The sequence below is a fragment of the Mucilaginibacter aquariorum genome, from assembly GCF_024498135.1.
Classification (GTDB): Bacteria; Bacteroidota; Bacteroidia; order Sphingobacteriales; family Sphingobacteriaceae; genus Mucilaginibacter; species Mucilaginibacter aquariorum.
Genome location: NZ_JANHOH010000011.1, coordinates 1 through 57,671, shown reverse-complemented (window position 1 = coordinate 57,671; position 57,671 = coordinate 1). Strand labels below are relative to the sequence as shown.

57 protein-coding genes (1 of these 57 running past the window's edge) are annotated in these 57,671 nt (G+C 43.6%); 33 read left to right on the top strand and 24 right to left on the bottom strand.

What is annotated here, in order from left to right; translation table 11 throughout:
* From NPE20_RS23890 to NPE20_RS23785, 22 genes are all read left to right on the top strand, one after another.
* Positions 1–55, top strand: partial view of a DUF427 domain-containing protein gene (locus NPE20_RS23890; protein ID WP_256541223.1) — the 3' portion only. It extends 227 nt beyond the left edge of the window; the window shows 55 of its 282 coding nt (coding positions 228–282); its start codon lies off the left edge, out of view; it ends in the stop codon at positions 53–55.
* Position 56: 1 nt separating this feature from the next.
* On the top strand, positions 57–1,445 hold the full coding sequence (locus NPE20_RS23885) for a mercuric reductase (protein WP_256541222.1): 1,389 nt from the start codon (positions 57–59) through the stop codon (positions 1,443–1,445).
* Positions 1,446–1,454: 9 nt separating this feature from the next.
* Positions 1,455–2,420 carry an ABC transporter ATP-binding protein gene (locus NPE20_RS23880; RefSeq protein ID WP_256541221.1) on the top strand — a complete coding sequence of 322 codons (966 nt, stop codon included), beginning with the start codon at positions 1,455–1,457 and terminating at the stop codon, positions 2,418–2,420.
* Complete coding sequence (locus NPE20_RS23875; protein WP_256541220.1) at positions 2,413–3,984, top strand: ABC transporter permease/substrate-binding protein; 1,572 nt, start codon at positions 2,413–2,415, stop codon at positions 3,982–3,984. The genes NPE20_RS23880 and NPE20_RS23875 overlap by 8 nt, the downstream gene beginning before the upstream one ends.
* Before the next feature lies 1 nt (position 3,985).
* Entirely contained in the window at positions 3,986–5,140 is a 1,155-nt protein-coding gene (egtB, locus tag NPE20_RS23870; protein WP_290427238.1) for an ergothioneine biosynthesis protein EgtB, read from the top strand.
* Between the two features lie 17 nt (positions 5,141–5,157).
* A complete protein-coding gene (locus NPE20_RS23865; RefSeq protein ID WP_256541219.1) occupies positions 5,158–6,144 on the top strand; it encodes an L-histidine N(alpha)-methyltransferase in 987 nt (328 codons plus the stop codon).
* A gap of 78 nt (positions 6,145–6,222) precedes the next feature.
* Positions 6,223–6,837: a hypothetical protein gene (locus NPE20_RS23860; RefSeq protein ID WP_256541218.1), complete on the top strand. Its 615-nt coding sequence runs from the start codon at positions 6,223–6,225 to the stop codon at positions 6,835–6,837.
* 58 nt (positions 6,838–6,895) lie between these two features.
* Positions 6,896–7,837 carry an SPFH domain-containing protein gene (locus NPE20_RS23855; protein ID WP_256541217.1) on the top strand — a complete coding sequence of 314 codons (942 nt, stop codon included), beginning with the start codon at positions 6,896–6,898 and terminating at the stop codon, positions 7,835–7,837.
* 23 nt (positions 7,838–7,860) lie between these two features.
* Positions 7,861–8,418, top strand: a complete 558-nt coding sequence (locus NPE20_RS23850) for a DUF922 domain-containing protein (protein WP_256541216.1) — start codon at positions 7,861–7,863, stop codon at positions 8,416–8,418.
* Between the two features lie 158 nt (positions 8,419–8,576).
* A complete protein-coding gene (locus tag NPE20_RS23845) occupies positions 8,577–9,332 on the top strand; it encodes a UDP-2,3-diacylglucosamine diphosphatase (protein ID WP_256541215.1) in 756 nt (251 codons plus the stop codon).
* A gap of 208 nt (positions 9,333–9,540) precedes the next feature.
* On the top strand, positions 9,541–9,792 hold the full coding sequence (locus NPE20_RS23840; protein ID WP_256541214.1) for a hypothetical protein: 252 nt from the start codon (positions 9,541–9,543) through the stop codon (positions 9,790–9,792).
* A gap of 4 nt (positions 9,793–9,796) precedes the next feature.
* Positions 9,797–10,870 (top strand): peptide chain release factor 1, encoded by a 1,074-nt coding sequence (prfA, locus tag NPE20_RS23835; RefSeq protein WP_256541213.1) that lies wholly within the window; start codon positions 9,797–9,799, stop codon positions 10,868–10,870.
* A gap of 55 nt (positions 10,871–10,925) precedes the next feature.
* The gene (locus tag NPE20_RS23830; RefSeq protein WP_256541212.1) at positions 10,926–11,144 is read left to right on the top strand and encodes a hypothetical protein; all 219 of its coding nucleotides are present in this window, start codon (positions 10,926–10,928) and stop codon (positions 11,142–11,144) included.
* An 11-nt stretch (positions 11,145–11,155) separates the two neighbouring features.
* On the top strand, positions 11,156–11,524 hold the full coding sequence (locus NPE20_RS23825) for a type II toxin-antitoxin system VapC family toxin (protein ID WP_256541211.1): 369 nt from the start codon (positions 11,156–11,158) through the stop codon (positions 11,522–11,524).
* 160 nt (positions 11,525–11,684) lie between these two features.
* On the top strand, positions 11,685–12,641 hold the full coding sequence (locus tag NPE20_RS23820; protein WP_256541210.1) for an FAD:protein FMN transferase: 957 nt from the start codon (positions 11,685–11,687) through the stop codon (positions 12,639–12,641).
* A 196-nt stretch (positions 12,642–12,837) separates the two neighbouring features.
* Positions 12,838–13,155, top strand: coding sequence for a hypothetical protein (locus NPE20_RS23815; protein ID WP_256541209.1), 318 nt, complete (start codon positions 12,838–12,840; stop codon positions 13,153–13,155).
* The gene (locus NPE20_RS23810) at positions 13,155–14,033 is read left to right on the top strand and encodes a hypothetical protein (RefSeq protein WP_256541208.1); all 879 of its coding nucleotides are present in this window, start codon (positions 13,155–13,157) and stop codon (positions 14,031–14,033) included. Before NPE20_RS23815 ends, NPE20_RS23810 begins: the two co-directional genes overlap by 1 nt.
* On the top strand, positions 14,034–14,717 hold the full coding sequence (locus NPE20_RS23805; protein WP_256541207.1) for a response regulator transcription factor: 684 nt from the start codon (positions 14,034–14,036) through the stop codon (positions 14,715–14,717).
* Positions 14,718–14,721: 4 nt separating this feature from the next.
* The gene (locus tag NPE20_RS27015; protein ID WP_256541206.1) at positions 14,722–16,059 is read left to right on the top strand and encodes a sensor histidine kinase; all 1,338 of its coding nucleotides are present in this window, start codon (positions 14,722–14,724) and stop codon (positions 16,057–16,059) included.
* 208 nt (positions 16,060–16,267) lie between these two features.
* Entirely contained in the window at positions 16,268–16,948 is a 681-nt protein-coding gene (locus NPE20_RS23795) for a YiaD family glycine zipper/OmpA-like lipoprotein (protein ID WP_256541205.1), read from the top strand.
* A 744-nt stretch (positions 16,949–17,692) separates the two neighbouring features.
* Positions 17,693–19,072 carry a histidine--tRNA ligase gene (hisS, locus tag NPE20_RS23790; protein ID WP_256541204.1) on the top strand — a complete coding sequence of 460 codons (1,380 nt, stop codon included), beginning with the start codon at positions 17,693–17,695 and terminating at the stop codon, positions 19,070–19,072.
* 8 nt (positions 19,073–19,080) lie between these two features.
* Positions 19,081–19,917 (top strand): WG repeat-containing protein, encoded by an 837-nt coding sequence (locus NPE20_RS23785; RefSeq protein ID WP_256541203.1) that lies wholly within the window; start codon positions 19,081–19,083, stop codon positions 19,915–19,917.
* 3 nt (positions 19,918–19,920) lie between these two features.
* On the opposite strand, the gene NPE20_RS23780 is transcribed toward NPE20_RS23785, so the two are convergent.
* Positions 19,921–21,774 carry a PAS domain S-box protein gene (locus NPE20_RS23780; protein ID WP_256541202.1) on the bottom strand — a complete coding sequence of 618 codons (1,854 nt, stop codon included), beginning with the start codon at positions 21,772–21,774 and terminating at the stop codon, positions 19,921–19,923.
* Positions 21,775–22,057: 283 nt separating this feature from the next.
* Between NPE20_RS23780 and NPE20_RS23775 the strand changes: the two genes are divergently transcribed.
* From NPE20_RS23775 to ruvC, 4 genes are read left to right on the top strand one after another with little or no spacing between them, the layout of a single operon-like run.
* Positions 22,058–23,983 carry a DUF3857 domain-containing protein gene (locus NPE20_RS23775; protein WP_256541201.1) on the top strand — a complete coding sequence of 642 codons (1,926 nt, stop codon included), beginning with the start codon at positions 22,058–22,060 and terminating at the stop codon, positions 23,981–23,983.
* A gap of 5 nt (positions 23,984–23,988) precedes the next feature.
* Positions 23,989–25,926, top strand: coding sequence for a DUF3857 domain-containing transglutaminase family protein (locus NPE20_RS23770; protein WP_256541200.1), 1,938 nt, complete (start codon positions 23,989–23,991; stop codon positions 25,924–25,926).
* Between the two features lie 10 nt (positions 25,927–25,936).
* Positions 25,937–26,575, top strand: a complete 639-nt coding sequence (gene aat, locus NPE20_RS23765; protein WP_256541199.1) for a leucyl/phenylalanyl-tRNA--protein transferase — start codon at positions 25,937–25,939, stop codon at positions 26,573–26,575.
* Positions 26,576–26,593: 18 nt separating this feature from the next.
* Positions 26,594–27,190 (top strand): crossover junction endodeoxyribonuclease RuvC, encoded by a 597-nt coding sequence (ruvC, locus tag NPE20_RS23760; RefSeq protein WP_256541198.1) that lies wholly within the window; start codon positions 26,594–26,596, stop codon positions 27,188–27,190.
* 5 nt (positions 27,191–27,195) lie between these two features.
* Here ruvC and NPE20_RS23755 read toward each other — a convergent pair whose 3' ends face one another.
* Positions 27,196–27,720 carry a 5' nucleotidase, NT5C type gene (locus tag NPE20_RS23755; RefSeq protein ID WP_256541197.1) on the bottom strand — a complete coding sequence of 175 codons (525 nt, stop codon included), beginning with the start codon at positions 27,718–27,720 and terminating at the stop codon, positions 27,196–27,198.
* A 127-nt stretch (positions 27,721–27,847) separates the two neighbouring features.
* On the opposite strand from NPE20_RS23755, the gene NPE20_RS23750 reads away from it, so the two are divergent.
* The gene (locus tag NPE20_RS23750; RefSeq protein ID WP_256541196.1) at positions 27,848–30,301 is read left to right on the top strand and encodes a TonB-dependent receptor; all 2,454 of its coding nucleotides are present in this window, start codon (positions 27,848–27,850) and stop codon (positions 30,299–30,301) included.
* Between the two features lie 2 nt (positions 30,302–30,303).
* Positions 30,304–31,482: a PepSY-associated TM helix domain-containing protein gene (locus NPE20_RS23745; protein WP_256541195.1), complete on the top strand. Its 1,179-nt coding sequence runs from the start codon at positions 30,304–30,306 to the stop codon at positions 31,480–31,482.
* Between the two features lie 254 nt (positions 31,483–31,736).
* On the opposite strand, the gene NPE20_RS23740 is transcribed toward NPE20_RS23745, so the two are convergent.
* From NPE20_RS23740 to NPE20_RS23700, 9 genes are all read right to left on the bottom strand, one after another.
* Entirely contained in the window at positions 31,737–32,750 is a 1,014-nt protein-coding gene (locus tag NPE20_RS23740; RefSeq protein WP_256541194.1) for a flavin reductase family protein, read from the bottom strand.
* Positions 32,751–32,755: 5 nt separating this feature from the next.
* Entirely contained in the window at positions 32,756–33,751 is a 996-nt protein-coding gene (locus NPE20_RS23735; protein ID WP_256541193.1) for a zinc-binding dehydrogenase, read from the bottom strand.
* Positions 33,748–34,167 carry an ankyrin repeat domain-containing protein gene (locus NPE20_RS23730; protein ID WP_256541192.1) on the bottom strand — a complete coding sequence of 140 codons (420 nt, stop codon included), beginning with the start codon at positions 34,165–34,167 and terminating at the stop codon, positions 33,748–33,750. Before NPE20_RS23730 ends, NPE20_RS23735 begins: the two co-directional genes overlap by 4 nt.
* Positions 34,168–34,256: 89 nt before the next feature.
* Positions 34,257–34,868 carry a superoxide dismutase gene (locus NPE20_RS23725; protein WP_256541191.1) on the bottom strand — a complete coding sequence of 204 codons (612 nt, stop codon included), beginning with the start codon at positions 34,866–34,868 and terminating at the stop codon, positions 34,257–34,259.
* A gap of 151 nt (positions 34,869–35,019) precedes the next feature.
* Complete coding sequence (locus NPE20_RS23720; protein WP_256541190.1) at positions 35,020–35,493, bottom strand: nucleoside deaminase; 474 nt, start codon at positions 35,491–35,493, stop codon at positions 35,020–35,022.
* Complete coding sequence (locus NPE20_RS23715) at positions 35,493–35,867, bottom strand: SdpI family protein (RefSeq protein ID WP_256541189.1); 375 nt, start codon at positions 35,865–35,867, stop codon at positions 35,493–35,495. Before NPE20_RS23715 ends, NPE20_RS23720 begins: the two co-directional genes overlap by 1 nt.
* Complete coding sequence (locus NPE20_RS23710; protein WP_256541188.1) at positions 35,864–36,199, bottom strand: tRNA-binding protein; 336 nt, start codon at positions 36,197–36,199, stop codon at positions 35,864–35,866. The genes NPE20_RS23715 and NPE20_RS23710 overlap by 4 nt, the downstream gene beginning before the upstream one ends.
* A 287-nt stretch (positions 36,200–36,486) precedes the next feature.
* Complete coding sequence (locus NPE20_RS23705; protein WP_256541187.1) at positions 36,487–40,008, bottom strand: ABC transporter permease; 3,522 nt, start codon at positions 40,006–40,008, stop codon at positions 36,487–36,489.
* Between the two features lie 786 nt (positions 40,009–40,794).
* On the bottom strand, positions 40,795–41,322 hold the full coding sequence (locus NPE20_RS23700) for a YfiT family bacillithiol transferase (RefSeq protein WP_256541186.1): 528 nt from the start codon (positions 41,320–41,322) through the stop codon (positions 40,795–40,797).
* A gap of 85 nt (positions 41,323–41,407) precedes the next feature.
* Here NPE20_RS23700 and NPE20_RS23695 point away from each other — a divergent pair, with 85 nt between their 5' ends.
* Positions 41,408–43,234, top strand: coding sequence for an FAD-dependent oxidoreductase (locus NPE20_RS23695; protein ID WP_256541185.1), 1,827 nt, complete (start codon positions 41,408–41,410; stop codon positions 43,232–43,234).
* A gap of 99 nt (positions 43,235–43,333) precedes the next feature.
* Here NPE20_RS23695 and NPE20_RS23690 read toward each other — a convergent pair whose 3' ends face one another.
* The 6 genes from NPE20_RS23690 to NPE20_RS23665 form a co-directional block, all read right to left on the bottom strand.
* Positions 43,334–44,251, bottom strand: coding sequence for a helix-turn-helix domain-containing protein (locus NPE20_RS23690; RefSeq protein WP_256541184.1), 918 nt, complete (start codon positions 44,249–44,251; stop codon positions 43,334–43,336).
* Between the two features lie 15 nt (positions 44,252–44,266).
* Entirely contained in the window at positions 44,267–45,160 is an 894-nt protein-coding gene (locus NPE20_RS23685; RefSeq protein ID WP_256541183.1) for an NmrA family NAD(P)-binding protein, read from the bottom strand.
* 213 nt (positions 45,161–45,373) lie between these two features.
* A complete protein-coding gene (locus NPE20_RS23680) occupies positions 45,374–46,780 on the bottom strand; it encodes a P-loop NTPase family protein (protein WP_256541182.1) in 1,407 nt (468 codons plus the stop codon).
* 11 nt (positions 46,781–46,791) lie between these two features.
* Positions 46,792–47,589: a hypothetical protein gene (locus NPE20_RS23675; protein WP_256541181.1), complete on the bottom strand. Its 798-nt coding sequence runs from the start codon at positions 47,587–47,589 to the stop codon at positions 46,792–46,794.
* Positions 47,590–47,610: 21 nt separating this feature from the next.
* A complete protein-coding gene (locus NPE20_RS23670; protein WP_256541180.1) occupies positions 47,611–48,111 on the bottom strand; it encodes a heavy-metal-associated domain-containing protein in 501 nt (166 codons plus the stop codon).
* A gap of 57 nt (positions 48,112–48,168) precedes the next feature.
* Entirely contained in the window at positions 48,169–48,558 is a 390-nt protein-coding gene (locus tag NPE20_RS23665; protein ID WP_256541179.1) for an HYC_CC_PP family protein, read from the bottom strand.
* Between the two features lie 121 nt (positions 48,559–48,679).
* Between NPE20_RS23665 and NPE20_RS23660 the strand changes: the two genes are divergently transcribed.
* Positions 48,680–49,594, top strand: a complete 915-nt coding sequence (locus NPE20_RS23660; protein ID WP_256541178.1) for a DUF6607 family protein — start codon at positions 48,680–48,682, stop codon at positions 49,592–49,594.
* A 193-nt stretch (positions 49,595–49,787) separates the two neighbouring features.
* On the opposite strand, the gene NPE20_RS23655 is transcribed toward NPE20_RS23660, so the two are convergent.
* From NPE20_RS23655 to NPE20_RS23625, 7 genes are all read right to left on the bottom strand, one after another.
* Positions 49,788–50,276 carry a DUF3347 domain-containing protein gene (locus tag NPE20_RS23655; RefSeq protein ID WP_256541177.1) on the bottom strand — a complete coding sequence of 163 codons (489 nt, stop codon included), beginning with the start codon at positions 50,274–50,276 and terminating at the stop codon, positions 49,788–49,790.
* Between the two features lie 3 nt (positions 50,277–50,279).
* On the bottom strand, positions 50,280–50,666 hold the full coding sequence (locus tag NPE20_RS23650; protein ID WP_256541176.1) for a hypothetical protein: 387 nt from the start codon (positions 50,664–50,666) through the stop codon (positions 50,280–50,282).
* A gap of 16 nt (positions 50,667–50,682) precedes the next feature.
* The gene (locus NPE20_RS23645) at positions 50,683–51,120 is read right to left on the bottom strand and encodes a low molecular weight protein-tyrosine-phosphatase (RefSeq protein ID WP_256541175.1); all 438 of its coding nucleotides are present in this window, start codon (positions 51,118–51,120) and stop codon (positions 50,683–50,685) included.
* 22 nt (positions 51,121–51,142) lie between these two features.
* Positions 51,143–51,943, bottom strand: coding sequence for a S1/P1 nuclease (locus tag NPE20_RS23640; protein WP_256541174.1), 801 nt, complete (start codon positions 51,941–51,943; stop codon positions 51,143–51,145).
* Between the two features lie 3 nt (positions 51,944–51,946).
* Positions 51,947–52,468: a fumarate hydratase gene (locus NPE20_RS23635; RefSeq protein WP_256541173.1), complete on the bottom strand. Its 522-nt coding sequence runs from the start codon at positions 52,466–52,468 to the stop codon at positions 51,947–51,949.
* A 47-nt stretch (positions 52,469–52,515) separates the two neighbouring features.
* Positions 52,516–53,913 (bottom strand): class II fumarate hydratase, encoded by a 1,398-nt coding sequence (gene fumC / locus NPE20_RS23630; RefSeq protein WP_256541172.1) that lies wholly within the window; start codon positions 53,911–53,913, stop codon positions 52,516–52,518.
* Between the two features lie 83 nt (positions 53,914–53,996).
* Positions 53,997–54,938: a tetratricopeptide repeat protein gene (locus NPE20_RS23625; RefSeq protein WP_256541171.1), complete on the bottom strand. Its 942-nt coding sequence runs from the start codon at positions 54,936–54,938 to the stop codon at positions 53,997–53,999.
* A 147-nt stretch (positions 54,939–55,085) separates the two neighbouring features.
* Here NPE20_RS23625 and NPE20_RS23620 point away from each other — a divergent pair, with 147 nt between their 5' ends.
* From NPE20_RS23620 to NPE20_RS23610, 3 genes are all read left to right on the top strand, one after another.
* Positions 55,086–56,297 carry a serine hydrolase domain-containing protein gene (locus tag NPE20_RS23620; RefSeq protein WP_256541170.1) on the top strand — a complete coding sequence of 404 codons (1,212 nt, stop codon included), beginning with the start codon at positions 55,086–55,088 and terminating at the stop codon, positions 56,295–56,297.
* A gap of 120 nt (positions 56,298–56,417) precedes the next feature.
* The gene (locus NPE20_RS23615) at positions 56,418–56,732 is read left to right on the top strand and encodes a YbaB/EbfC family nucleoid-associated protein (RefSeq protein WP_256541169.1); all 315 of its coding nucleotides are present in this window, start codon (positions 56,418–56,420) and stop codon (positions 56,730–56,732) included.
* 81 nt (positions 56,733–56,813) lie between these two features.
* Positions 56,814–57,491, top strand: a complete 678-nt coding sequence (locus NPE20_RS23610; protein ID WP_256541168.1) for a metal-dependent hydrolase — start codon at positions 56,814–56,816, stop codon at positions 57,489–57,491.
* Positions 57,492–57,671 lie beyond the last annotated feature (180 nt).

The window sequence follows — 57,671 nt, the reverse complement described above, 5'->3', positions numbered from 1 at the left end:
GGCAAACATTACCAATTACGTAGCCTTTTGGAAAGGGGTTCAAATAACCAACTAATATGAAGCAATACGATTGTATAGTTATAGGATCGGGGCAGGCAGGCACCCCTTTGGCCAAAAAATTGGCCCAGGCCGGCAAAAAAACCCTGCTTGTAGAGAAACGCTTTATTGGGGGCACCTGCGTAAACGACGGCTGTACACCTACCAAAACCATGGTGGCCAGTGCCCGTGTAGCTTACCTTGCCGGTAAATGCAACGATATGGGGGTTACCATAAAGGGCTTTAAGGTAGATATGCGGCAGGTTAAAAAACATAAGGACGATATAGTTCTCAAATCGCGCAATGGCGGGCAGGCGGCTGTAGAGAAAACCAAAAACCTCGACCTGCTTTTTGGGGATGCCACTTTTATCGATAAAAAAACCATTTCGGTACAACCTAAAACAGGTAAAGTAAAAGAGTTTAAAGCCGACCAGATCTTCCTCAATGTAGGTACTAAAACCATCATTCCAAAGGATATTGAGGGCCTGGACGATATCGATTATCTAACTTCAACCACCATCCTTGATCTGGAGAAAATTCCGGGGCACTTATTGATCATCGGTGGAAATTATATAGGACTTGAATTTGGGCAAATGTTCCGCAGGTTTGGCAGCAAGGTTACAATACTGGAAAAATCGGCCCGCATACTATCAAAAGAAGATGAGGACATTTCTGCAGAAATGACCCATATCCTGGAAGAGGAAGACATTAAAATTTATTCCAACGCTAAAACCACTAAATTTAAAAAGAAAGCTGGTGGTAAGATCACGGCAACAGTTATAGTCGGCGGCGAAGAGCAAAAAATAAAATGCACGCATGTGCTCATCGCTATAGGCCGGTCGCCACAAACCACTACCCTTGGCTTAGATAAAACAGGCGTAAAAACGGATGAGAGGGGTAACATCATTACAAACGAAAAGCTGGAAACCAATGTAAAAGGTATTTATGCCCTGGGCGATGTAAGAGGCGGCCCGGCATTCACGCATATTTCATACAACGATTACACCATTGTATACCGCAACCTTATCGAAAAACAAGATCTAAACATAACAGACAGGCTCATACCCTATTGTATGTTCACCGATCCCGAGCTTGGCCGGGTGGGCATCTCTGAAACCGAAGCGAAAAAGCAGGGACTTAACTACAAAGTGGCCATACTACCCATGGCGCATGTTGCCCGGGCTATTGAAACCGGTGATACCCGCGGCTTAATGAAGGCAGTGGTTGATCCTGATACTAAAAAAATATTAGGTGTTGCTGTAGTGGGTACCGAGGGCGGCGAAATTATGTCTGTACTGCAAATGGCAATGGAAGGCGACATTACTTACGACAGGATCCGTTATTGCGTATTTGCGCACCCCACCTATTCCGAATCGCTCAATAATTTATTCATGACCTTAGAGGACTAATAACCCTGTATGATAAAAGTTGAGCGCCTGGTAAAAGCTTTTGGTACAACAAAGGCAGTTAATGATATTTCCTTCGAGGTAAACGAGGGCGAAAATATGGTGCTTTTAGGGACCAGTGGCTGCGGTAAAACCACCACGCTAAAAATGCTTAACCGGCTGATAGAACCCGATAGCGGAACAATTTATATCGATAAGAAAAATATTTTTGAACAACCGCCCGAATTATTGCGCCGTGGCATTGGCTACGTATTGCAAAACAACGGCCTGTTCCCGCATTATACCGTAGCCGAAAACATTGCCGTAGTACCTAACCTGTTAAAATGGGATAAGGCCAAAACCCAAAAACGTATTAACGAGTTACTGGAAAAACTACATTTAACAAAAGACCATTTAACAGCCTACCCTAACGAACTAAGCGGTGGCCAGCAGCAACGTATCGGGCTGGCACGTGCCTTGGTAGCCGACCCGCCTGTGTTGTTAATGGATGAGCCTTTTGGCGCGCTTGATAATGTTACCCGTTCAAAAATACATGGTGAGTTTAAAGCACTGGACGAGCTGAAACGTAAAACCATTATTATGGTTACCCACGATGTGCAGGAAGCTTTTGAACTGGCCGACCGTATCGCCTTAATGGATAAAGGAAAAATAGTACAAATTGGCTCACCTGCCGAGTTGCTGTTTAACCCGGTAAATAGCTTTGTAAGCGGCTTCCTGCAGGAACAGCGCTTGCAATTGGAGTTTAAAACCATTAAACTGATTGATATTTGGGAGCACCTGCCCGATAGCGGCAAGAAAACAAGCACCTCCCTTCTATCGGCACAACTGGGCGTTTGGGAAGCTTTGGAGAATTTTAAGTTTTACCCAAAAGAAAACCTCAACATTATTAACCAGCAAAATAAGGAAGTAAAATCTGCTACGTTTGACCAGCTGATGGCCGCGTTTTCACAATATAAAAACCAGCAGCCCCATGAATGAGCATCAACAAACTTTATGGGAGTTTATGCATCAACAGGCCGATAAGCTGGGGATGCAAACGCTGCAGCATATCGGCTTAACATTTATATCGTTATTTATTGCCGTGCTTATTGGTTTGCCGCTGGGCATTTACATCACCCGCAAAAAACAACTTTCGGGGTTTGTTTTGGGTATTGCAGGCATTTTGCAAACTATCCCCAGCATTGCATTATTGGGTTTTATGATCCCCGTTTTAGGCATTGGCGCAAAGCCCGCTATAGTCGCGCTGCTGCTTTATGCACTGTTGCCTATCATCCGCAATACCTACACGGGTATTACCGGGGTTGATGCAGCCGTTAAAGAGGCTGCTATAGCCATGGGCATGAGCAAATGGCAGGTATTGTTTAAAGTTGAATTACCTTTGGCTATGCCAGTTATATTGGCAGGCATCCGTACAGCAACGGTTATTAACGTGGGGGTTGCAACCCTCGCATCCTATATTGCTGCCGGCGGCCTGGGCGAGTTTATTTTTGGCGGCATCTCGCTTAACAATACTAATATGATTTTGGCAGGGGCTATCCCCGCGGCATTGCTGGCCATCATCTTTGATTTCCTGCTATCACTTGTACAAAAACTGAATTTTAAAAAGATAAAAGGAGCGGTTAAAATTGCCCCGGTGCTTTTGATCCTGCTTTCCTGCCTATACTTTATTCCATCAGCCTACGGCGGCAAGTTAACCGCGGGCTTTACCCCCGAGTTTATGGGCAGGCAGGATGGCAACCTGGGCTTGATAAGCAAATACGGCTTAAAGATCCACACCATAGTTATTAGCGATGCCGTGATGTATAAGGCCGCACAGGAAAAGGAACTCGACGTAATAAGCGGTTACTCTACCGATGGCCGGCTAAAAGCTTACAACCTGGTGGTTTTAGATGATGATAAAAAGATCTTCCCCCCATACTATGCAGCGCCCGTTGTCCGTGAAGATGCCCTGAGGAAATTCCCCGAACTGGAAAAAACACTGAACCTTTTATCGGGCATGATAAATGATTCTATCATGACGGAATTAAATTACAAAACCGACTACCTTCACCAAACGCCAGAGCGGGTAGCCAAAGATTTTTTGATGGCTAAAAAGCTTTTTAAGCCCGATCGTGGGGGTAATGGTGGTACAGTACGCATAGGTTCGAAAATATTTGGCGAGCAATACATTTTGGCCAGCATGTATACCATGCTGATAAAAGGGTATACCAATTACAACGTGGCTACCAAAACCGGCCTTGGCGGCACCAAAATAGTTTTTGACGCCATGACAAACGACCAGATAGACGTTTACCCTGAATATACCGGAACAGGCTTACTGGCTATATTGCAGGCACCTGCTAAAACTGTAACTACGTTGCAGGTAAACAAGGATAGCACTTACAGTTACGTACAAAGGGAGTTTTTGAAGCGTTATCAAATAAAGTGGTTAAAACCAATTGGCTTTAATAATGCGTATGCATTAATGATGCGCCAGAAGCAGGCAAATGAGCTGCACATTAAAACAATTTCGGACCTGAAAGGGTTTTTGGAAAATAAGTAATATGATTGATTTAGCCGACTGTTATAAGAAAGTACGCCAGCGTACCGAAGCTATTTGCGAACCATTGCAAACCGAGGATTACGTAGTACAACCCGTGGTTGATGTTAGTCCGCCTAAGTGGCATATCGGGCACACCACCTGGTTCTTCGAAACGTTTATCTTAAAGCCCTATTTCGCCGAGTACCAGGAATTCGACCCTAACTACAATTATGTTTTTAATAGCTATTACGAAACCGTAGGCAATCGCGTTATCCGTACGGATAGGGGGAATTTAAGCCGCCCAACGGTTATTGATATTAAACTTTATCGCAAATATGTAGATGACGCCATGTACAATTTTATTGCCTGCGGCGATATCAGCGATGATGTTAAAGAATTGCTTATACTTGGTTTTAACCACGAAGAGCAGCATCAGGAGCTTTTACTGACCGACATCAAATACATCTTGGGGAATAACCCATTGTTTCCGGCTTATTCGCATAACTATGTTTCGCCTAAATCAGAAAAAACCGGTGGCGAATTTATTAAGCTAAACGAAGGCGTTTATGAAATAGGCTTTAATGGCGAGGGTTTTAGTTTTGATAATGAACTAAACCGCCATAAAGTATATTTAAACGCTTATGAGATAAGCCCGGACCTGGTAACCAACGCCGAATACCTGGAGTTTATAAACGCCGGCGGCTATCACGATTTTCGCCACTGGCATGCGGCCGGCTGGGATTGGGTAAACAGCAATAAAGTAGAAGCGCCCATGTATTGGCATAACATTAACGGCGAATGGCATAACTATACCTATCATGGTTTAGAACATTTAAACCTTCACGAGCCGGCGCGCCACATTAGTTATTATGAGGCTTATGCCTACGCCTCGTGGAAAGGCATGCGCCTGCCAACCGAATTTGAGTGGGAAGCAGCAGCAACAAAATTTAAATGGGGCAAATGTTGGGAATGGACTGAAAGTGCCTACCTGCCCTACCCCGGTTTTGCAAAAGCGCCGGGTGCAATTGGCGAGTATAACGGCAAATTTATGGTAGGCCAAAAAGTACTTCGTGGCGCATCAGAAGTTACCTCGCCCAATCATAGCCGTATTACTTACCGTAACTTTTTTCAGCCAGAACTGCGCTGGCAATTTACTGGCATACGTCTTGCTAAATAACATCAAATTTAATACCTATGGCTTCCACCACCACAGCAACACAAGCATCTGTTAATACCATAACCGATGAGCAATTTTACAAGGACGTTATGGCAGGCTTAACCGCCAATCCAAAGCGCTTAGATTCAAAATACTTTTATGATGCCCAGGGCGATAAGCTTTTTCAGGAGCTGATGGGTTGTGAAGAATATTATCCAACCAATTGCGAAATGGAGATCTTCACTTCGCAAACAGCAGAAATTTGTAAAGCGATAATTGCTGATGGCGATGCCTTCGACCTGATTGAGCTGGGTGCCGGAGATGCCACAAAATCAACCCAATTATTAAAATACCTGATAGATAATAAAGCCGATTTTAGCTACCTGCCTATAGATATATCAGAAAATGTGATCTCGTATTTGAATATTACACTTCCGGTAACATTGCCCGGCATAAAAATCACCGGCCTTAACGGCGAGTATTTTGATATGCTGAAAAAGGCCGCCGCCATATCCAATAAACGTAAAGTTGTAATGTTTTTAGGCTCCAATATTGGCAATATGCCGATACCTGTTGCACAGGGCTTTTGTCGCGAATTGCGCAAAAACCTTTCTGAGGGAGATATGATGCTGATAGGCATCGACCTGAAGAAAAACCCAAAAACGGTTTTGGCTGCTTATAACGACAAGGGCGGTATCACCAAACGCTTTAACCTTAACTTGCTGGAACGTATTAACCGGGAACTGGGTGGCGATTTTAACACCTCCCATTTTGACCATTACGCCACTTACGATCCCGAAACCGGTGCATGCAAGAGCTACCTGATCAGCCTTACCGATCAAAAAGTAAAGATCGGTGACGAAACCGTTTCCTTTGTAAAAGATGAATACATCTACATGGAAATTTCACAAAAATACGCCATAAAACAAATTAACGATATGGCCGAAGGCGCGGGCTTTAAGCCGTTAAACCAGTTTTTTGATAACAAGAAATGGTTTGTGGATAATATCTGGATGGCCGAATAGATTTTATTCATCGCTATATATCACAGGTATACTCCTACTCCAATTATTGCTATCTTTAGGGAACCTTATCTTATCAACATGTCGTTCCAATTAAATTTAGCCATAAATCCGGCAGATTTGCAAACCCTTATTGATGAGGGCCAGCAGATCGTTCTTGTTAAATCAACCCTGTTGCAAACTTCGCTGGCATGGCTTTGCTTGCCCCCATCGTCAAATAATTGCATTCAATGGGATGAAAATTATTATATATACGCCCAAATGGAGCGTGTAGAAATTGGCACGCAGATCCGGATGGATTATCAAAGCGCTGTTGTACCCGGGCTGCATAACTTCAGGTCATTTGGCTCATTCTTCCCGGGCCCCAACAATAATCCGCAACCTAATTCTTACTCAATAGCAAACCAATACATCCAGCAGCCTTATATTACCGTTGGCCTGGCACAGCCTGTTCGCTTAAACGGATCATTAGCTATGGTAAACCCAATGCTCGCCTATGTTGTATTCCCTAATAATACGATAACTTTTCGAACTGTAAATCAGGTAACCATATTTGTGTCAAACACAATTACCACAAGCCAGCTTATATCAAATGAGATATCCGCTAATGCATTAAGCATTGATTTTACTACCGCACCCGAAACCAACATAGTTTATGACCCTGTCAAAGGTGGCTTCGTACTTGCGGGGTTATAATATCTTTTATTGCGGCTATTATAATTAAGTCTATATTTATTAAAAAAATATAAGCCTAATGACACCATCATCAATTGTCGCCTACCTTGTAGTATTCTTTATAATTATTGTAATCTTCTCGTCTTTTGTAACTGTTAAGCAGGGTACCATAGCGGTGGTAACCATATTCGGTAAATATCGCAGGATATTAACACCGGGGTTAAACTTCAAGATCCCGTTGATAGAGCAGATCTATTCAAAAATATCTATCCAGAACCGCTCTGTCGAGCTGGAGTTTCAGGCGGTAACATTTGACCAGGCCAATGTTTACTTTAAGGCCATGCTGCTTTATTCGGTATTAGACCAGCAGGAAGAAAGCATCAAAAACGTTGCTTTTAAATTTGTTGACGAGCGCAACCTGATGCAAGCTTTGATCCGTACGGTAGAAGGTTCTATCCGTGCTTTTGTGGCCACCAAACGCCAAAGTGAAGTATTGATATTGCGCCGCGATATTGTAGAACACGTAAAAGAACAACTGGATACTATATTAGAAGGCTGGGGTTACCATTTGCAGGATCTGCAGCTGAATGATATCACCTTTGATGACATCATCATGAAATCGATGAGCCAGGTGGTGGCATCAAATAACCTAAAGGCCGCTGCCGAAAACGAAGGCCAGGCTTTATTGATCACCAAAACAAAAGCTGCCGAGGCTGATGGTAACGCGATAAAAATTTCTGCCGAGGCCGAGCGCCAGGCAGCTCAGCTGCGCGGGCAGGGTATCGCCTTATTCCGCGAGGAGGTGGCCAAGGGTATGTCTACAGCTGCAAAAGAAATGCAGAGCGCCAATATGGATACCTCGGTTATCCTTTTCACGATGTGGACAGAATCTATCAAGCACTTTGCTGAAAACTCAAAAGGAAATGTAATATTCCTCGATGGGTCTACCGATGGAATGCACCGTACCATGAAAGAAATGATGAGCTTAAACCTTTTGGATAAAGATAAAGTCAAAAAGTAAAGTTTCACTTTACCATTGGCTAAATGATATTAAAATATTTACGCGCTTTTTGTGCCTGTGTTTTGTTAGGTCTGGCGTTAAACCCGGCATCTGCACAACCACACCGTATATTAACCATTAACGATTTCCAGGGAGCGCCACGGGCAAATGGCCGGGGCGTAGTAGCCTACACCAATTGTACTATCGATTTTAAATACCAGGCCAGCCGCAATAACGGTCAGTATCGGATACATGCCAATGTTCGGTTATTCATGAACAATTACAAATCATGGATTGATAGGTCGCGGATAACCTCGGCGGAGCAATTGGCCGAAATATTAAAACACGAACAAGGCCATTATACCATTGCCTACCTGGAACAACAGGAAGTGCTAAGGGCTATTGAGCGCACCCGCTTCTCGGCTAATTATCAAAACGAGGCCATGAATATCTTTAACCGTATTGATGCCAAATACAAACAGCTCAACAGCGATTACGACGAGGATACCCAGCACATGGTAAACCGCCAGCAGCAACGCAGCTGGGATATTTACTTTGCCAAACGGCTGCAGTACATGCCGGAAGAGAACGCGAGTTTGTAGTTAATTAGTGCTATCAATATGTCATGGTGAGCTTGTCGAACCATTTGCAAATTAGGGTATGGCGCATAGGTCTTCGACAGGCTCAGACTGACAAGAGTATCTATTTGCTTAAAACACTCATTTGCCATCTGCCAATTATTCCCGTACTTTTGAAAAATATGCCAACCGGTAAAAACTTATACTTTGCTTCAGATTTTCATTTAGGTGCTAACGGCCACGTTCTATCGCGCGAGCGGGAAGACCGTATCATCCGCTGGCTGGATCTGATAAAAGATGACGCTGCCGAGCTCTTTTTGATGGGCGATGTATTCGACTTTTGGTTTGAATATAAAACCGTGGTACCTAAAGGATACATTCGCTTTTTAGGCAAGCTGGCACAATTAACCGATGCCGGCGTTAAGCTTTACCTGTTTAAAGGCAACCACGATATGTGGATGTTTGATTATTTTGAACAAGAGTTAAACGCCACCATTATTACCAACGAACTGGAGATTGAACGTAACGGCAAAAAGTTTTATTTGCATCATGGTGATGGCCTGGGCCCGGGAGATGCGCAATACAAGTTATTAAAAAAGGTATTCCGCAGCCGGTTTTGCCAATGGTTATTTGCACGGGTGCACCCTAACCTGGGCATTGGGATAGCCAATATGTGGTCGAAACAAAGCCGTATTGCAGGTGCAAACGATACAGAAAAGATCCTGCATCAACAGGAATGGCTGGAAATTTACTCGAGAGAGTTACTACAAACCAAACATTACGATTACCTTATTTTTGGGCACAGGCATTTACCGCTCGATATTGCGTTACAGAATAATAGCCGTTATATAAACCTGGGCGAATGGGTAAATTATAATACCTATGCCGTTTTTGATGGGGATAAGCTGGAGCTAAAATATTTTGAGAAGAGCGAATAAATCGCCTTGCTGCTCTGTAGGAGTAATAAGACGGTAGCGTAGCTCAACCATATTTTTCGCGCCGTTGGTACGATCGGGCAATTGGAATGTTACGTACCTACGGCACGTTATTCCTTTTTTTTATTTATTTCTACCGACCTTTAACCCCGATGGGGGTTTAATAAAATTGCTTTGCTGCTCCGTAGGAGCAACAGGTCGGTAGCATAATATGAATCCTATTTTTCGTGCCGTAGGTACGATTGATAACGTTTCTTCAGGCGGCCAAATCTCTTTACAATCCGCTGAATTTATAATGTGCCGATTATTGCGTATTTTTGCATGTTTTTTGCAGTGCAATAACAACCCTAAACCCGATTGTAATAAAAAGCTTTGTGTGATGGGGTTAGCCCGGGCAAAAAAGCTTGTAATGAAAAGCGGGGCCGCAGCAACCCATAAAATGCTGCAATTGATTTTCAAATAAGAAGATGTTAGAGAAATTAGAATTAATATTTCAACGCTGGAAAACCGTAGAAGGCGAATTAAGCAGCCCTGATGCCATGGCTGATATGAAGCGGTTTGCCCAGATGAACAAAGAATATAAAGACCTTGCCAAAATTGTTGACCAGTATAATATTTACAAGAATATTATGAGCAACATTGAAGGCAACAAAGAAATTTTAGCTACCGAGAAGGACGAAGAGTTCCGCGAGATGGCTAAAGCAGAATTGGATGAGCTATTGGTTAAGCAGGACGAAATGGAAGAAGCTATCCGTTTAATGCTGATACCAAAAGACCCGGAAGATTCTAAAAACGCCATTATTGAGATTCGTGGTGGTACAGGTGGTGATGAGGCTGCACTTTTTGCAGGTGACCTTTACCGTATGTACATGCGTTATTGCGAACGCCGCGGATGGAAAACCGAATTGGTTGACTATACTGAAGGTACTGCAGGCGGTTATAAAGAGATTGTGTTTAACGTAAATGCAGAAGATGCTTACGGCAACTTTAAATACGAAAGCGGCGTGCACCGTGTGCAACGTGTTCCCGATACCGAAACGCAGGGCCGTGTGCATACATCGGCAGCATCGGTAGTGGTATTGCCCGAAGTTGATGAATTTGATATTGATTTGCAGGTGAGCGATATCCGTAAGGATCTGTTCTGTGCTTCTGGTCCGGGTGGCCAGTCGGTAAATACTACCTACTCTGCTGTGCGTTTAACGCACATACCTACAGGTATTGTGGCGCAATGCCAGGATCAAAAATCGCAGTTAAAAAATTATGATAAGGCTTTAGGCGTGTTACGTTCACGTGTTTACGAAATGGAGCTGCAAAAGCACCTGGAAGAAACATCTAAGAAACGTAAAACCATGGTTGCCACCGGCGACAGATCGGCTAAAGTGCGTACCTACAACTATCCGCAAGGCCGTTTAACCGAGCACCGCATAGGCTTAACTATTTATAACCTTGTAGGTGTTATGAATGGCGATCTGCAGGAAATTATGGAAGCCCTGCAATTCGCAGAAAACGCCGAAAGACTAAAAGAAGGCACCGCAGCCTAATATTTTATCATCATATAATTAGTATATTTGGTAATAGCCGTTTAATATAATTGATATGAAAATAACAATTGAAATTGATACCAAAAGTGAGCTTGAAAAGCTTACTGCCTTCTTTAAAACTTTTAAAATAGAGAAGGTTAAACTGGTGTCTGATAAAAATGCGGCTATAACCAAAGGTGATAAATCTATTGACCCATCCTCTCTTTTTGGAATATGGGCGAATGAGCCAAAAAAACTCGACGATATCCGCAAAGCCGCCTGGCAACGTAAATAAGCGCACAGGCAATGGTTTTATGCGATACTAATATTCTGATAAACTTATTTAATGGCAATGCTAACACACTTAAAAGCCTGAATGATATCGGCTTAGATAACATTGCTATATCTGATATAACTGTAATGGAGCTTTACCAGGGCATGGGCAACAAAGCCGAACTATTACAGATGAAAAAGAAACTTAAATTTTACGATACTATTCAAATAGATATACAAACATCTGTATTAGCAACAGAATTGATCGAAAAATTTAGGCTAAGTCATAGCCTCCAAATTCCTGATGCTATTATTGGCGCTACTGCAATAATTCACCAAATACCACTCTTTACATACAACATTAAGGATTTCACTTTCATGCCACATTTACAATTATTGTAAATAAACGCCGCTTTCTTCGCCATTCTTTCATATATGGCAACTACCCTTTCATCTCAATTTCATGTGCCTCAATTAATTTAGCGTTTGTGAAGTTGCATTTGCTCATTGCCTTACGTAATGTTAAATACAACAATGTTTTACTTACGAAACGCTATTACCTATGCTGGCAGTAAAAAAATTAACAGGCTCTTCTACCATTTTTAATCGTGAAACACGTTTAATGGGCAACCGGTTCGAGATTAGTTTAGTCGCGACCGATGCCATATGGGCTCACGCGCGCATTGATAGCGCTATTGCCGAAATTAACCGCGTTGATAAATTATTAAGCACCTTTACTGAAGACAGCACTATAAATGAGATAAACCGCAACGCGGGTATCAAGCCGGTACGTGTTGATGCTGAAATATTCAGGCTTGTTGACAGGGCTGTGCAAATATCATCCCTTACCGATGGTACGTTTGATATTACCTACGCTGCCGCAACTACTATCAGCCTGGATGACAGTGTTAATTCTACTGTTACCCCACTTGTTAAAACATTTAAGAAGAAGCTTAACCTAACAAACTATACTAATATTGTGCTTGATTTTGCTGCTCAAACGGTATTCCTTAAAAACAAAGGGATGCGCATTGGCTTTGGCGCTATAAGCCGTGGTTACGCTGCCGACAGGGCTAAGTATATTTTGCAAATGGAAGGCGTTAGCAGTGGTGTTATTAACGCCGGTGGCGACCTTTTAACCTGGGGCCTGCAACCAGACAACACCCCCTGGACCATTGCCACAGCAGACCCGGCACAAGCCAACCAGCCTTATGCCGATGTAAACATTAGCAACATGGCGGTAGCCACTTCTTACAATACAGAAAAGTATACCAGCATAAATAACAACAAAATAACCGGCGATATTAACTCACAAAATGGCTTCCCGGTTAGTAAAATTAAAAGTGTAAGCATTATTACCCCGGGTGCCGAACTTGCCGATGCCATGGCAACCCCTATTATTGCTATGGGTGTAAACGCCGGTTTATATTTAATAAACAAGCTTAACCAAATGGCATGCATCATAATTGATGATCATGCACGTGTATATACTTCAAAAGATATTAGTGTAATGATGTAAGCTTCGCTTATCTTTACCATAAACCTATTATAAAAAATATTACCCGCGCTAAGTAACAGGGATAAAAGCCCCGGGTATTTAGCGCATTTTTGAATAGAATTAATAACCTGCAAACGTATAGCCTGCATATCTTTATAATTATTAAGCGTTTCTTTCTCCTCAAATGATAAAGTGGTTTTTGTATATTGTACTCTTAATGATATCCGTACCACGCTTGTCATACGCAAAAAACAATACCGGTTTTCATGGTAGCCTTTTTCATGCTTATACTAATGTATCATTTAACACATTTTATGCGTTACAGCAAGATACAATTGTAACAAAAGGCAAACAACGTCAATCTGAAGAAGATAAAAAGAAAATTAAGGTGGTTGCCAAGGCAAAAAAAATGCCGAAGCCCGAGAAAATAGAAGATATTGACCCGGTAACTTTAAAGCCTAAACAAAAACCTAAACGGCAGCGCAGGCCCGAGGGATTGGAACGGCCGCCCGAAATACCAAGGAGAAACGACTAATGAGATACTTTGGCGCCCTGTTATTTATTATCACATGCAATGCAGTAAATGCGGCTACACTTAAGCCCAAATTAATTGCATACAGGGATGATTATGCCGTTGCAGATACTGATAGTGTTGTGCGCAAAAGCTCGGTATCGGCTGGGATAAGCTATGGCAGCGATGCGCTGTTTTTTGGTCGAACCGGCCCAATCAAGTATCCATTCATGTCTACCGATATTATTTTTAATGCTAAACCAGGTTTCTTTATATATGGCTCGGCGGTAAAAGTATTGGGCTACAAACCATTGGTTGATGAAATTGATATTGGCGGCGGATATTACTACAGGTTGTCAAAAAAATTCACCGGTACAATAAGTTACACCCGCTTCTTTTTTAACAAAGAGGCCACAATAATAAAATCCTCGGCATCAAATGATATCAACTGGAAAAACTCCTATGATTGGAAATACCTGAAAACCAGTTTCACTGCCGACTACCTGTTTGGCAAATCGTATGATATTTTTACTACGATCACCAACTCAAAATATATCGAGAGCTCGTTCAATATTTTTAACGATCAGGATTTCCTCTCCATCAACCCATCGGTAAGCCTTATTTTTGGCACACAAAATTTTGTGCAGCGCTACGCTGTTGATCACGATTACAGGTTAGAGGCCGATAATATTTATATAAAGAACGAAAACGGCCGGCGCGCCCGGGCAAACGCGGAGTTTAATATGCTAAACTATAGCTTTAAAATACCGCTGGCATACAACATGCCCCATTATACACTGGAAGCCTCTTACAAATACTCTATCCCGGTTAACGTGGAGGGGATGTTAAAGAACAGGCGCGAATCATTTTTTAATTTCACCTTTTATTATGTCTTTTATTAGATGAATGTATTGATCATAGAGGATGAAAAGGCACTCGCCCACGAACTGGAACTTTTTCTGGTAAAGAATAATTACATCTGCGAGATAAGTTACAACGGTGCATCCGCTTCCGAAAAAATTGCCGTTAACCTTTACGATTTTATACTGTTAGACCTTGGCCTGCCAGATTATGACGGGCTGGACTTGCTTAAAGAAGCGAAAAAGACCAATCCCGAAGCTGCCTGCATTATACTTACTGCCCGTGCCGAAGTTAACGATCGTGTAAAGGGCCTTGACCTTGGCGCAGACGACTATCTGGCAAAACCCTTCTCGCTTTTAGAACTGCAAAGCCGCATGCAGGCCATAACCCGCAGAAAGTTTGGCATCACCCAAACCATTGTTGACCTGGATGGCTTTTTGGTGAATATTACCGAGCGTACCATTATGTATCACGTTAACCCGGTTAATACCATCACCAAAAAAGAATTTGACCTGATTGCCTATATGTTGCTGCATAAAAACCGCACGCTAACCCGTGCCCAGTTAAGCGAACATATTTGGGGAAGCGTTATTAATGACGATTACGACTCCAACTTTATTGATGCCCACATTAAAAACATACGTAAAAAGCTAAGCATATTCGCCCCGGCCGATTGGCTGGAAACCGTACGCGGTTTAGGATACAGGATAAAATCAAACGTTTAAGTACGTGAAACTTAAAACTAAACTTACGCTGTTTAATGCCATTTCAAAACTGGTTATTGTAACCCTGTTTATTTTGCTCCTGCCCAATATTATCGAAAACATTAATAAGAGTTATACCGATAGCCGCCTGGTAAAGCAAAAGGATAAACTACTACAAATTGTAAGGGAAAAGGGGATTCAAACTTATATTGAAGACGGTGAAAGTTACGGTAGTTATCTGCCTCTTAAAGAAGAATATGTCAGCCTGGATGAAGTTGAGCCCGGTTACCATTTAGATACTATTAAAGATGAACAGCGCCTTGTTGAACGCGACACCATTGACTACCGCATACTAAGCCATACTTTTAAAGCAGGCAAAAAAAATTATTTACTGGAGATAGGCAAAAGCACCGAAACCATTGGCGAAACCACCGGCCCGCTGCAAAACATTGCTTTCCAGATATTGCTGGGGATGATACTGCTTACCATTTTGGCCGATCAGCTTTATTCCAATTACATTTTGCGGCCACTAAGCATAATTATCCGCACCAAGTTAATTGGCAACAAATTCCCTCAATTTACAACCTATAAGGAAGTTAAAACCAGCACCATAGATTTTCAGCACCTGGATCTCAGCATTCACAAAATGGTGGAAACCATCGAAACCGCATTTCAAAAAGAACGCGAGTTTATATCCAATGCATCGCACGAATTGATGACCCCCATCTCTATCCTGCAATCGAAAATTGAGAATATGTTTGAGCAGGACGATATTGCCGATGATTTAAAGGTGCGCCTGCTGGAGATGCAGAAAATACTAAACCGCTTAAAAAGCATTACCAAAACCCTGCTGCTGATCTCACAAATAGAAAACGACCAGTTCCTGAAAGAGGATAAGATCTCGGCCCGGGAGTTACTGCAGGATATTTACGATGAAATATCCATCCGCCTGCAGGATAGGAATATTAGCCTGGCGCTTTTAGTGATAGAGGATGTAGAGTTGGTTAATGTAAATAAGTTTCTGTTGTTCAATCTGTTTTTTAACCTTATTAACAACGCCATAAAATACAATCGCCCCGATGGCGAGATAACCGTTACCGGGCAATGGGTAAAAGGTAACTATACTATCAGTGTTGCAGATACCGGCATTGGCATAGCCGCCGAAGAGTTGCCGTATATATTTAACCGGTTCAAAAAACTGAAGCAGTCGTTATCGCAGGATAGCTTTGGCCTTGGCCTGCCTATAGTAAAATCAATTGCTACGTTTCATAAAATGGGGATAAGTGTAGTGTCAGAAAAAGACGTTGGCAGCACATTTACCTTAACTTTCCCTACAAAAGTTACCGGAACTTCGCCCGGCTAACTAAAGGTTGTACTAAATAAAAGTCAGCACTGCATAGCGTATTATTTGTGTATTATTCTAAATACAGGGTTATTTTCTCAACTCTTAAAAATATGTTGTTATAGTAGGGATTTACTTTCCAAATAGTAGTAATATTTTAATAATATATAGCTTTGGTGTTTGGCATTAGCTTTGTAAATAACCTATCAAAATACACTCAATTTAAAAGATGAAAACACTAAAAATAAGAATCGCTACGTACAGTATAGCATTAGCTTCGTTAGGCCTGTTAGCCTCTGGCTGTAATTCACTTACTAAAACACAAAAAGGTGCCGCTATTGGCGCAGGTGCCGGTGGTACCATTGGTGCTTTTATTGGTAAAGCCGCAGGTAATACCGCTTTAGGTGCAATTATAGGTGGTGCCGTTGGTGGTACAGCCGGTGCATTTATTGGCCGTAACATGGATAGGCAAGCCGCCGAAATTAAACAAACAGTACCCGGTGCAACCGTAACACGCGAAGGCGAAGGTATTTTAGTAAAGTTTGATTCAGGTATATTGTTCGATACCAATTCATCAGAATTGAAACCGGCTGCGCGTACTAACCTTGCAAACCTGGCTACATCACTACAAAACAACCCGCAAACAAACATTTTAATTGTGGGCCATACCGATAATACCGGTACAGACGAGTATAACCAAAACCTTTCTGTACGCAGGGCCGAGTCGGTTAAAGCGTATATCTCTGCTAACAATGTGGCTAACTCACGTTTAACCACAAGCGGTAAAGGCGAAAGCGAGCCAATTGGCGATAATGCCACTGTTGATGGCCGCTCAAAAAACCGCCGTGTAGAAATTGTTATTGTTGCTAACGAGGCAATGAAAGCCCAGGCTAAAAAAGCTGCAAATTAATATTAGATCAGTTAGTTAAATAGTTTATTAAGAAGCCCTGTGCCACAAAGCACGGGGTTTTCTTTTTAGATAGCGCTTGCATTTAAACCCCTACCTAAAGGGTAATAGCCCAGAGTAGACATAAAGGCAATTTATTGGTTAAGATTCCCTCCTTGGAGAGCCACCGTGTAGCCACATCTTTTGAGATTTGGCAAGGATAAATGAGCCGTAGGCTCTACCGCTTTGTAGAAAAAATAACGAACATGATTTATGCCTCGTAGAGGCTACCCATTCGTAGAAAAGTAACGGAATTAGTCTTATTCATCCTAAAAATGGCGAATAAATGGGTAGCTCCTATGGAGCAAAAACGTTTTCTTTCATTGGCTACAAAGCGGTAGACCCATGGGTCATAAAAAATATACTCAACGAAAGATGTGGGTACACGGTAGCCTGGGGAGGGGTGCATAGGGATGTGTAGTGGCAGGGAGGGGTTTATTCGCCCTGCTTTACGCCGAAACCCCTCCCTACACCCTCCCGTTGGGAGGGAATCGCGCAAGCCCCATGCTTTATGACTACTCATCAGCTACTACCCTCTAAAAGGAGGGGACTTTAAAAGCACTGCCCCCTTTCCTTTGGAGAGGGCTGGGGTGAGGCTTTAACCCTCTTTCCGCTTGCGGAGAGAGGGTGGTCGGGCGAAGCAAAGACCGGGTGGGTCAACTACAAAGCGGCGCTTTATGCTTCTGCGCTTTTTTGTACCTTTGCCGCATGGCATCCATCAAACCATCCGTACCTAAGGGCACCCGCGATTTCTCTCCGGCCGAAATGGCAAAGCGTAACTTTATTTTTGATACCATAAAGGGCGTATTCAGAAAATACGGTTACCAGCAGATAGAAACCCCATCGATGGAAAACCTAAGCACCTTTACCGGTAAATATGGCGATGAAGGTGATAAACTCATATTTAAAATACTAAATAGTGGAGATTTTTTAGCCAAAGCTGATGAACAGGCACTGGCAACGCGAAACTCAAATCAGGCAACCGCGTCAATCTCCGAAAAAGCCCTTCGCTACGACCTTACCGTACCCTTTGCGCGTTATGTTGTACAACACCAAAACGAGATAACCTTTCCATTCAAACGTTTCCAGGTGCAGCCAGTATGGCGGGCAGACAGGCCGCAGAAAGGCCGCTATCGCGAGTTTTACCAATGTGATGCAGATGTGGTTGGTTCGGCTTCCTTACTGAACGAGGCCGAGTTTATTATGATATATGACGAAGCTTTAAGTCTGCTTGGTTTAAAAGACTTCAGTATCAAAATAAACAATAGAAAAATACTATCGGGAATAGCACAAGTTATAGACAAAAACGATAGCATTATTGACATGACCGTAGCTATCGATAAGCTGGATAAGATAGGTTTCGACGGCGTGGTAAAGGAACTGCTTGAGCGGGGCTTTACCCAGGCAGATATCGATCATATAAAACCCATTATCCTTTTAGAAGGCACTAACGACGATAAACTGGCCAGTTTGCGCCAGGCCTTACAAGGTTCGGAAATTGGCCTGCAAGGTTGCGACGAGATACAAACCGTATTTGATTATGTTGCTGCCTGCAAACCGCTTACGGCCAAACTGGAGCTGGATATTACCCTTGCCCGTGGGTTGAACTATTACACCGGTGCCATTTTCGAAGTAAAAACAAACGAAGTGGCTATGGGCAGCATTGGCGGTGGTGGCCGTTATGATGATCTGACCGGCATGTTCGGCTTAAAAGGTTTAACCGGTGCCGGGATCTCTTTTGGTGCCGACCGTATTTATGATGTGCTGGAAGAACTGAACCTGTTCCCGCAATCGGCCGAGCAAAGTACGCAGGTACTGATATGCTGCTTTGATGAGCAGGGCGAAAAATATGGCTTGCCCCTATTGCAAAACCTGCGCAGCCAAAATATAAATGCCGAGCTGTATCCGGCAGGCGCTAAAATTAAAAAACAAATGGAATATGCTAATAACAAGCAGATCCCTTACACCGTTTTAATTGGCAGCGACGAAATGCAAAGCGGCCTGCTAACCTTCAAAAACATGGAAAGCGGCGAGCAGGAGAAATTATCAGCAGATGATATTTTAGGCAGGCTCAAGAAAGCAAAATAATAGTATCCATGTGCAAAAGGACTTTTATAACACTCTTGCTCGTATCTGTTATCAAAAGTTATGGTTTTGCCCAAATCGAATTACCGACCAAGTCATATCCGTTTAATTTTAAGTATTTAGCTTATGCTGCTCAAGAATTAATAGTTAACGACACAATTGTTCCAACTTATCAGGCTTCAAAATACTATTACATTAATTCCTACACAGGTAAAAAAGTATTCAAGCAAGGTTTTGAAGAAGCCTACCCATTTTACAATGGGTCTGGGTTAGTTAAATTAAATGGGGAATTTGGCATCATTAAAAAGGATGGGGAAATAATTGTTGAACCGATTTTCCCACGTTTTCAATTCAACGGCATTCGCCCAAGTATTGATTTCTACAATTTTAAATTTTTTAATCTTGTTGAAGGGAAGTTATCCGACACTGATTACATAGACGGAGATCCTGTAATACCGGTTTATCCTGTGATTAAAAAAGGGAAGCAATTTTATCTGCGTGATACAACCAGAACCGATGCCTCTCTAAGCTATGACGACTTCGCTACAGTAAAGGATTTTTGGAAGTTTAATGGTTTATACGCTCTTAAAAAGGGACAGGTTTGGTATTATTTCAACAAAGGAAAACTACTTTTTAAGAGTAAATACAAACCACTTTCATTTGCAGATAATGTGTTTATTTACAAAACAAACGGCCTATATAACATCTTAAATAATAAAGGAGTTACTGTATTACCTGTGAACTACAAATGGATAACGCCCAATGGCCGAATAGCGTTAACTGTGAAAGACGATGTTGTGATTTTAAACACATTGAAGAAGGAGTTTCTATACTTTCCTCACAATTAAGCATCAGGTTAAATAAACTTTAAACGTTGTTCCCTTACCTACCTGGCTTTCCACCTCAATTTTACCTCCCAAAGCTTCTACCTGGTTTTTAGTTATAAAAAGGCCCATACCTTTGGCATCGCGGTTACCGTTAAAGGTTTTGTACATCCCAAAAAGTTCGTTGCCGTGCTTATTAAGGTCGATACCAATACCATTATCTGCAACGGTAAAGCCCTCCCTGCCATCGGCATCTTTAAAATGGGTAAGTGTAATTTTAGAGGGTGCTGTTGCCGAACGGTATTTGATAGCATTGCTTATTAAATTTAGAATAATACTTTCTAAATAAGCCGGACTGTAACTAAGCGTGCGATCGGCCGGGATAAGATTATCGATACTGATATCCGACTGTGCAATATCACCATCCAGTAGCTCTATTGCCCGGTTAAAGTAACTGCGTAAATTAAGCTCTGTAGTTTGTATATCAAGGTTTGTTTGTATAGATACCACCTCGTTAAGATTGGTAATGGTGTCATTTAATTGCTCAGAAACATTCGCCAAATGGCCGGATAGTTCCTGCTTTTCCTCGTCGCTTGTAAGCGGGTCTGCCAGTACATCCATTATCATTTTAAAATTGCTGGCATGTGTACGCAGGTTATGCGATACAATATAAGCGAAGTTTAGCAGGCGGCTATTTTGTTTGCTTATCACATCAAGTGTTTCGCGCAGATGTTGTTCCTGTTGTTTTTGCTCGGTAATATCAATGTGTGTACCAATAATGCGGGCAGGTTTATTGTTCTCGTCATATTCAATAACCTTTCCTTTGTCCAGGATCCATTTGTAGGAGCCATCTTTACATAAAACGCGGTGCTGGTTTGTGTAAGAATCGGTTAAGCCGTTTATATAAGCACGAACATCCGCTACATACTTTTCCCTGTCATCCGGGTGCACCCTGCTTGTCCATTGGCCAGGTACGCTACTAAAGTCATGCTCTTCCAAACCTATGGTGCTCAGGCATTGTTTGGAATGAAAAATAGTATTGTTACGCAGGTCAAAATCCCAAATACCACCCCCCGAACCTTCAGAGGCAAAGATCCATCTGCGCTCACTTTCTTTCAGCAGGGCTTCGGCTTGTTTGCGTTCGGTAATATCTTTTATTTGCGATACAAAGTACAGGGGCTCTCCGGCCTTGTCGCGCACAAGCGCCACATTCAATAATATCCAGATATTGCCGCCATCCTTTTTTACGTACCGCTTTTCCATATGGTACGTATCTATCTCTTTATTTAATGTTTTTTGAAGCAGTGCAAGGTCGGCTTCAAGATCATCTGCATGCGTTACTTCCTGGAAGGTTTTTGTCATTAATTCTTCGGCTGTATAGCCCAGCATCTCGCATATGCTTTTATTTACTTTCAGAAATTTACCCGCAGTAGATACCAGCACCATCCCGATAGGGGAATATTCAAAAGCGTTTCTAAAGGTTTCCTCGCTTATTTCAAGTGTTTGTTCGGCATTTTTTTTGGCGGTAATATCAATATGGCAACCTACCATGCGTATAGGCAGGTCGCCCTGCCATTCAATTACACGGCCTGTAGTATTTATCCAAACTATTGAGCCATTTTTATGCGTATATCTTACATCAACATTAAAGGGTTTTTCACCATGGCTGTCGTAATGTTCCTTCAGGCATGCATCCATCCGGGGGACATCTTCAGCAACAATAAGTTTGGCCCAGGTATCGGTAATATTTGGCAATTCGTGGTCCTGATAGCCAAACATGGCTTTAAAAGCAGTACTTAAAAACACCTTGTTCTCCTGCAGATAGCAGTCCCAATAACCCGCAAGGGCTTCCTCAAGGATTATCTTATAAATGTTCTCCATTAATTAAGGATATGGGATAATATTAACGGTTACCAAGTGTACAATAATTGGGCAACATAAAAAGCTAAGCAAATATGGTTAGTAAATCGGCACATATTATTAAGCGTTATACGAAATTTGCCCTGCAAAGTTCCCGCTCAATATAACTTAGCTGGCGTTTACTATGTCAATTATGGCTTAGTATTATCTCAAGGGCATTAATTACAACTTAATTTTTTTATACAAAATTATCAAATAATATCCTCATAGTGATTATATTCGTATCGTCCTAACCCTAATTACAATGCGTAAAGCTATTACCCTTCTTTTGTTGTGCCTGGCTGTATCTGCCGTTAACGCACAAACAACACCAACCACACAACCTTTCGGAAAAATTGACATAGCAGACCTGGAGATGAAAACCTGCGACTTTGAAAAAAGTGCCAATGCCGAAGTGCTTTTTAACAAAAGCAATGTATACTTTGATAACAATTATGATATTGTAACCGAGATACATAAACGCATTAAAATATTTAATGATAATGGTAAAGATCATGCAAACGTTCGTATAGAATATTATGGCGGCGATAGGTCTGAATATATCTCGGGCATACAAGCCCAAACCATTAATCTTACTAATGGCGTTCCAGAGATTGTCAAGGTTGATAAAAAACAGATCTTCACCGAAACTATTGACAGGAGCCGTACCGCCACCGTGTTTTCATTCCCCAATGTTAAGCCCGGTTCGGTAATCGAATATAAGTACTCTATTGTGAGCAACAACATTGGTAACTTTCCAGACTGGTATTTTCAAACCAGCATCCCTACGCGTTATAGCGAGCTAACAACCAACACCCCGGATATTTTATATTACAAGAACCTGGAAAGCGTTCATCAGCCTTATGCTGTTAATAAAACTAACCGCGATGGCTCAATTACAAAAGCCCTGGCCAACGTAGCATCAATACCCGATGAACCCTTTATGAGTTCGCTTGAAGATAATTGCCAGCGCATATTGTTTCAGTTGATGACTGTTAGGCCAATTGGACAAAGGATGATGAGTTTTTCTGACTCCTGGACAAAGGTTGGCGAAACGCTGATGGAGGCCGTTAATTTTGGAGGGCAGCTAAACCATAAAATTAATGGTGAGGAAACGCTTATTGCCAAAGCTAAAGAGTTAAAAACCGATGACGAAAAGATAGCCTATCTTTTTAATGAGGTTAAAAACAATATGAAATGGAGCGAATATTACAGCAAATATTCGGACGATGGCATATCAAAAGCATGGGATAAAAAGGCAGGTAACTCGGGCGAGATAAACATGATCTTATACCATCTGTTAAAAAAAGCAGGTGTAAAAGTTTATCCAATGATTACCAGCACGCGTAAAAATGGCCGTGTAAACCCAGGTTATCCAAACTACTATCAGTTTAACAATACTGTAGCATACGTACCTGTTGATAGCGCAAAGTATTACGTGCTTGATGCCACAAACAAGTACAATATTTACAATCAGGTACCTGCTAATATTTTAAACTCCTTTGGTTTTTATATGGATAAGGACAAAAAGGTATATGATATAACCTTTCTGCAAAATATAAAACCGATTAGGCAGGTGGTTATGTTAAACGGCGTAATTATGGCCGATGGCAAAATGACCGGGACTGCCGAAGTAAGCAATTTTGGCTATAACAGGGTAAATGCGGTTGCTAAGTATAAAAAAGACGGCGAAAAAAAATTCATTGATTATCTTGTTAACGACGATAATAACCTTAAAATATCTTCGGTTAAGTTTGATGGCATGGATATAGACACTTTGCCATTAACGCATAAAGTAGCCTTTGACCTTGACCTTACCGGCTCTGATGGCGATTACATCTATTTTACCCCAAACATGTTAAGCTCGGTTAAAACCAACCCGTTTTTAAGTGAAAACCGTTACACCGATATTGATTTTGGCTACCGTAGCAACTATTCTATTAACTGCACTTTTAAAGTACCTGCCGGATTCAAGGTTGATGTGCTGCCAAAAAGCGTAAGCATGACCATGTCTGATAAAACCATGGCATTTAGGCGTATAGCTATTGAACAGGAAGGCACAATTGTAATTCGTTTTACCATAGACCAGAAAAAGTCTATTTATTTTAAAGAAGATTACCCCGAGATCCACGAATTCTACAAAAAGATGTACGAAATGCTTAACGAGCAAATTGTGCTAAAAAAATCCTGATAATAATGACACACATCAATATAAAAAGCTTGCTGTGCACAATAGTGCTGGCACTTGCTTTTGCGAACGGATCTTACGCGCAAGAAGAGAACATTCCCAAGGCGCTTTATACCGCTGCCGGCATTCCCGATTCTTTAAAAACGGATGCCAACTCTGTTGTGAGGTATAAAATGAAAAACATAACTGTAGACGGGCCTGGCGATATCTCTGTAAAAGAACACTCCATAGTTACTATTTTAAACGAAAAGGGTAACGATGAAGCACAAGAAGTTTTAGGATACAGTAAAAAATATAATTCGATAGGTTCTTTTGAAATGCGCATATATAATGCGGCCGGCGAAATGATAAAGAAATATCGTAAAAGCGATATGTATGATCGTTCGGCGGTTTCCAGTGGTTCAATTATAACCGATGAACGATTGATGGTTATAGGGCATACCATTGCCACCTATCCGTCAACTGTTGAGGTTACCTACGAAACAAATTATAGGAGTTCCATTAATATCGATTCGTGGGATATACAGGATACGGAGCAATCTATACAAGATTCTTATTGCTATTTATCAATTAAAACAGGCTCCGGCTTTAGGTATCTGAATAAAAACACCGCAGTTAAGCCAAAGGCAAGTACCGATAATAAAACCGATACCTATTTATGGCATGTATCAAACCTGAAGGCCATTAAGCTTGAAAGCGGGGCCAAATCATGGCGGGTATTACCACGGATCTATTTTGCAGCCAACAAGTTTGAGTTTTACGGCCTCGACGGCGATTTTAGTACCTGGCAAACTTTTGGCAAATGGATACAGGGCCTAAACGCCGATGTATGCACCCTTACCCCTCAAAGGGCCGAAGAGATCAAAAAAATGACAGCGGGTATAAAAACGGATAAAGAGAAAGTGAAGTTTTTATATGAATATATGCAGCAAAGCATGCGTTATGTAAGCGTGCAATTAGGCATTGGCGGCATGAAACCCTTTACCGCCGACTTTGTAGACCAGAAAAAATACGGCGACTGTAAAGCCTTGTCAAACTATATGTACGCCTTACTAAAGGCTGTAGATATCCCTGCAAATTACGCCGTTATAAACGCCGGCGCCAATGCTGAGCCTGCAGAACCAGGCTTCGCCCGAAATTCATTTAACCACGCCATACTTTGCGTTCCGTTAAAAGGTGATACCACCTGGCTGGAATGTACCAGCAATACAAATGCCTTTGGTAAACTTAGTCCTTTCACCGAGAACAGGCGCGCGTTATTAGTTACCGAAGATGGCGGGAAATTGGTAAACACCCCAAAAAGCGTTGCAGAAGATAACCAGTTTAATAGCGAGGTACAGGTAATATTAAGTGCCGATGGCGGCGCCAAAGCACAGGTGAAAATTTTAAGCACTGGTGAATATCGCGATGATTATATAGGCCTGGCAACCTTAAAAGCTGACGAGCAAAAGGAATACCTAATTCGCATGCTTAACATGAAGCAACCATCCATGTTAGATTACAAACCCTTAATTGATAAAGATGGCATTAAGGAAGTTAGCCTTGATATTGAATATGATAAGTTTTGCGACGTAATGGCCGGTAACAAACAGTTCTATCGCCCCCGGGTGTTCGATCTGTGGGGAACTACGCTGCCTGCACTTGATAAAAGGACTACTGATTACTACTTTAATCAGCCGATGATGAAGAATTGTGTAACCACCATTATACTGCCCGCGGGTTTTGAGGTGGAAACTTTACCGGCAAACCAAAGCCTGAAATTTACTTATGGCAACTATGACATTAAGTATGTTTATGATGCCGCTAAAAACCAGGTGACAAGTACAACAAAATTTAATTTAACCAATCATGTTATACCCGCTGCAAAATACAACGAGATGCAGCAATACATGGATAATATAGCTAAAGCCCAAAATAAAAAGCTGATAATACGCCGCAAGGCGTAAATTTGCCTTAATGATATTCAGGCTTGATGAACGGTTGCTATTCCCTGCCCCCGAACTGGCAGAAGAGGATGGCCTTTTAGCGATAGGCGGCGACCTATCTACCGACCGTTTGCTTCTGGCCTATCAAAATGGGATTTTTCCATGGTACAGCGATGATGAACCCATTCTGTGGTATTCGCCGCACGAAAGGTTTGTGCTGTATCCGCAGGAACTAAAAATTTCAAAATCCATGAAGCGGGTACTCAGATCTGAGCCTTTCAGGGTTACTACAAATACTTGTTTTAACGATGTGGTAGCCGCATGCTCATCCATACAACGCGAAGGGCAGGATGGCACATGGATCACTGATGATATGAAAGCAGCCTATGCAAAGTTGCATAGCGAAGGCCATGCGCATTCTGTTGAGGTTTGGCAGGATGACAGGCTTGTGGGCGGTTTATATGGCGTACACACCGGCGATGTATTTTGTGGCGAAAGCATGTTTAGCAGGGTAAGCAACGCCTCTAAAACCGCGCTGATCTGGCTTTGTAATACCGGCAGATACAAACTAATAGACTGCCAGGTTTACACCGAACATTTAGAAAGTATGGGCGCCCGGATGATAAGCCGTGAAGAATATATCGGCGTTCTGCATAAAACCACTGCCTAAACATTAGTTTTGTAACAGATGGAGCAGGCAAATCACAAAGAGCGTATAATTTTAGGTATCGACCCCGGCACAGCAGTTATGGGCTATGGACTGTTATTAGAGAAAGGCCCAAAAATTGAACTGATTAGCCTGGGCGTGGTTAAAATGGATAAGATTGACGACCACATGCTAAAGCTGCAACGCATCTTCGAAAAAACCGTTGCCCTTATTGATAACTATAAACCCGATTGCCTGGCTATTGAGGCCCCCTTCTACGGCAAAAACATACAAGTAATGTTAAAGCTGGGCCGTGCGCAGGGTGTGTGTATGGCCGCTGCCCTATCGCGCAATGTAATAATAACCGAATATTCACCACGTAAAATAAAGCAGTCTATCACCGGTAATGGTAATGCTACTAAAGAGCAGGTAGCAGCCATGCTGCAATCCATACTAAAGTTTAGCGAAACCCCCGATTTTTTAGATGCTACCGATGGTTTAGCGGTAGCGGTATGCCATTCGTTTCAAAAGATCCAGGTATCGCGCGGCGGCAAGGTCACCAGTAAAAAAAGCCACTCGGGCTGGGAGGCTTTTGTAAAAGATAATGCCGCCCGGGTAAGCGTCATCCCAAAAAAATAATGCCGCTATAGCAGCATCTTACGTATATCTTCCCAGGAGTTTACGCGTACATCCCATTCCACATCGCGGTTATGCGGTGCTGTAAATAAAATCCCCTGCCCAACAAAACGTTTAAAATGCTTCACATTATCATCTATCAGGTAATCGGCATTAATGATGCTTTTATCCCCGCAAAAAACGATGTTGGTCCACGAGATGTAGGGGAAGTGTTTGCCCATCCATTCCAGTTTTGGCAAAAAAGAGTTGGGGAACTCCATAGCCGCGGTGGTAATAAATATCTCATATTTTTCATACAGATCTTTGATCACTTCCTGGCAGCCCGGGATAATTTCCAGGTCTTTAAAAAAGTCGTCATGATACACATATTCCTTTATCAGGTACTTGTGGTCATCTGGCAATAGTTCCGAAAACCTTTTGGAGTTGAGTTGTTCGTGAGAAAATTCGATGCCATGATCGCGTGTATACCATTCCGCAAAACGGTAGTTGGCATCCGCGATAACTTCATCCATATCAATAGCTATTCTTTTCATATAGTGTCATTAATACACAAATATAATCGCTTTAAATCAGCTACTTGTTTATAATTATTCTAAATAAGTTGTATAAGACAATTACATGACTTACTTTTGGCCATTATTTATAATTAGTCTTAATAAGATGAAGAGATTACAACCCTATACCTTTTATCTATTTACAGCCATTTTGGTGCTGTTTACATTTATAAACCCTACTCATTTATATGCCCAAAAGGCAAAAGGCACGGTAACCGGTAAAGTTGTTACCGCTAAAAACGAACCTGCCGATAACGTTTCTATAGGTTTGGAAGGAACAGGCTACGGCACCATCACAAAATCTAACGGCGAGTTTTCTTTCAGGGCCCCTGCCGGATCATACAAATTGGTTATTTCATACGTAGGTGTTGATCATGTTGAAGTACCCGTTGTAGTAAAGGCCGGCGAAACGGTTACCGTCCCGGCAATAACCGTTAATGCAAGCCTATCGCAGTTAACCGAAGTAAATGTTATTGCTAACAGGGCAAACCGCTTTACAAGTAAAGTAAGTACAGATGTAGGTAAGATACCTTTGGACAATCTGGAGAACGCGCAAAGCTATACCACTATTACTAACGAGCTTATTAAAGAGCAACAAATATTTACGGTTGATGAAGCCCTTAGAAACTCTCCGGGTATACAAAAGCTATGGGATGCCACAGGCCGTGCAGGCGATGGTGGCGGCTATTTTACTTTACGTGGCTTTGTTACCCAGGCGCTTGTGCGCAACGGTGTTGCCGGTTTAGTTACCAACTCTATCGATGCGGTTAACGTAGAAAAGATCGAAGTTATAAAAGGCCCTTCTGCAACATTGTTTGGTAGTACTTTAACCTCATTTGGTGGTTTAATAAACAGGGTTACCAAAAAGCCATACGAAACCTTTGGCCTTGAAATAGGCGAAACCGTAGGTAGTTATAACCTTAACCGTACCACTGTTGATTTGAACACCCCGCTTGGTTCAAAAGTTGCGTTCCGTTTAAATGCGGCTTACAATTACGAGGGCAGCTTTCAAAATAATGGCATGAGCCGCACTTATGCCGTTGCACCAAGCTTATCTATAAAAGCAAACGACAGGTTATCCTTCTTGTTCGACGCCGAGATGTTTTATGGTCGCGGCTCGGCTAAACCATTCTTCTTCTTTTACTCAACGCCGAAAGACTTAGGCGTTACCAATGCCAATCAGTTAAAAATAGATTACAATCAGGCCTATTCAAATGATGATGTAACTTCTTATTCGCGAAGCTTAAACTATTTTGCACAGGCCAAATATAAAATATCTGATAAGTTTACTTCCCAAACCGTATTTTCATCATCAAACAGTTTTTCTAACGGCCCAAGCCCTTATTATTACTTAATAACTGATGAAATAGCTATGGGTGCCCCATATAATGCACCAGATTTGCCGGGACAAGGAAACTACATATTACGTAACGATCAATCTACCGCTAACAGTAAACTTGGCGCTATTGAAATTCAGGAAAACATAAACGGCGATTTTAATATTGGATCGGTTCGTAACCGCTTTGTTTTTGGTTTAGATTTTCAACGCCAAAACTCGCACCAGATCTACCTTGATCACCAATATGGCTACGCCCCTATCAATGATCCAAACTTTGATTATGGCAATTTCAACAAGCAACTGGTTGATGCAATGGATCCGGGTACACCTTTCCCATACATCTATAAAACCAACACTTACAGCACCTATCTTTCTGATGTTGTTAATTTAACCGATAGATTAATAGCTTCTGTAGGTTTACGTGTAGATCGTTTTGAAAACAAAGGCACCTACAACGTTGACGGTACACAATCGGGCAAACCATACAGCCAGACAGCCTTTTCGCCAAAGTTTGGTTTGATCTATCAGCCAATAAAAGAAGCCCTTTCGTTATTCGCTAACTTCCAAAATGGCTTCCAGAACACCCAGGTTTTTATAGGCGAAAACAACCAGCCTGTTACACCTAAAATACAAAATGCAACCCAGATAGAGGGCGGCGTTAAAGCGGAGCTGTTTAACGGTAAATTAAATGGTACGTTAAGCTATTATCGTATTAACCTAACCAATGTAATCCGCAATGTACCGGGTTCAAATGTTTTCAAGGTTCAGGATGGAACGCAACAAAGCAAGGGTTTCGAAGCCGAAATTATTGCCACCCCAGTTTCTGCTGTTAATATTATAGCCGGTTTCTCTTACAACGATTCTAAATATACCAAGGCAGGTGCCAACGTACAAGGCTTACGCCCAAACACGGCCGGTTCGCCTTATTTAGCTAATGTTTATATAAGCTATCGTTTACCACAAAGCCTGATTAAAGGCTTGGGCGTTGGTGTTGGTGGTAACTATGCCAGCAACAACAAAATAATAAACAGCGTAAGCGAGGGCACTTTTGAACTGCCATCATATACCTTATTAAATGCATCGGTGTATTTAGACAGGCCTAAATACCGCTTAGGGTTGAGCGGCAATAACCTAACCGACAAACATTATTATACCGGTTACACAACTATTAACCCGCAAAGGTTACGTCAGTTTGTTTTGAGCGCGTCTTATAAATTATAAGTATGACACCATTTAAAAAAGTACTGCTTTTTTGCCACCGCTGGCTCGGATTCATCTCCGGGCTTGTGGTGTTTATAGTAAGTATAACCGGCTGCATTTTTTGCTTTCAGGACGAGATACAGGACGCTATACATGACCATCGCCATGTAACGGTACAAAGTGCCCCCTACAAGCAACCATCAGAATTAATATCAGCAGTAAAAACGGCGTATCCAAATGCATCGCCCGATTTTATTTACTATTTTGGTAAAGGTCGCCCTGCCGCAGTATACGCCAACCAGGGTAAGGATGGCTTCGAGTTTATATATTTAAACCCTTACACCGCCCAGATCACCTACCACGAAAAGCTGGAAACAAACTTTTTTATAGTAGTAGAATACATTCACCTGTACCTGTTACTGCCGCCTGCCATTGGTAAGTGGGTAGTAGGCGTAGCGGTTATCATTTTTATGGCGATCATGGTTACCGGGCTTATTCTTTGGTGGCCCAAACGCAAAAGCGACCGCAAACGCAGCTTCACCATTAAATGGGGTGGCCGCTGGCGAAGGGTTAACTATGACCTGCATAATGTTCTTGGTTTTTACGCAACGTCAATTGCCATCATATTAGCTATAAGCGGACTGGCAATAGCGTTTAAGCCGGTAAGCAAAGCCATTTATGATGCCGCTAATATTGGCAGAGATATTACTTATGATGAGGAAGTAACGGAACCTAAATCAGATTCGTTGAAAAGGGCCGGACTTGCAAAACAGCCGGTTGTTGATATTGCATTCGCGCACGCCAGGCAGCAAGCCCCGGAAGCACAAATGTTTTTGATCCACAATGATCCTGCTTTATCCGGCGCAATTGGTGTGGGGGCTTACGCCAAATCGATGCATTATTCGCATGCTACTGGTTTCGAGTTTGACAAATACAACGGCAAGCTGCTAAAATCATACATATACGATAAAAAGAGCCCTGGCCTTAAACTGATCGAGATGAACTATGATATCCACGTAGGGCAGATAGGTGGATTAACCACCAAGATCATCGCGTTTTTAGCCAGTTTAATTTGCGCTAGTTTGCCAATTACCGGCTTTATCATCTGGTTGGGGAAACGTAAAAAGGCAAAGTCGAAGGCGACAAAAGTACGTGGCGCTGTGCATCACAAAACGCACAGGCGGGTAGTACAGGCTTCTTGATTTTTTAACCACAAGAGAACACAAAGAAAAACCACAAAGGCCACAGAGATTATTCTTTGTGCCCTTGGCTTCTTCCCAATTGTCATTTCGAACGAGGTACGAGGAGAAATCTTTTACAACAAACAGGTAGACTGCATGCTATCGGATGCACTGTGTAAAAGATTTATCTTCGCCCCACTACTAGTCCCCCCGCTGCTCATCGAAATGACAGGAGGAGGTGTTTTTATTGCAAACTGCCAACTATTAACTGCAAACTACTTATACTCTATCTCCACATCATCTGTCAGCGCGTGGCCGGTACAGGTCAGGATCCAGCCTTTGGCGATATCCTCATCAGTTAACACTTCGTTTTTCGCCATCTCTACTTTGCCGGTTTTGCAGAATGCCACACATGCCGAGCAGATACCACTACGACAACTATAAGGCAGCTGGATATTATTTTGCAAAGCGGCCTGTAGTATAGACTGGTTCTCGCCTTCCACTACATCATGCAGTTCGTTGTTAAAATTTATGCGGATGTTTTTGGGCGGATAATTAGTTTGGCTGCCGGTTACGGGTATTGTTTCCAGCACAAAGTTTTCTTTATGAATTTGTTGCTGCTCTATCCCCATATACAAAAGCGTAAGCCTGATCATCCGCATATATACAAACGGACCACACAGGTAAAATTCAGCCTTTTCTTTCTCAAATGCCAGTTGCTCGTTCACCAATTGCTCTACCTTTATATTGGTAAGCCGGTTGGCGTCGCTGCTTAGTAAATACGTAATATTTAACCTGGCGGGATAACGTTCCAGCAGGTTGTTTAACTCGTTATTGAATAATATCGATTCGCGGTTTTGGCTGCTGTAGATGAGGTGCAGCTTACTTTTCCCGGGCCTGTTTAAAATATATTTGATCTGCGAGAATACCGGCGTAATACCACTGCCCGCCGCAAAAAACAGGATATCTTTCTCTGATCGATAATTGCTAACCGTAAAAACGCCCGCAGGTTGGGCAACGGTTAACACATCGCCAACATTAACTTTTGTGAGCAGGAAACGCGAGATCTCGCCATTGGTGATCCGCTTAACGGTAATAGCCATTCGGTCATCATCCGGCGATGAGCTTAAAGAATACGACCGGCGAATTTCCTGGTTACGATGGTTAAATATAAGGGTAAGAAACTGGCCGGCCTTGTATGGCACATTATGCCCATCTACTTCAACCAAATAAAAAGTAGCCGTATCTGGTAATTCCCATTTTATTTCATCAACCCGTAATTGCAGCATCTAAATCAGATCTTGATCACCAATTTCCCAAACTGTTTGGCCGCACCCATTTTATCAAAAGCCTTCTTCGCCTCGGCCAGCGGGAATACTTCATCAACTACAGGCACTATTTTATGTTCGTTCACAAAGGCAAGCATGGCTTTAAAATCTTCCTGCGTGCCCATGGTAGTACCCAGTATTTGCAGCTGTTTCCAAAAGATTGGCCGGGCATTAAGCTCCGGTATATTGCCTGCCGTGCCACCAAAAAATACGATGCGCCCGCCGGGGTTGCATAGGTCGGGGATCTTGGCAAAATCGGGCCCAAGGGCGCTGTCTACCACAATATCAAACCCACCACCGCTAAAGTGTTTAAGCTCTTGTGCCCAGTCCTGCGCTTTATAATTCACTCCTGCGCATGCCCCATGTAGCTTAGCCTGCTCAATTTTTTCACCCGTGCCCGATGTTACGAACACTTGTGCACCTGCCGCCACAGCAAATTGCAGCAAAAAAGAACCCGTGCCGGCGCCAACGCCAACTACCAATACCTTATCTCCTTTTTTGATATGCGCTTTAGTGAACAACGCACGATAAGAAGTTAACCCCGCTAAAGGTAATGCAGATGCCTGTTCAAATGTTAAATGGGCCGGCTTTGGATAAAGATATTTGGCTTTTACCAAAACGTATTCGGCCATGGTGCCATCTTCGGGCAGGCCCAGTATTTTAAATTCTTTCGATTGAAATTCGGGGTGCTCGCCCCAGTTATGAGATGGGTTGATGATCACCTCTTTGCCCAGCCAGTCGCCCGCGCCTTCGCCTGCTTCGGCAACAATACCTGCACCGTCGGCACCTAAAATGGTGGGATATTTTATCCCGGCGTATTTGCCAACCGTTATCCAATAATCGCGGCGGTTTAGGGCTGCAGCTTTTATTTGCACCAATACTTCGCCCGGGCCGGGTGTGGGTTTGGCAACTTCTTTTATAACCAAAGGGTTTTCTGCGGATTCAAGGACGATGGCTTTCATAAAGTAGTTAATTTTGATTGATATTTATTTGCTGACGCTCCTAACTCTTTCAATAACGCTGCCATTTTTAACTGATGACCCATTAAAGCAGCATCCAGGGCAGTCCAATCGTAAATATCTAATGCGTCCATATTACATTTTTTATCGGCGAGGTATTTAACAACGTCATACCGCAAAAAGGTTACGGCATGGAAATATGGGGTCCTCTTTCTATCATCAGCAAGGTTAATATCTGCACCATTTTCTATAAGCAGTTTTACAACCTCTATGCGGCCCCTCCTGCTTGCATAAAGCAAGGCTGTTGCCTGGTACTGATCCTGCACATTAGGGTTTATTCCTTTATTTAAATAAAGTCCAACCTTTTCAACATCTCCCATTCCGGCTGCCCTGATAAATGTCTTCTGATCTTTTTCCATTTCAGCTAAAATAAAAAAAGCGGCGGATTATTTATCCTGCCGCTTTGTATTTTAAAGCCCTCTCCTTTAGGGAGGGTTGGGTGAGGCTATTAAGCGATAGCTTTGCTATATAATTCTGAAACGTGGTTCCAGTTAATAACATTCCAGATAGCAGCCAAATAATCAGGGCGACGGTTCTGATATTTTAAGTAGTAAGCATGTTCCCATACATCAATACCTAAAACCGGGGTGCCTTTTACTTCAGCAATATCCATTAAAGGGTTATCCTGGTTTGGGGTTGACGTAACAGCCAGTTTTTTATCGGCAGTAACAATTAACCAGGCCCAGCCAGATCCAAAACGGGTAGCACCTGCTTCAGATACTTTAGTTTTAAAATCAGCAAATGAACCGAAAGTGCTTTTTATAGCATCGGCCAATGCACCTGTAGGTTCGCCGCCACCGTTAGGTGAAAGCAACGTCCAAAACATAGTATGGTTATAGTGGCCACCACCGTTGTTACGTACAGCAGGCGGAAATTTAGAGATATTTTTGATGATGTCTTCAATTTTACCATCAGCCTCTGGTTTACCTTCTAAAGCTTTGTTTAAGTTGGTAACATAAGCCTGGTGGTGCTTGCCATGGTGAATTTCCATAGTAGCTTTATCAATGTGCGGTTCCAGAGCATCAGTAGCGTAAGGTAACGCCGGTAGTGTAAATGCCATAATATTTAAAATTTAAGGTTAAACGAATTCGTGATGTAGCAAATATAAGGGTTGAACTATGTTTTTGTTCTATATAAATGTCAAGTTTTTGTTAAGGAGACCATAGTCCATGGTAGCAGCTATTGACCATCGTCTATGGGCTATCGCCCGTTTACTTCCTTTTCGACTTAAAAAATCCTTTCACCAACTGCGAGCATTCGTTCTCGTGGATGCCGCCGGTTATTAATGTTTTGGGGTGGGTTACGCTTTGGTTCAATCTGCCGAAGCCCCGCTGGGTATCATAAGCGCCGAAAACTATCCGCCCTATCTGGAACCAGTAGCTTGCGCCCGCGCACATTACACAAGGCTCGAGCGTAACATATAAGGTGCATTCGGGCAGGTATTTGCCACCCATATAATTGGCGGCAGCGGTAAGCGCCTGCATTTCGGCATGTGCCGATACATCGTTCAGTCGTTCGGTAAGGTTATGGCCACGGCCAATGATCTGCCCTTTGCAAACCACAACAGCACCAATAGGTATCTCATCCTCTTTTAAAGCAAGGCGCGCTTCCTTTAGGGCCTCGTTCATAAAAAACTCATCCGGGGATACGGCAGGCTGCTCGTCGTCAAAAGTAAAGTATCGCATTATAGTGTATCGCTAAATTGCTGTTTTAAATGTTCTTCTGTCGCCCTGAAAAGTACAGCCGCAGAACCGAATGCGCAAAGCAGCATCAGCACTACTTTAATACCTGTGCGCCATTCCGGGCTGATAGGTAGCAGCATCATACCCGCTGTCAGGATAATTCCCGTTATTACCAAAACTATCCCGCATTTAATCATCAGTTTGGTGGAGTAGCGGTTGCCCTCGTCCCAGTTTTGCTGGTTTTTCATAGATTGTGTGGTACGGTAGCCATAAAGGCTGTTGATTTCTTTAGGCGGATAGTACTTTTGTATTAACCCGGCAATGATAAATATCAAACCTATCAGGTGAGGGCCGGCTATCCAGTTTGCAAAAATCATATCAGTTTACTACCGTTGGGTACAGGTTTATCAATAGCGGTTAGTATGATATCGCCGTTCTCATCGGCAAGCCCGGTCACCAAAAACTCCGACATAAAATTGGCTATCTGTTTCTTTGGGAAGTTCACCACGCCCAATATTTGCCTGCCGGGAAGTTCTTCTTTAGTATAATGTTTAGTGATCTGTGCGCTGCTTTGTTTCACACCCAGCGGGCCAAAATCTACGGTAAGCTTATAAGCCGATTTACGCGCCTCGGGGAAATCTGACACTTCCACTATGGTACCGGCACGCAGTTCTACCTTTTCAAAATCGTTCCAGGTTATGGTTTCCATAAGGGCAAAGGTATATTGTTAGTTTTACAACTAACCCATCATACCGAATTTATTTCGGCATTTCTCCTACAAGGTAGTGAATAGGTAATGCGGTGACTTGTCCGGGAGATCCTGAAACAAGTTGACAGGCCTGCCTCATGTCAATTTAAAAGGCGAAGGAGATCTGACGCATTTAAACTAAAAAATGCGTTCCGTATCTCACCCCGGAACGCACCTCATTCGTATTTCAACTAAATCTCAGATCGCACGTTGATGGACCTGAAAGGCTTTTTAACAGACTGCCCGGATCATTCGCTTCTCAGGCTTTTGACAGGATTTGTAAGCGCCGCTTTTATCGCCTGGAAACTAATGGTGATTAGGGTAATGACTATAGCCGCTAAACCCGAAGCGATGAACACCCCTACACCGATGTTAACGCGATAGGTGTACTGCTGGAGCCAATTATGCAGATAATAGAACGCCACCGGCGAGGCAATAACGCAGCTGATGACCACCAGCACGATAAAATCGCGCGATAGCATCAGCCAAACCTGCGCTACTGATGCACCCAGCACTTTGCGGATGCCTATCTCTTTTGTACGCTGCTCGGCAACGTAAGCGGCCAACCCAAACAGACCAAGGCAGGATATAAATATGGCCAACCCGGCAAACACGCCCGCCAGCTTGCCCACTAACATCTCCAGGTTAAACTTGCGCGCATATTCGTCATCCACAAACTTGTACTCATAGGGAAAAGCCGGGTTATATTTGCCAAAAATCTTGCCGATCTTGTCGATAGCGGCAGGTATACTTACGTTTTTGGCCAGCCGGTATGTCATCACAAACCCGAAGGGGTTATGCCCGAAAACGGCGGGCGCCACCGGGCTGTAAGGCGACTCCATCAGCGCATCCTTCACCACGCCAATGATCCTTACCGGTTTTTTATTGAAATTAATAGTTATCTGCTGATTAACCGGATCTTTTAAACCGATACGCCTCACCATCGCTTCATTTACGATCACATTCAGTGTATCGCTTTTCCAGTCGCCCGTAAAATTGTGCCCACCGGAAAAGGCCATCCCTAATGTCTTAAAATAGCTGTCAGATACCCATATCGCGCCGATATTCACCTTTTCCTCGCCTGCATCTTTACCGGGCCAGTCTTCCAGCATAAAATGGCTGGACACCTGTGTGGCGGGTGAGGTGGCGGAGGCTACGCTCTCCACAAGCCCCGAAGCCAGCAGGTCGTTTTTCAACGTTTCGTATTTCTGGGAAAGGCCGCTGTTCATGTCGGTCATCATCAGCCTCTCGGCACTGTAACCTGTTGGCCGGTTCTTCACATATTGTATCTGCTGGTAAACGATCACCGTGCTAATGATCAACGCTATGGAACAGGTAAACTGCACCACCACCAGCACCTTCCTCGGCAGGGATGCCCAGCGGCCCATCTGGACGCTGCCCTTCAGCACTTTAACCGGGTTAAACGCGGACAGGTAAAACGCCGGCCGGCTCCCCGCTATCAAACCGGTAAGCAGTACAAACACGATCATAATACACCAGAAACCAATGTGGCCAAAAGGAATATAGACGGCAGAGCCCGTTAGCGAATTAAATGCCGGCAAAGCCAGCTGAACCAGCAGCAAACCCAGCAGGAACGATATAAATGTGATGAGGACAGACTCCAGCAAAAACTGGTAAACCAGATCGATACGCGCCGAGCCGATGGCTTTGCGCACGCCAACTTCCCTCGCCCGCTTTTCAGATCTGGCAGTAGAAAGGTTCATGAAATTGATACAGGCTATGGCCAAAACCAGCATACCGATAATACTGAATAAACGCACATATTCTATAAAGCCGCCAACAGCTTTACCATTTTTAAAATCGTTATATAAATGCCAGTCCTTTAAAGGATGCATGATCACTTCGGGCTTCGCGGGCCGCATCTCCGGGCTTCTTTTATTCACGATATCCCTTATCTTAGGGGCTATCTGCTGGTAAGTTACGCCCGGCTCCAGTGCCACGTAGGCAGAGAATGAATTGTAAGTCCACTTCGTGCGTCCTTCTTTGATCCAGTCCTGGGTAGCTTCTGAGTAAGCAAAAGGTATCAGGTAATGGAATTGCAGCGTAGCATTTGCAGGGATATCGCGGATAATACCGGTCACCGTCATGTTCTGCAAGTTATCAAGCCGCACACTTTTCCCCATCGGGTCGGCATCTCCAAACAATGTTCTTGCTGTCGATTCGGTTAAAACTATCGAATAAAGATCCTTTAACGCGGCATTGGCGTTGCCTTTTATAAACGGATATTGAAATATCTTGAAAAAATCTGCCCCTACAGCACCTCCCTCCATGTACAGCTTTTTATCGCCCACCAAAAGGCCATGGTTCACGCGGCCTATATTGTCAGCTTCAGCAACATATTTTATGCCGGGGATCTCTTTCTTTAAAACATCAGTTAGCGGCAGCGCTATGGAAGTTTGGGTATGCGTGCCGTCATGCTCCGAGGTCAGGTTCATCTCCACCTGGTATAATTGCTGATAGTTTGGCAGAAAGCGATCATAAGAATATTGGTTAACCACCCATAAACCTATCAGGAGTGCCACGGCCATGCCGGCTGCCAGGCCCAGGACGTTTAGTATGCTGTAAACTTTGTTGTGCAGCGTACTGCGCCAGGCGATCTTTAAATAACTTCTAAACATAAAGTTGCGGTTTAATTTCTCAACTGTCCACTTCGGGGTGGATTTATGATACGAAATTACCGTCGCCAGCCGGGCATCGCTGCCCAGATTATAAGATGGGCAATCTTTTTTCAGATCATTTTTATATTCCACCGGGCTTTTCCCGGTCATATTCTTGAAAATGCGGGTAAACGCGCTTTGCGAATTAAAACCCGAATCTAATGCGATGCCCAGCAGTGTTATGTGGTCGTTAGCCGGGTCCTGCATTTTCCGGGCTACCTCAGCAACGCGGTATTCATTAATGAAATCGTTAAAGCTTTTTTTGAGCACCACATTAATCATCCGGGACAATTCATGAGTGGTCAGTTCAAGCTTTTCGGCTAACGAGCTTAAACTTAGTTCAGGGTCCCGATAATACTGGTTGGTTTTCACCACGGTTTTCAGCCAGGTGCCCTTTTGCTTAAGCTCTGCCGGTGTCGATGGTTTTAAAAACACAGGTGTATTTGCCGGCATGCCCGCTTCCGGCCTTAAATAAGCAGTGGCAGCTATCCATATCAACATCACTGTTAAGCAGAGATAAAACGGATAATAAGCCTGCGTGCCTAATTGCTGATGATAATAAAAATAACCTGCAGCGGTAAAAGGTATCCACAACAGCCATAGCAGGCCAAAACCCTTCAATAATGTATGCAGCCAGCGCAGTTCGTACCTGTGCCGGTCGCCCTCGTTAAATTTCATGCGCCGGTAAAAGCGTTCTATCAGCCTGTGCGCACAATACAGGTAGGTAATAACCGAAATAAACGTCAGCAACTGCCATACCGGGTTCAGCAGCAACACTTGCTCCAGCAATACCGGGATGAAATGCAGCAAGTCCTTACGGCTAAATTTATATTGGGGCCGCGTTAATTTTAATACATAAATATAGATGAGGGGGCCCAGTGCCAATGAAAATTGCAGCGGCAGCCGGATATCAATAACCGAAATACGGACCATCCACAAAGCCATCACAGCCAGCGCCAGGGCAAGAAACCGGTTCGCAGCTTTATTAGTCCTTTTTGTGAACGCTAACAACAGGGCAAAATTGAGCCCGGTAAATACCGTTCCCAGGATGACCAGGTCATATAGATTGATATGGGATGTATAGTTGTTCAACGTATATCAACTTGCGCAATTGCTGTTCCATGTTTATAAGATATTGACATACATGCAATTGCAAGATAAAAACCCTGATAATTGTAACGAAAGCGAACATGAGCTGTTCGGTTTTAGCAATGGCGAAAGATCGAACAATGTAAAATTTTCTGTCGGGTCAACGCTCGTTTATCACCCATTTTCACCCGAAGTTGTTTTGCCAACGTGGAGAAAAAGGGAATTGGTAAATCAATGAATCCGGTTCAAATACCCATACCGTCATTGCGAGGTACGAAGCAATCTCTTTGAGCAAATCCTTCATGCAAGGTGTATAACTGTCCTAAAGAGATTGCTTCGTACCTCGCAATGACGCGCGGAAAAGGTCGCTGCTTGTATCTTGTCAAAGACGCGAAGTATCGCGTCTCTACGGGAGATAATGTAGAGACGCGATACTTCGCGTCTCCCGCCACGCCACCCCTGCGTTAAGGATTGAAGCGGATACCGGCCCCGCGCCTAATGCCTGTGTGCGTATGAGCGGAAAGCCCGGGCCGTAGGCAACGCCCAAAAGCCTCACCCCGGCCCTCTCCAATGGAAATGACTTTAAAATCTGCCTTCCTCCCCTTTATTGGTTAAGATTCCCTCCTTGGGGAGGGGTGCGTTGGGCTATGTGGTGGCAGGGAGGGGTTTATTAGTCCTGCTTTACGCGAAATCCCTCCCTACACCCTCCCGATGGGAGGGAATCGCACAAGCCCCATGCTTATGTATACTCATGGGGCTATTACCCTTCGGAGAGGGCCGGGGTGAGGCCTATTTAAATTTCTTAATTGTTTCGGTTAAATGGGCTAAGTGATGGTTACCATGCCATGCATACAGGGCCAGGTTCTTTTTTAGCGGGGTTACACTGCCCGATTCCGGGTGCACAAAGGTGCGGTTCCATTGGTCTTCGCTGAAGCTTTCGAACAAGGCGATCATATGCTGATGGATGCCCTCCAGCATTTTCAGCGACGGCTCAACAGGCAGGCGGTAATCCGGTTGTATGGCCCAGGCAGCTTCGTCGTATGGTTTTATGGTTGGGTTATCTTCGGTAAGCGCCAGTTTAAAACGGGTGAGCGAGTTCATGTGGCTATCGGCAACGTGGTGCACAACCTGGCGCAATGTCCAGCCGCCGGTACGGTATTGCGTATCCAGCTGCTGATAGGTTAAACCAATAATAGCTTCGCGAATGCGGCCCGGCAGGGTGGCAATATCGTGGATCCAACGGCGCATATCATCATCTGTGTAAGATACCGGCGGTGTAAATTTTCCTATCGGGAAGCGCATTTGTTCGTCTGTCATGGTGTTTTTGGTGGATATGATATAAATTTTATTGTTGGATAAGGAATTGGGCTAAATTAGCGTTTTACTGTTGTTTTGCTTAAAGATGCTTAAAAAATTCCTCCTGATATGCCTGTTGCTTAAATGTTCGGCAGGCTTTGCCGAAACCATCCGCACCGATGTATTGGTTGTTGGCGGTGGCGCCAGCGGTGTTGCCGCGGCCATACAAAGCGCCCGCAGTAAAGTAAAAACTATGCTGATTGAACAGGGGGCCTGGCTAGGCGGCAGCATGACCAGCGGAGGCATGTGTATACTGGAAGGTAACCGTAACCTGGCATCAGGCATTTACGCCGAATTTAGAAACCATGTGCGCGAGTTTTACAAACCCCGGCTGGGTTATGATACCACCCGCAACGCCCCGCTGGTGTTTGAACCCTATACCGGCGCGGCCATCCTCAAAAAGATAACCGACACGGTGAAGAACCTCACCGTAAAAATGAACACCCCATTTACCGGTATAAAAAAAGACGGTACCGGCTGGGAAGTAACCGTTTCTATAGATGGCAAACCTGTTACTATAAAAGCCAAACTGGTTGTTGATGCTACCGAGCTGGGCGACGTGGTTGCCGGTGCAGGTGTGCTGCTCACATCGGGTTTTGATAGCAGAGCAGATACCAAAGAGGCCCTTGCCCCCCTGAACGCTACCAACCAGATCCAGGATATCAGCTACATTACCATCCTGAAGGATTACGGCCGCAGCACCGACCATACCATCCCCCAACCCGAGGGTTACAACACCGAGCAGTATGCCTGCCTAAAAAGCACCGATATTAAAAAATTGCTCGCATCGGCAAAGCTGCCCAACGATAAGTACATGATAAAATGGGCCGACTGCGGCAACCAATATTCCGTTACCAGCGATGACCTGAAACCCGAGAACCGCGAGGCTACCTTCCGCAAGGCAAGGCTGCGTACACTCGGGCTCATTTATTACCTGCAAACGGAGCTGGGTTATAAAAACCTTGGCCTTACCGATGATTTTAAAACGCCCGATCGCCTGCCTTATATTCCCTTTATCCGCGAGAACCGCCGGTCGGCGGGTGTAGTGCGGATGGTGCTTGATGATATTTATACCCCCTACAGCCGCGGTTCTAAACTTTACCGTACCAGCATTGCCGTTAGTGATGCCATGCCGGGCCAGCATTACAGCGTGGCGGGTGTGCCTCAAATAAACTACCCGCCCTTCCCCGCTTACTCTATTCCGCTGGGTGCGGTGGTGGTGAAAGACCAGGACAATTTACTGGTGACGGAGAAGGCTATGTCGGTTACGCATTTGGTTAATGGCAGCATTACTTACCCATCCGTACAGATGACGCTTGGGCAGGGCGTTGGCGCAACCGCCGCCTACTGCGTATTTTTTGAAACTACTACCCAAAACCTAAAGCCCCGTGTGATACAGGGCGAGATCCTGGATTTTAAAGGCATGCTGATGCCCTTCGCCGATATTAAAACCACCGACCGCGACTATCGCGCCATACAACAGATAGGTGCAACCGGCTTGCTGCAGGGTATCCAAAAAGTAACAGGCAACAGCGCACAGGTTTTGTTTGTTCCCGATAGCACCGTACATACCGCCGAGATAAAACCTTTCCTGAACGAGATCTACTCCCGCTCGTTTTTATGGTTTAACAAGGAAAATCCGGGTGAGCTGTTCACCATTGCCAACCTGCTCAGCTACATCAGCGAGATGACCCTGCGTGACCCCAAGAACTTGCAACTGGAAACCCAAAAGGCCTGGAAAAGCTATTATAAGTTCCCCGCTGAATTTAATCTTAACCGCCCCGTTACCCGCCGCGAATTTGCCGTTCTGGCCAACCGGTTTTTCAACCCGTTTGCAAGAAAAGTGGATTTGAGCGGGAAATTGGTCAACTAATTTTCACTGGCTTTTTTGTGGTTGTTTTTGGACGTTTGAAAGTCGTTTTTTGGCGATTAATTTGCGCTAAAAAGTGCATTAAATGGCGTATTTTCCTCATCAATTGAACGACTGCCTGAACTCCAACGGCGAAAGGTTGGTTTTTGTCTTGAATAATTTACTAAACGACTGCGGATGTTCAAAACCTAGTTCGTATGCAATTTCACTCACCGATAAACCGGTGGTGGATAACCTTTCCTTTGCCTTTTCAATCAGCTTTTCGTGGATGTGCTGCTGGGTGCTTTGGCCGGTTAATACTTTAAGCATCCCGCTTAAGTAATTGGGCGATACGTTCAGTTTTTCGGCAATGTGCCCAACGGTGGGTAGACCCTGTTTCGCTAAGGCATCGCTGTTAAAATACTGAGCAAGCATCTCCTCTAAACGATTGAGAATGTTATGGTTGGTTATTTTCCGGGTGATAAACTGCCGGTGATAAAACCGGTCGGCATAGTTAAGTAATAATTCCAGCTGGGCAATAATTACGTTCTGACTAAACTTGTCAATGTTTGAATGATATTCCTGCTGAATGCCTTGTATAATGCCCTCCAGGGTGGTTTCTTCCTTATCCGACAGGAACAGCGCCTCATTTACCGAGTAGTCGAAATACTCATATTGCTTAATGTTTTTGGCTAAGGGCGTATTCCACAAAAAGTCGGGGTGCACCAATAACATCCACCCCGACTGCTGTACTACCGTATCTTCCCTCACCTCAATCTTTAGAACCTGCCCCGGCGACATAAAGAACATAATACCTTCATCAAAATCGTATTGCTGCTGGCCGTACCGCAACCGGATATTAAAATTCCGCTTTAGCGAGATAGAATAAAAATCATACATAAAGCCCCCTTCATTGGCAGGTAAGTGTTTAACCAATGCCAAATCAATCACGCTGATTAAAGGGTGCTCGGGCTTAGGTAAGCCCCTAAACTGATGAAATTCGCTGATGGTTTTAAACCTGCGGGGTTGGGTAGTTGCCATAATACAAGATACTTATTATTGGTTAAAGGCGACGGCAAATTCCTTTGCAAAGTCCGACAGCTTTACTTTGCCCATAACCTCCGGCCTGTTGCTAAAATAATCCTCTGATAACACCCCTGTGTGAAGGCTGGCATACATTTCCACTAAGCCCGCGGCAATTTGTGGGTTCATTCCGGCTGTTTCTAAACCGCTTTGCATCTGTTGGTTACTAACCAGTATCCACTTTAAATTGGGCTTGTCAATGGCCGTGCCTAAGATACTTGCCGTTTGGTTGCCTGTAAGTTCTTCGCTTGCTACATAGCGCACTTTTTTACCAATAAGCGGTGTTTCTAACTCTTCAACTATCGCGGCAGCAATATCTATCGGCGATACCCATGGAATTATCTCTTCGGCACCGTAGTTAGCCGCGATAACGCCCTGGCTTTTTATCATGCCTAAATAACCGTACAAGTTGTACATAAAAGCAACGGGGCGCATAAATGTAACGGCAACATCGGTTAAATTGTTCAGCATAACTTCAACATCATGATGGGCGAGGATTATACCGGAGTCTTTATCTAAATGGGCGCCTATGCTGCTCAGGTGGATCGCACGCTTCACACCCGAAGCTTCGATAGCTTGCACATAATTGTTACCGATATTGTGGCAATAGGCCGTCAAATCGAGGTTATGATCGAAGTAGTTGGCGGGAGGTACCATACAATATACGGCATCGGCGCCGGTAAAGGTGGCTATGAGAAAATTTAGGTCTTCTAATGAGCCAATGGCAGCCGTAGCACCTAATGCTTCAATGTCTTTTTGTTTTTCGGGGTTACTGCTGATAACCGTAACCGCATGTCCTTTTTGCACCAACTCTTCGGTTAGTGGCTTGCTGATGTGTCCTAACGAACCTGTTACTATAATTTTCATTCCTTTTGTTTTGATCTAACAAAGGTCTGTAACGGCAAAGGAGCGGATGTAGCCAAATCTACTGTTGTTGTAGTCGAAAAGGGGGTTGTTTGCCGACTGTGAGCTGCAATGATGTGGTGTGGTTGGGGAAATGCAAATATTAATTCCCCCTCACGGGAGGGCAAGGAGGGGGAATTAATATAAAAAGAGGCGCTTTTGGCGCCTCTTTTTGGTTTACATATTCATCATATCATGATCCATTTTGCGTTTACTAACGCCCAGTTTTGTAAGGGATGGCGTTATGCGCAAATAAACCTGGAAGCCCAGCGGAGCTGTGCCGTAAAGCGGCCTAAGTGCTTTTGGTGAGGCGTTCAGCGTAGCTTGAAGACCAACGGTTAAGTTGGTTTGCTTGATTGTGGTCAAGATACGGTTTGTACCCAGTGTTACAGCGTTAATGGTAAAATTGGGATCCCCTGGAAAGAGAGTTTCCAGATCCAGCTCACCGGCATCTTTTTTTACGTATTCGTAACGGCCGTAAATAGCGGTTTTGTTTAGCTGCAGGCTATTCTCTAACAATACGGCAGGCTGTGTTTTACCGTGATGCCGGTTTTGTCCGTATACCAACGTGGTAGCTACGTAGCTGCTTTCGCCCAGCGCTTTTGTGTGTATGGCCGATGCGGTAAAGCGGTTAACATTATCATCCGGCTCGGCTTCTTCGGGGCTTTTCAACCAGCCGTTTGATACCTGTAACGCCCACTCCTTCGATGGGTTAACAGACAGGCGCACCGAGTAAGAATCGAACTTGGGCTTATCAAAATCATAACGGTGCTCATCGGGTTCACGCCCTGTAAAAATGGAGCCCTCCAGCTTTACATTTTTATAGCGGAAACCCAACGTAGCCGTACCAAACGTAATATGCGTGGCATCAGCATAATGGTGACTTAGCGGCGCATCGGGATTATTCATGGCCGAAATACGGTGCATAAATACCGGCGGACCAAGTGCAGGTTCGCCCGGCATACCAACCGAAAGGGAAATATCCGTGTTCTTAGCTACCCGTTGCGTATAGGCAACGCTCAGTTCGGCAAACAGATCGTGCGGGTGCTGGCGGTCTACCAGTTTATTGCCGCGGTACGATTCGCCGGTTTGATACAGCAATGGGTACCCACCCGCGCCAACGGTAAAGGGATCAAGCGAGAACATGGTGTTGATGGCAAACAAGCCGTTACTACCTACCTTGCGCTGCGCCATGTACATAAACCAATTGGGCACATCAAACTGACTGCCGCCACGACTGCCCTTGTTAAACAGGTCCTGCTTATTATATCGCGCAAAAAAGCTTCCGTGAAACATGTGCATCCACTTTTTACCATGCACCATATACATATACATCGGTGTTTCATCGGGCAACCAGGATGTACCCGATCCATCACGATTCATCGGCAGATCTAACGAGAACTGGCTGGTCATGCTCATGTGGTGGGTGGTATCGTGCTGCATTTCGGCCATCATTTTGGCATGGTCATGCGGCGCGGCTTTTTTGGTGGTATCCTTATTCATATGCTGCATGTGGTCCATTTGCTGCGCCCGGGCAGCAGTGGCCGTTATCAGCACGGTTAATATTAAAATATATCGTTTCATTAGGTGAACATCTATAGGTTAAAAAAATTGTACTCAAACCGTATCAAATACATGTTGGCGCTGTTGCGCTGCATGTTATTGTACAACGGGGTACGATAAGAAAAATCCAGCCGGCAAACGCTGTTGAAGATCAGCTGCAGGGCCGGGGCAACATCCAGGTAACTTTGCGCGTAACCCGGGTTGGTTTTGCCCAGCAATTCGGCATACAGGTTTAAGTTAACCTGGTTATAACTGGTATATTGCTTTGGCAGCAGTAAATACCCTGCAGATAAAGTATAGGCCAGAGCGTTTTTAGCGCCTGTAATGTCGCCATAATCATTAGCACTATTCAATCCCCGCAAATAACTTGCCGAACCCGAGAGGGCCAGTTTATGCAGCAATTGCGTAAACACCACGCCACCCTGCACGCCGGAATTATCCCCCTCTAAGGCAATCTCCTGCATGTTGTAAGGGTTTCTGCTGATAGCCGCCTTGCCAAATATCGCCCCGCGAAAATGAGCCTGCACTGTATCGATAGAAAGAAACCTGTATTTGGCATAAAAGCTTCCGCCTTCAAAGCGTTGATTACTTTGATAGAAGTTGGAATTATACAAAGCACCGTGCAGCATCAGTTTGCCCGATGCACCATACATCGCCTCAACCGTAGTTCGGTTCTTAAACACCGGCGAAAAAAAGCCTTGGTTCTCTAACCGTATGCCTAACGAGTGCGCAGCCATATTGCTGGCAGGTTCGGTATTTACATATAATTCTTGCGAATGCGCGCTGTACGCCAATGCCGTAAGGCAAAAAGCCAATAAAATAACTTTCATAAAAATGATTTTAGAAAGCGCTTAAATTGCTAAATGATAGGTACGGCCTGTAGCTGTTGCGGCTTCTTCAGGGGTTTTGCCCAGGTGTTTTTTGGTTACCGATTTTGGCGCGAAACCTTGATCTACAATGGTTAAGGATACCGGCCCGCTCAACGCTTTATCGGCATTTAACAGTTTGTAGGTATTGCTGCCATAGGTAAAAGTATTATCGGCTACCTTGGTGTTATCAAAGTTGAATGTAGTTTTCAGATAATTCACCGAAAAGCCCGAGCTTTTAACCTTCTTACTGATCTGTTCAAAATCTACAGGCACATCGTTTTTAAATATGATAACGTAGATATTACGCATCAAGTCAGGCTTTATCTCGCTTACAAAAGGCAGTGCTTTCAGCGATTTTTCGGTAGTACGTGCGCACAGGGAGCAGGTAAGGCCGCTAACTTGTAGTTCGGCTTTGGTAAATTGTGCTTTTGCAACAGTAACAGTTGCTATAAAAAGGATGATAAATATTTTAAGAGTTTTCATGTTTTTAAAATTGAAATTGAATTAATAAGTTAAAATCTTGCGTAGGCAGATAACTTATCAGATCTTCAAATTTCGATTTTTAATAAAAACAGGGGTGCTTTGCTTGGGTGTATCAGGCGGGCCGTGGTCAAACAGTTTTTCTAACAGCTCTTTATGTGCCGATAAGAAGAAATCGTCTAATGACAGCCTTGGCAGCTCGAAACCAAAGACCTTGGCAATAAATGAGGTTGGCTGGCTTTCGTGGCTATCCTTAACTTTTACATCAAGCTTAGTATCCTTACAGCATTTCATTTTGCTTTTAGCTGTTGGCTCGGAACAGCTTTTAGCCGGGGCGTTTATTTTTACTGCAGCAACACGGTTACCACAATAATGTAAGTTCAGGGCAAAGCCAGATGCTGTAGTTAAATACAGCAGTACCAACAATAATATCCCCGACTTTTTAAACATAAAGCAAAAATACATTATTAACTTCCTGATTTCAAAGACTTAATTAATTTTTTTATTGTCGAAGTATTGTAAAATAAATAATAATGCTTTTCTTTGTTTAGATTTAATCTAAATAAACATAATGAAAAAAATTATATTCTTCTTATCACTTTGCATTTGCGCTATCAGCGTATCTGCACAATCTAAATTTGAGCAGGATAGGGCTGCTATCAAATCATTAGCCGGCTACTATAAAGTAACCTTTAACTATGCGGAAACCTTTGCGCCGGATACAGCATATAAATTCCATCCGCGCTACCACTCATGGGGTTACGAGTGGGCTATAGTTGTTGAAGATTCACCAAAAAAGATCGCTATTCAGCATTTATTGGTTGTTGGCGATAGCATGGTTATTAAACACTGGCGCGAAGACTGGGTTTATGAACAACCTACCATACTCGCGTTCGACAAAGAAAACACCTGGAAGAAAGTCACTCTTAAACCTGCTGATGTAAAAGGCCGCTGGATCCAAAAAGTTTACCAGGTTGATGACAGCCCGCGATATGAAAGTATTGGCACCTGGGTACATGTTGATGGCCGCCATGAATGGCAAAGCAAAACAGATTCGCCCCTGCCACGCCGCGAATTTACCAAACGCAGCGATTACAATGTACTTGCCCGTGGTAACCGCATTTACCTAACCCCGCAAGGCTGGATGTATGAGCAGGATAACAACAAAGTTGTACGTTCTGCCGATGGCGATAAGATAATAGCGCAGGAAAAAGGCTACGAAGAATTCACCAAAGTTGATGAGGCTAAATTTGCTTACGCCAAAAAATGGTGGTCAGGCCAGCAAAGCTACTGGACAGATGTTCGCGCTGCGTGGGATACTGTTTTCGCTAAGAACGCTACCATTAAGTTAGGCGGTAAAAAAGACGGCAAGCTGCTTTACGAGCAATTATTCGCGTTAGCCGAAAAATCTGAAAAAGAAAAATGGAGCTCAGATAAAAACAAAGAAGAAACCATTAAGGTGATCAACGTTTATTTGGCTTCGTAATATTTCATCTACCTATGAAAGGGAAAAGGCCTTGCGTTTGCAAGGCCTTTCTTTGTTTAGTATTTTCCTGATGATTTAATGGTGACGTAGTTTTGTCAGCACCTTATTTTCAACAGTCCTTATTATCAGTCATTTATAGGTTAACGACGGCGTTCACGGCCGTGAACGTGAACACTTTCTCACGCAACTTATATTATTTAGCCCCTTTCAAGGTAGCCGTAACCTTACCGCACTCCAGCATAACATCGCCATAGTATGGGTTGCGGATATCTTCAGATTCGCTTAACCAGGCGGCCTTTTTCATTGGGCAATACTGCTGATAAACAGTAGTGCTATTTAGCTTTAAGCCAGATAGTAACGAATACATGTTTTTAGATAAACTGGCAAAATGCTCGCGCTGATGATCAATAAGGGTGGTTTCGCTAATATGGCGACTATCAAATTTTAGTTTATCCAGATAGGTAGTCAACAGCTTTTGTTGCGCAGGCTGTAACCCTTTGACCGGGGCTGACAATGCGGCAAGCAATTCAGTAGAGCGTGTTTTGGCCAATGTGGCGTTGCTGCCAACTAATGCATTTTTAACGCCAATATACGACGTAGTTAGTTTATCAACTGCTGTGTTTTGCGCAGTGGCCATAAACACGGTACAGGTTAATATTAAGCTTACAAATAGTGCTTTCATAATTTATTTTTGAGATGGATGTCTTGAAAATATAATGCCGAATAGTATTGCAAAAATTGAATAAATGGCCGCTATGATCCAAACGGCATAGTGCAGATGAATATTGCTTACAACAGCCTTCACTAAAGCCACACCACCAATAAAAAAGTGTGCAAAATTAGCTATGGCGATGGGCCTGTTATAAATACCGCCAATTATGGCCCCCTTAGCCATCCAGTTGAGCATGGCAAAGGCAAAAAACAAAGCGCCCATTATTTGTAACTGCAGCTGATAAATTTTGCTGAAACCCAAGCCTGTAAAGGTGGTTATCTCTTGTGGCATAAAGGTGAAGGCAAGGCCAATTGCAGCTAAAAAAATGGCGCTGAGAACCATTATAGGTTTAGTATTCATTCACCTAAGATATCAATTAATGGCTGTATTGTTTAATGATCTCCTTACAGCCTGCCTCTATCAGTTTAAAAACCGGGGCAAACTGGGCATCGTCATAATACGGGTCGGGGACTATCTTATCGCCTAAAAGCATCTTTACTTTCTTACGGTCTTCATCATTACGGGCCATAGCCAGAACATTGCTCAGGTTGCTTTTATCCATCACGAGGATCAGATCGAACTCGTCAAAATCACTTGCACGGAACAAACGGCAAACCTGTTTGCTAATGTCTATCCCCTCATCGCGGGCGGCTTTGATTGAACGCCTGTCGGGTGCGCTACCGATGTGCCAGTCGCCGGTACCTGCGGAGTCGACTTGCCAATCCAGTCCGGCTTTATCTGCAAGGTGCTGCATAATCCCCTCCGCCAGTGGCGAACGGCATATATTACCCAGGCAAACCATTAGTATTTTCATGATGCGGATGTGCACATTTAATTTACGCGCCAAATATCTGGTTCAACAAGCCGGCTAACCTAACACCGCCTTTTACAAGCTGGTTGTTAAGTATGCCAATGTATTCAAAATTGTATTTGTAAACATTCACTTTATCGCCGTCTTTAACGCCTGCGTAGATCTTTGCAGCCAACTGGTTAGATTCAAACAACCATTGGCTAACAGGTGCCTTTTGCCATTCGCTGCGTTGCGCCGGAGTAGTATAATTTATCCAATTCACATATTCGGTATAGCTTAATTGCTGAAAATCTATCAGCTGGCTATCCCAAATAGAGTGCAGGTTGGTGGGGTTATTAAACCAGGTTAGTTTAATGTCGTTACCCCCTTTATCGGCTAAATGGCCGGTATGCATTGGTTGATGTATATCTTCAACCATGTGTATCAGCATGCGCAGGGCAAGCAGCTTATTGCTTTTGGTAAGGTTTTTCTTTTTCAATTCGCCAACCAAAAAATTTATTTTAGTGTAAGCATCAACAGAGGTATCCTGTTTTAAGAATGCCTGCATTTCCGGGTAGCTGTATTCTTTATCAAAGTTTACAAAGTGCCAGTTGTAAAGGTAATTATATTGCGGATCAGATTTTATAAAATCGGCCCAGTTGCTGGTCATAGCAATAGATTCGTTACCTAAAATGGCTTTGATGGCCGCGCGTGCTTTTGCATTAAGGTAGCTATCGGCAATTTGCCCGCTAATACGGTGCCCGTTTGTTCCCCATGCCATTGATTGCAGCGGCAGGTATATAATAACTACAGCTAATAATATTCTTTTTACTACTGTTATTTTCATCTTTTAAAGTGGTTTCGGGTTACAGGTGCTTCTTTTTATTAAATGCGCGTTAATTGATATCACGCTTGATGTTGGGTTAAACTGAACTACAGAATCGGTTTTCTTAATTACCTTAAAACTCTCCTCGTACACGCCCGAACGGAAACAGCCTGTTGGGTCTTTGTAACTATAATCGGCATTACAGAACAGGCCTCTTACATGCAGTGTATCATCCTTTTGTTCGTATACGCCCTTCGCGTATTCTGTCCAGCTGCCTCCTTTGGTACAGCTATCGGCGCCGGTATTTGCTTTACTAAAGGTTTTAATGCTCACAAAAAACGAATCGCAATTGAATTTAAGGTTATATAAAGAATAACTTACCAATTGCTTCTGCATTGTTACACTATCTTGCTGCCACTCGCCCTGCAGGTAGCTTTCGCCCGGCGTTTGCATATCGGGGTTAAACTTACAGCCAGTTTGCAGCAGGCAGATTGCAGTTAGCAAAAGGCTAAAGGCTAAAAGACGAAAGCTGATTTTTTTTTGCATACAAATAAAAAAGCCCCTCTCCGCTGGAGAGGGGTTTGGGTGAGGCTTTATTTTAATCCGCCTATCATATCTTCGGGGCGTACCCATTCGTCAAACTGCTCGTTGGTTAGGTAACCCAGGCCAACTGCTGCTTCGCGAAGCGATTTGTTTTCTTTTAGTGCTGTTTTGGCAATTTTAGCCGCGTTTTCGTAACCAATATGCGGGTTAAGTGCGGTAACCAGCATCAGGGAGTTTTCCAGGTGCTTTTTAATACCGTCGTAGTTTGGTTCGATACCAACTGCGCAATGATCATTGAATGATACGCAGGCATCACCAATTAAACGTGCCGATTGCAGGAAGTTTGCAGCCATCAATGGTTTAAATACATTCAGCTCGTAGTGGCCGTTTGATCCCCCGATAGAAATGGCCACATCATTACCCATTACCTGTGCGGCAACCATGGTAACCGCTTCGTTTTGCGTTGGGTTAACTTTGCCCGGCATTATAGATGAACCCGGCTCGTTATCGGGGATATGGATCTCACCAATACCCGAGCGCGGACCGGAAGCCAGCATCCTGATATCGTTAGCGATCTTCATTAAAGAAACCGCTATTTGTTTTAAAGCGCCGTGGCTTTCCACAATAGCATCATGCGCAGCTAAAGCTTCAAATTTATTTTCGGCAGTGATAAATGGCAGGTTGGTGAATTTGGCAATGTACTCGGCCACCTTTATATCATATCCTTTGGGAGTATTGATGCCCGTACCAACCGCTGTACCACCAAGGGCGAGTTCGCTCAGGTGATCAAAGGTGTTACGCAAGGCTTTTAAACCGTGGTTCAGTTGCGATACATAACCAGAAAACTCCTGGCCTAAAGTAAGTGGCGTAGCATCCATTAAGTGGGTACGGCCAATTTTAACTACGCTTTTAAACGCTTCGCTTTTTGCCTGCAAAGTATCACGCAGTTTCTCTATCCCGGGGATAGTTACATCGATCAATATTTTGTATGCAGCAATGTGCATAGCAGTTGGGTAAGTATCATTTGATGATTGCGATTTGTTCACGTCATCATTAGGGTGGATAAAGGTTTTGCCTTCGCCCAGTTTGTTACCCTGCAATACGTGCGCACGGTTAGCAACCACCTCGTTCACGTTCATGTTTGATTGCGTACCCGAACCCGTTTGCCATATCACCAGCGGAAACTCGTTTGCCAGTGAACCGGCCAGGATCTCATCGCACACCTGAGCTATCAGGTCACGTTTATCGGCAGGTAAAACCCCCAGATCGGTATTGGTATAAGCCGCTGCTTTTTTAAGATAAGCAAAGGCATCTATAATTTCCTTCGGCATAGAAGCCTCGGGGCCTATTTTAAAATTGTTGCGCGAGCGCTCGGTTTGCGCGCCCCAGTATTTGTCGGCGGGCACCTGTACCGCGCCCATGGTATCATGTTCGGTTCTGAAACTCATATTGATAGTATGTTTTTGCAGGTGCAAATTTAGGGTTTTATGTGGTTAAGGCCACTATCACGAAGTAATCTTTTTAGTACATTCTATTGCACCCGGGTTTCTTTAGCCCACTTATTTAATTCGCCAACTTTTGCTGCATTATCCTGAATCCATTTAGCATTTTCCGGGAAGCTGCTTTGGCTGATAACCCTTGCAAATGTTGGCAGGTTATCCGTTTGGGATAGCTTGTAATAGTAATCGGCAAATTTGTACTTACTGCCAAAGGCTGTAAAAAGTTCTTTTAGTTGCGCAGTGAGCAAGGCTGTCGGCGATGCATATTTACGGGTCATGAAACCGGCCAGTATTTTGGTGATTGCCTTGTTTTGCGCAAAGGCTTCTGCTTTAACCGTAGCGGTTGGCTGGTAACCGGCCTCGGCTTGCAATGTTCCCCTTTGCAGGATGTTCTGCAGGTTGCCAAAGGCCTCTTTGCTTCGGGCGCTGTTTGGCTCCAGTTGTAGGAAACGGGAAAACCCAAGTAAGGCATCGGCGCGTTTATTTTGATGGAAGGTTGCCAATGCATACATCCGCACACTGCCCGCATCAGCCGAATCTCGTTTGATGGCGCTTATAAAACTTTGTTCTGCATCCGGGTATTGTTTACTGCGATATTGAACGATACCTAAATTATAGTAAATACGCTGATTGGTACTATCTGTTTTGATGCCATTTTTGTAGGCGGCAATTGCTTTTAGAAACTGGTTGGCATTACCATAAATGCTACCTAACAAACTGTACGATGCGGCGGTTAACTGCACGCTTGAATTACCTTTTATTGCTTTTTCTATATAGGGGATACCCTCGGTACCTTTGCCGCTTGCAAAAAGGGTAAACGCCAGTTCATAATTAGCGCGGGTGTTTTCGGGCTCTATAGTTAGAGCGCTTTTGTACTTTTCAGTAGCTTCGGTGTATTTTTTTTGCGCGCTTAATTGCTGGCCTTCTTTTATAAGACTGCCTGCATCCTGAGCCCGGGAAATGCCGGTTGCCATTATAATCAAGAGCAGTGTTCTCGCTAAAAATCTCATCCTCAAATTTAAGAGTTTATATTTTGTTGAAACATTAATTGAATTTTAATCTTATACCTCCTATATAATTTCTAATTTTCGCCTTCGTTTAAAGTGAAAGAATTTTTGTCTATGAAACAAGTGTGCACTACTGCCATTTCTACTATATTTTCCCTGCTCGCATTTACTTCCTGCTCATCCAGCAATGGCGATAACAAAAAGGGCATAGCCGATAATGGCAAGCCATTTAATACCACCGAACTGCTTAAGTATGACCCCGCTAAAGCCGATAAAAAAATTGACGAATTTATGCAGCACCTGCATAAGGTAAGCGGTTTTAACGGCAATGTGCTCGTAGCTAAAAAAGGTAAAATAATTTATGAAGGAGCCTTCGGTTGGGCCAACCACCTAACCCGCGACAGCCTAAAGCTAAGCTCCCAATTCGAGCTGGCATCGGTCACCAAAACCATGACGGGTACCGCTATTATGCAGCTTTGGGAAAAAGGAAAGATCAGGCTGGACCAAAATGTTAAAGATTTCTTTCCGGATTTTCCATATGATGGGGTAACCATCCGCCTGCTGCTTACCCATCGTAGCGGCATGATGAACTACGTTTACTTTGTGGATAACATTTACCGCAGCCAGCACCTTAACCAAAAGAAAGGCCTTACCAACAAAGAGGCTATGGACCTGATAGCTAAATACAAGCCAGCTCGTTTTAACAAACCCAACGCCAGCTTCTTATACAACAACAGCAACTTTATGGTGCTGGGCGCCATTATAGAAAAAGTTACCGGCATGACTTACGCCGATTACATGAAAGAAAACATTTTTAAACCTGCCGGGATGACACATACCGCGGTATACTCTAAAGCGGTTTATGATAAAATACCGGCCGATGTAGTTGGACATGATCGCAACAGCTGGAAATATTCGGTAGCGCAAAACTTTTTAGATGGCCCCGTAGGCGACAAAGGTATATACAGTACCGTTGCCGACCTGTACATTTTTGACCAGGCCCTTAAAGCCGGCCGTTTGATAAAACAGGCCACACAAGATTCTGCCTATACCGGTCACAACCCAATGATCCGTGGGCATTTTAACTATGGCTACGGCTGGAGGATATTTGAAAGCCCGGGTCAGAAAGTGGTTTACCACACCGGATGGTGGCACGGCTTTCGCCATATATTTTTGCGTGATATGAAAAACGATGTTACCATTGTTTTGTTAGGTAATGTAGTTAACGGCAGTTTGCTGCACCTTGACGATCTGTTTAAAATGACCGGCATGCCGGTAGTTCGAAAAGGGGCCTATAACGGCGCCGGCGATACAGCGGAGGATTAAGCTTCAGATGTGCAAATGCGTGAATATGCAGATGTGCGGATGAGTATCTAATATTTAACAACCTGGATATGCAATGATCTGCACATACGCACATTTGCATATCTGCACATTTAAAACATTATGTTCGATAAATTAATGGAAGCCCAGCAAAAAGCTGGCGAAGTAAAAAAACGCTTAGATGCCATTAGCGTTACAGGCACTGCCGAAGGTGGCAAAATTACCGTACAGGCCAATGGCAATAAAGTAGTACAGTCGGTAAATATTGATGCAGCCTTTTTTAAGGAGGCTGATAAAGAAGAACTGGAAGAACTGCTGGTTGTTGCTATTAACAAAGCCATGGAACAGGCGGACAATGTTAGCCAAAGCGAAATGGCAGCTATAACCAGCGCTATGTTGGGCGGCATGGGTGGCTTAGGCAATCTGTTTGGCAAATAAGTTATTAAAAAGCAATCCGGGCATAACATAGGGCGTTTTATACTATAAGTAATTCGCGCTTTAAAACTTGAATCATTTACCATGAAACTTACCTATTATGGTCAATCCACTATCGAGATAGTGGCCAATGGCAAAACATTATTATTCGATCCATTTATCACCCCAAACAATCTGGCTAAACATATTGATGTAAACAGCCTTAAGCCCGATTATATCCTGGTATCACATGGCCATGGCGACCACGTTGCCGACCTGATAACTGTTCAAAAGAACAGTGGGGCCAAAGTTATCTGCATTGCCGAAATTGCAGGCTGGCTGGGTAAGCAAGATATTACCAATGTGCACGGCATGAACATTGGTGGCGGCTTTAACTTTGATTTTGGCCGTGTTAAAATGGTGAACGCCGTACATTCAAGCGCATTGCCCGATGGTTCTAACGGTGGTAACCCCGCGGGTTTTGTGATCTATTCGGAAGATAAAGCGATTTACTTTGCAGGCGATACGGCGCTTACCTATGACATGAAGCTGTTGGAAGACGAAAACCTGAGTTGGGCAATCCTCCCTATAGGCGATAATTATACCATGGGTGCCGATGATGCTATTAAAGCCGCGGCATTTGTTAACTGTAAAAATGTTATTGGTATACATTACGATTCGTTCCCGGTGATAAAAATAGACAAGGAAGAAGTTGCAGGTAAATTTGAAAAAGCCGGGCTTAACTTAAAACTACCTGCCATTGGCGACAGTGTAGAATTATAAAAAGATAAATTCACAAAAAAGCCTCCCGCTTAGCAGGAGGCTTTTTTGTTTAGAAGAGTGTAGCGTCCTAAAATAAGTTGACACAAAAAGTGTTAACAGATGAAAGAACAAGAAGTTAAGGTTTACCAAAGGAAGACCCAAAAAGATTACAGTTTAGCGTTCAAACTGGAGATTGTGGAC

Excerpts from the sequence above, each read along its gene's own strand:
- NPE20_RS23675 (WP_256541181.1), bottom strand. The coding sequence starts at position 47,589 with ATGAAAGTTATTTTATTGGCTTTTTGCCTTACGGCATTGGCGTACAGC.
- NPE20_RS23735 (WP_256541193.1), bottom strand. The coding sequence starts at position 33,751 with ATGAAAGCCATCGTCCTTGAATCCGCAGAAAACCCTTTGGTTATAAAA.
- NPE20_RS23635 (WP_256541173.1), bottom strand. The coding sequence starts at position 52,468 with ATGCAAAAAAAAATCAGCTTTCGTCTTTTAGCCTTTAGCCTTTTGCTA.
- NPE20_RS23610 (WP_256541168.1), top strand. The coding sequence starts at position 56,814 with ATGAAACTTACCTATTATGGTCAATCCACTATCGAGATAGTGGCCAAT.
- NPE20_RS23680 (WP_256541182.1), bottom strand. The coding sequence starts at position 46,780 with ATGAAACGATATATTTTAATATTAACCGTGCTGATAACGGCCACTGCT.
- NPE20_RS23670 (WP_256541180.1), bottom strand. The coding sequence starts at position 48,111 with ATGAAAACTCTTAAAATATTTATCATCCTTTTTATAGCAACTGTTACT.
- NPE20_RS23615 (WP_256541169.1), top strand. The coding sequence starts at position 56,418 with ATGTTCGATAAATTAATGGAAGCCCAGCAAAAAGCTGGCGAAGTAAAA.
- NPE20_RS23715 (WP_256541189.1), bottom strand. The coding sequence starts at position 35,867 with ATGATTTTTGCAAACTGGATAGCCGGCCCTCACCTGATAGGTTTGATA.
- NPE20_RS23830 (WP_256541212.1), top strand. The coding sequence starts at position 10,926 with ATGAAAATAACAATTGAAATTGATACCAAAAGTGAGCTTGAAAAGCTT.
- NPE20_RS23825 (WP_256541211.1), top strand. The coding sequence starts at position 11,156 with ATGGTTTTATGCGATACTAATATTCTGATAAACTTATTTAATGGCAAT.
- NPE20_RS23875 (WP_256541220.1), top strand. The coding sequence starts at position 2,413 with ATGAATGAGCATCAACAAACTTTATGGGAGTTTATGCATCAACAGGCC.
- NPE20_RS23725 (WP_256541191.1), bottom strand. The coding sequence starts at position 34,868 with ATGGCATTTACACTACCGGCGTTACCTTACGCTACTGATGCTCTGGAA.
- NPE20_RS23645 (WP_256541175.1), bottom strand. The coding sequence starts at position 51,120 with ATGAAAATACTAATGGTTTGCCTGGGTAATATATGCCGTTCGCCACTG.
- hisS (WP_256541204.1), top strand. The coding sequence starts at position 17,693 with ATGGCATCCATCAAACCATCCGTACCTAAGGGCACCCGCGATTTCTCT.
- NPE20_RS23865 (WP_256541219.1), top strand. The coding sequence starts at position 5,158 with ATGGCTTCCACCACCACAGCAACACAAGCATCTGTTAATACCATAACC.
- NPE20_RS23770 (WP_256541200.1), top strand. The coding sequence starts at position 23,989 with ATGACACACATCAATATAAAAAGCTTGCTGTGCACAATAGTGCTGGCA.
- NPE20_RS23855 (WP_256541217.1), top strand. The coding sequence starts at position 6,896 with ATGACACCATCATCAATTGTCGCCTACCTTGTAGTATTCTTTATAATT.
- NPE20_RS23810 (WP_256541208.1), top strand. The coding sequence starts at position 13,155 with ATGAGATACTTTGGCGCCCTGTTATTTATTATCACATGCAATGCAGTA.
- NPE20_RS23820 (WP_256541210.1), top strand. The coding sequence starts at position 11,685 with ATGCTGGCAGTAAAAAAATTAACAGGCTCTTCTACCATTTTTAATCGT.
- NPE20_RS23880 (WP_256541221.1), top strand. The coding sequence starts at position 1,455 with ATGATAAAAGTTGAGCGCCTGGTAAAAGCTTTTGGTACAACAAAGGCA.
- NPE20_RS23625 (WP_256541171.1), bottom strand. The coding sequence starts at position 54,938 with ATGGCAACCGGCATTTCCCGGGCTCAGGATGCAGGCAGTCTTATAAAA.
- NPE20_RS23785 (WP_256541203.1), top strand. The coding sequence starts at position 19,081 with ATGTGCAAAAGGACTTTTATAACACTCTTGCTCGTATCTGTTATCAAA.
- NPE20_RS23755 (WP_256541197.1), bottom strand. The coding sequence starts at position 27,720 with ATGAAAAGAATAGCTATTGATATGGATGAAGTTATCGCGGATGCCAAC.
- NPE20_RS23860 (WP_256541218.1), top strand. The coding sequence starts at position 6,223 with ATGTCGTTCCAATTAAATTTAGCCATAAATCCGGCAGATTTGCAAACC.
- NPE20_RS23665 (WP_256541179.1), bottom strand. The coding sequence starts at position 48,558 with ATGTTTAAAAAGTCGGGGATATTATTGTTGGTACTGCTGTATTTAACT.
- aat (WP_256541199.1), top strand. The coding sequence starts at position 25,937 with ATGATATTCAGGCTTGATGAACGGTTGCTATTCCCTGCCCCCGAACTG.
- NPE20_RS23840 (WP_256541214.1), top strand. The coding sequence starts at position 9,541 with ATGAATCCTATTTTTCGTGCCGTAGGTACGATTGATAACGTTTCTTCA.
- NPE20_RS23775 (WP_256541201.1), top strand. The coding sequence starts at position 22,058 with ATGCGTAAAGCTATTACCCTTCTTTTGTTGTGCCTGGCTGTATCTGCC.
- NPE20_RS23655 (WP_256541177.1), bottom strand. The coding sequence starts at position 50,276 with ATGAAAGCACTATTTGTAAGCTTAATATTAACCTGTACCGTGTTTATG.
- NPE20_RS23690 (WP_256541184.1), bottom strand. The coding sequence starts at position 44,251 with ATGGCAACTACCCAACCCCGCAGGTTTAAAACCATCAGCGAATTTCAT.
- NPE20_RS23710 (WP_256541188.1), bottom strand. The coding sequence starts at position 36,199 with ATGGAAACCATAACCTGGAACGATTTTGAAAAGGTAGAACTGCGTGCC.
- ruvC (WP_256541198.1), top strand. The coding sequence starts at position 26,594 with ATGGAGCAGGCAAATCACAAAGAGCGTATAATTTTAGGTATCGACCCC.
- NPE20_RS23640 (WP_256541174.1), bottom strand. The coding sequence starts at position 51,943 with ATGAAAATAACAGTAGTAAAAAGAATATTATTAGCTGTAGTTATTATA.
- NPE20_RS23695 (WP_256541185.1), top strand. The coding sequence starts at position 41,408 with ATGCTTAAAAAATTCCTCCTGATATGCCTGTTGCTTAAATGTTCGGCA.
- NPE20_RS23845 (WP_256541215.1), top strand. The coding sequence starts at position 8,577 with ATGCCAACCGGTAAAAACTTATACTTTGCTTCAGATTTTCATTTAGGT.
- NPE20_RS23620 (WP_256541170.1), top strand. The coding sequence starts at position 55,086 with ATGAAACAAGTGTGCACTACTGCCATTTCTACTATATTTTCCCTGCTC.
- NPE20_RS23815 (WP_256541209.1), top strand. The coding sequence starts at position 12,838 with ATGATATCCGTACCACGCTTGTCATACGCAAAAAACAATACCGGTTTT.
- NPE20_RS23750 (WP_256541196.1), top strand. The coding sequence starts at position 27,848 with ATGAAGAGATTACAACCCTATACCTTTTATCTATTTACAGCCATTTTG.
- NPE20_RS23720 (WP_256541190.1), bottom strand. The coding sequence starts at position 35,493 with ATGCGATACTTTACTTTTGACGACGAGCAGCCTGCCGTATCCCCGGAT.
- NPE20_RS23780 (WP_256541202.1), bottom strand. The coding sequence starts at position 21,774 with ATGGAGAACATTTATAAGATAATCCTTGAGGAAGCCCTTGCGGGTTAT.
- NPE20_RS23700 (WP_256541186.1), bottom strand. The coding sequence starts at position 41,322 with ATGACAGACGAACAAATGCGCTTCCCGATAGGAAAATTTACACCGCCG.
- prfA (WP_256541213.1), top strand. The coding sequence starts at position 9,797 with ATGTTAGAGAAATTAGAATTAATATTTCAACGCTGGAAAACCGTAGAA.
- NPE20_RS23650 (WP_256541176.1), bottom strand. The coding sequence starts at position 50,666 with ATGAATACTAAACCTATAATGGTTCTCAGCGCCATTTTTTTAGCTGCA.
- NPE20_RS23660 (WP_256541178.1), top strand. The coding sequence starts at position 48,680 with ATGAAAAAAATTATATTCTTCTTATCACTTTGCATTTGCGCTATCAGC.
- fumC (WP_256541172.1), bottom strand. The coding sequence starts at position 53,913 with ATGAGTTTCAGAACCGAACATGATACCATGGGCGCGGTACAGGTGCCC.
- NPE20_RS23885 (WP_256541222.1), top strand. The coding sequence starts at position 57 with ATGAAGCAATACGATTGTATAGTTATAGGATCGGGGCAGGCAGGCACC.
- NPE20_RS23745 (WP_256541195.1), top strand. The coding sequence starts at position 30,304 with ATGACACCATTTAAAAAAGTACTGCTTTTTTGCCACCGCTGGCTCGGA.
- NPE20_RS23730 (WP_256541192.1), bottom strand. The coding sequence starts at position 34,167 with ATGGAAAAAGATCAGAAGACATTTATCAGGGCAGCCGGAATGGGAGAT.
- NPE20_RS23740 (WP_256541194.1), bottom strand. The coding sequence starts at position 32,750 with ATGCTGCAATTACGGGTTGATGAAATAAAATGGGAATTACCAGATACG.
- egtB (WP_290427238.1), top strand. The coding sequence starts at position 3,986 with ATGATTGATTTAGCCGACTGTTATAAGAAAGTACGCCAGCGTACCGAA.
- NPE20_RS23850 (WP_256541216.1), top strand. The coding sequence starts at position 7,861 with ATGATATTAAAATATTTACGCGCTTTTTGTGCCTGTGTTTTGTTAGGT.
- NPE20_RS23685 (WP_256541183.1), bottom strand. The coding sequence starts at position 45,160 with ATGAAAATTATAGTAACAGGTTCGTTAGGACACATCAGCAAGCCACTA.
- NPE20_RS23795 (WP_256541205.1), top strand. The coding sequence starts at position 16,268 with ATGAAAACACTAAAAATAAGAATCGCTACGTACAGTATAGCATTAGCT.
- NPE20_RS23805 (WP_256541207.1), top strand. The coding sequence starts at position 14,034 with ATGAATGTATTGATCATAGAGGATGAAAAGGCACTCGCCCACGAACTG.